The organism is Streptomyces hokutonensis (genome assembly GCF_000376565.1).
GTDB lineage: Bacteria > Actinomycetota > Actinomycetes > Streptomycetales > Streptomycetaceae > Streptomyces > Streptomyces hokutonensis.
In genome coordinates this window covers 56400-113393 of the sequence record NZ_BARG01000007.1, presented here as the reverse complement: position 1 = coordinate 113393, position 56994 = coordinate 56400, and the positions used below count along the sequence as shown (strand labels likewise).

The following is a 56994-nucleotide window of genomic DNA, read 5'->3' as shown; positions in this document are numbered from 1 at the left end:
GAACGCGGCCCAGGCGAAGCCGAGATCGGGCTCGCGCTGCCCGACCCCCTCGGTCTGAGTGATCCGGAAATCTTCCTCCAGGGCGTCAAGACGCCCCCAGATCCGCACCATCTCCCCCAGCGCGGCCTTGGCCGCACCGGACGGCACCTTCGGCGTCGTGGCGTCGTCGCTGACCCGCGCCTCGAACACCAACGCCGAGACGCACGCGGCGAGTTCGGCAGGGGCGAGCCCCTCCCACACACCCTCGCGCAGACACTCACTGGCGAGCAGATCGAGCTCGCCGTAGAGCCGCGCCAGCCGCTTGCCGTGCTCGGTGACCTCGTCGCCGCGCAGATAGTCCAGCTCGGTGAGGAGCGCGACGATCCGGTCGAAGGTGCGGGCGATGGTGTTGGTCCGCCCCTCGATGCGCCGCTCCAACTGCGTGGTGTCCCGCTGCAGCCGGTGGTACCGCTCGGCCCAACGGGCGTGGTCCTCACGGTCGGTGCATCCGTGGCAGGGGTGCGCGCGGATCGCCGTACGCAACTGCGCGATCTCCCGGTCGTCCGCGGCCTGCGAGCGCTGCTTGCGGGCGCGCTCCGGCGGGATGTGCCCGGCCTTGGTCCGCAGCGCGGAGGCCAGGTCCCGACGGGACTGCGGAGAACGGGGGTTGAAGGATTTCGGGATCCGCATCCGGTCCAACGCCTCGACCGGCACCGGGAAGTCCATCGACGCGAGCCGCTTGACCTGCCGTTCGACGGTCAGGACGAGCGGACGCGGGCCGTCGTGCTGCTCGAAGCCGCGGTGACCGTTGGACCGCCCGGCGGGCAGTCCCGGGTCCAACACCAGGGCCAGACCCGCGTACTTGCCGGTCGGGACGTGGATGACGTCTCCCGGCTTGAGCTTCTCCAGGGCTACGGCGGCCTCGGCGCGCCGCTGTGCCACGCCCTGCCGGGCGAGCTCGGTCTCGCGGTCCTTGAGCTCGCGGCGCAGCCGCATGTAATCGTCGAAGTCGCCCAAGTGGCAGGTCATGGAGTCCTTGTAGCCCTCCAGGCCCTCTTCGTTGCGCTGCACCTGCCGCGAGATCCCGACGACCGACTTGTCCGCCTGGAACTGCGCGAAGGAGGTCTCGAGGAGCTCGCGCGAGCGGTGCCGCCCGAACTGCTCGACGAGGTTGACCGCCATGTTGTACGACGGCTTGAAGCTGGAGCGCAGCGGATACGTACGCGTGCCGGCCAGTCCCGCGAGGTGCTCGGGGCTGATCCCGCGCTGCCACAGCACGACGGCGTGACCCTCGACGTCGATGCCGCGCCGGCCGGCCCGACCGGTCAACTGGGTGTACTCGCCGGGGGTGATGTCGGCGTGCTGCTCGCCGTTCCACTTGACGAGCTTCTCCAACACCACCGAGCGCGCGGGCATGTTGATGCCGAGCGCCAGGGTCTCGGTGGCGAACACGGCCTTCACGAGGCCGCGCAGGAACAGCTCCTCGACGACCTCCTTGAACGTCGGCAGCATGCCCGCGTGGTGGGCCGCGATGCCGCGCTCCAGGCCTTCCAGCCACTCGTAGTACCCGAGGACATGCAGGTCCTCGGACGGAATCGACGCCGTGCGCTCCTCGACGAGGGCGCGCACCTTCTCCCGCGCCTCGTCGTCGTTGAGCCGCAGCCCGGCATACAGACACTGCTGTACGGCGGCCTCGCAGGCGGCGCGGCTGAAGATGAACGTGATGGCGGGCAGCAGGTCCTCGCTGTCCAGCCGCTCGATGACCTCGGGGCGTCCCGGTGTCCACACCCGCGAACGCGATCTGCGCTCGCGCTCCCGGTCGGCCTCGCGCATGGCCCGGCCGCGTCTGCGGTCCTGGTAGGAGGGGCGCTGCGCCTCCATGCGGGCCAGACGGGTGAGGTCGGGGTTGACGGCCTTCTTGTGGCCCTCGCCCTCCTCGAAGAGGTCGTACATCCGCCGCCCGGCGAGCACGTGCTGGAACAGCGGCACGGGCCGGTGCTCGGAGACGATCACCTCGGTGTCGCCGCGGACGGTGTCGAGCCAGTCGCCGAACTCCTCCGCGTTCGACACCGTCGCCGAGAGGGAGACCAGGGTCACCGACTCGGGGAGGTGGATGATCACCTCTTCCCAGACGGCGCCGCGGAAGCGGTCGGAGAGGTAGTGCACCTCGTCCATGACCACATAGCCGAGGCCCAGGAGGGTCTGCGAACCGGCGTACAGCATGTTCCGCAGGACCTCGGTGGTCATGACGACCACCGGTGCCTCGGAGTTGACGCTGTTGTCGCCGGTGAGCAGGCCGACCTTGTCCGCGCCGTAACGGCGGCACAGGTCGGCGTACTTCTGGTTGGACAGTGCCTTGATGGGGGTCGTGTAGAAGCACTTCTTGCCCTGCTGGAGGGCGAGGTGGACGGCGAACTCGCCGACGATCGTCTTGCCGGAGCCGGTGGGCGCCGCGACCAGGACGCCCTTCCCCGCTTCGAGCGCCTTACAGGCCTCGATCTGGAAGGGGTCGAGACCGAAGTCGTACATCTCGCGGAAGTCCGCGAGCGCGGTGGCCTGCTCGGCTGCCCGCAGGCGGGCTGCCGCGTACCGCTCGGCCGGGGAGAGGTCCTCTGTCATCGTGCTTTCGAGCGTACCGGGCGCCACTGACAACAGGACGATCATTATCCGTTCCCATAGGTCCTCCACACACGGAGACCGGCCGCCCGCGCTGCGGGAACGGCCGGTCTCCGAGGAGGTCGGGAAGGTGATCAGGTCACGTCGTCATACCCGTTGACCCGGTCCGAACCGGTGCCGCTCGCCTGCTCGGGCAGGGCCGCCCGGCCGGCCGAGACGGCTTCGACGTCGCCGATGTCCTCGGGGGTGAGGTCCAGGTCGGAGGCCTCGTCGTCGGCCGGTCCGGACTCGTCGCGGCGGCGCTTGCGCCGGTCGTTGAGCAGCGAGAAGAGGACCGCGCCGAAGTACAGCACCCAGATGGGCCCGGCCAGGGCCAGCATCGTCAGCGGGTCGGTGCTGGGGGTGGCGACGGCCGCGAAGACCGTGATGCCGAGGATCATGGCGCGCCACCAGCCGAGCATCCGCTTGCCCGTCAGCGCACCGGTGAGGTTGAGCATGATCAGCAGCAGCGGCAGCTCGAAGGAGAGGCCGAAGACCAGCACCATGCGCGTGACCAGGTCGAGCAGGTCGTCGAGCGGCAGCAGGTTGTTGACATCCTTCGGCGTGAAGCCGAGCAGGACCTTCGCGGTGGTGGGCAGCACCCGGTAGGCGAAGTAGGCGCCCGCGAGGAAGAGCGGAACGCCGGTGCCGACGAAGCCGAGCGCGTACTTCTTCTCGTTCTTGTGCAGGCCCGGGGCGACGAAGCCCCAGAGCTGGTACAGCCAGACCGGGGACGCCAGGACGACGCCGGCCATCAGGGACACCTTCAACGCCAGTGTGAACGGCGTCAGCAGACCGTTGATGGTGATCTGCGCGCACTGGTGGGTCTTGTCGCCGGCCTTCCGCAGTTCCTCGAAGGTCGAGGCGCAACCGACCGAGTCCAGCACCGGCTTGGTGATGATGTTGACGATGTCGTTGTAGAAGAAGGCGGCCACGCAGGTCACCACGATGATGGCGAGCATCGCCTTCGCGAGCCGGTTGCGCAGCTCACGCAGATGGTCCGCGAGGGGCATCCGCCCCTCGGGGTCCTTCTCCTTCTTGCGGGCAGACTTGGGCAACCCACGTCCTCATCTCGTGCGGCGGGCCGGGGGCGTCCCGGCCCTGCGTCAGCGCTTGGTCGTGTCCGACGGCTCGGTGACGGGGCGCGAGCTGGTCACGTCGCCGGGGGCCGCCTGGATGGTGCGCTGCACGGGCTCGTCGGTGTTCGGCGGGCCGGCGGGGGCGGGGGTGCTGCTGCCCTCTTCCTTCATCGCCTTGGCCTCGCTCTTGAGGATGCGGGCGGACTTGCCGAGGGAGCGGGCCATGTCCGGAAGCTTCTTCGCGCCGAAGAGCAGCACGATGACGACGAGGATGAGAATGATCTCGGGAGCTCCGAGCCTTCCGAACATAAGTCTTTACCTTCTCACCGAGGCGGCTGGGGTGGGGGTGCTGTCCGACCGGTCGGACATCTGTCCGACCTTCGTGCTGCCAGCGATCGTAACGCTCAGGGGTAAACGTCAGGCAATCCCCGTGCGTACTCCCGGTCCGCGCTCCGGGCCTCGTTATCCGGACCGCGATCAGCAGCGTACCCGCCTTGAGCGACAACGTGACAGGGCAAAGTGACGCGAAGCGCATCAGCCGCGCAACTCACACCCCACGCATACGTGACTCACAGTGCGTCGACGGAACGGGCCGTGGAGACGGCCGCTTTTTCCAGGTCCTCGGCCGCCCTGTTGATGCGCTGCGCGGCGTCCGCGACCTGCAGTCCGAGCCGCCGCGCCTCCAGGAAGACCCGGACGGCGAGCACGCCGAGCACGGCGAGACCCAGAAAACCCACAGCTACCGCGACCATCGCCCAGAACATGGGGCGAGCCTAGACCCTGCTATCCGACGGAGGTCAGCCGCAGGGTCTTGACCCCGCCGCCGGTGAGCAGCTCGACGATCCGCTCGCCCGCGGGCTTGCGGACCGCGGCCCCGCAGTCGGGGCAGGTGAAGGAGTAGAAGGTGGTGCGGCTGGTGGCGCCGATGGCGAGGCGCAGGGCGCTCGCCGCCAGTTCGAAGTTGCCCCGGCAGTCCGGGCAGCCCGCTCTGAACACGACCGGCATCACGTTCTTCATCCCGGCGAAAGCGGCGGCCACCGTCATCTCCTGGACACCGGACATCGTCGACTCGCTCACAGCTCCTGCTCCTGCCTGTCGTCAACACCGTGCACACCGTCAACCACGCTCTGCGGTCCGTCGTACGCCGCCAGCGCCTCGCGGGCCGCGCGGCGGGCGCTGTCGGCGAGGTCGCCCGGCGAGACGATCCGGCCGTCGCGCCCGAGCCGCAGGGCCAGGCGTCTCAGAGACGTCGGGTCGGGGGTGCGCAGGGTAATACGCAGCCCGCCGTCGGGAAGCTCATCGGCACTGTCGTGCGGGTAGTACTCGGCGACCCAGCGCCCGCCCGGGCCGACCTCGACGACGACCTCCGGGTCCTCGGCGGCGGGCTGCACCAACGCCTCCGACAGGTCCCGCAGCTCGATCTCGGGGGGTGCGGACGGCTCGTCGAGGATCTTGATCTCGGCGACCCGGTCGAGGCGGAAGGTGCGGCGCGCCTCGGAGCGCCGGCACCAGGCCTCGACGTACGTGTGCCCGACGCTGACCAGTCGGATGGGGTCGATCTCGCGCTCGCTCAACTCGTCGCGGGCGGGCGAGTAGTAGCGGATCCACAGGCGGCGGCGCTCCGAGATCGCGCGGTCGACGTCCGCGAAGACGCCACCCTCGGACTCGAAGGTCACCGAGAGACGGGCACTGGCCCCGGCCGCCTCACCGGCCGCCGCCTCCAGCTTGGCGTTGGCCCGCAGCAGCGCCTGCCGGTCACTCTCGCGCAGGCCGGGCAGCGTCGACACCGCGCGGGCGGCCACCAGGAGGGCCGTCGCCTCGTCGGCGGCGAGCCGCAGCGGTTCGGCGACGTCGTCCGGGTTGTGCCACCAGATGCGCTCGCCGTCAGTGTCGATGTCGAGCAGGTCACCACCCCGGAAGCTGGTCCCGCACATGGGCAGGACGTCGAGGTCGGAGACGAGCTCCTCCTCGGTGACCCCGAAGGCGCGCGCGACGTCCTCGACGCGTGCTCCGGGGCGCTCCTTCAGATAGGTCACCAGGGAGAGCATCCGACGGGTCTGGTCGATGGCATTGACTGGCCTGACCGGTTTTCCTGCCACAGTTCTCTTCCGCTCCCCCTCAGCCCTTGGCCACGGCACGCAGCCGGTCCACCACGTCGGCCCGCAGCTCGGCGGGCTCCAGGACGACCACGTCCGGCCCGAACTCGACCAGCCAGGCGTCCAGTCCGTGGCCGTACGGAATCTCCAACTCGTCCCAGCCGTCCCCGAGTTCCCGAACCGCCGCGGCTTTCGCCCGCAGGGGGTACCCGGAGCCCGTGCGCAGCCGGATCAGGGCGGAGCGGTCGGCGGTCTCCCCCGCCCAGCTCGCGACGGTCTCGCGCACTGTGACGACATCCGGGACGTCCGCGGTGAACCGCCCGTTGCGGGAGCGCACCTTGCCGGTGATCCGGGAGAGCCGGAAGACACGTTCGGCACCCCGGTCCCGGTCCCAGCCGGCGAGGTACCAGTGGCCGCGCCAGCACTCCAGGGCCCACGGCTCGACACTGCGGGTCTCGGGGCGGGCGGCGGTGGCCTTGCGGTACTCGAACACGACCGGACGGCGATCGCGGCAGGCCAGCATCAGCGGCTCGAACGACGCCTCGTGCACCGGAATACGAGGCTCCAGGGCGCCGTGCGGCTCGTACGGGTCGAGGTCCTCGGGCATTCCGGCGGCGCGCAGTTTCTGCAGTGCGCCGCTGGCCGCGCCGGCGAGCCGGGCCTGCTGCCACACCTTCGCGGCGAGACCGAGCGCGGCGGCCTCCTCGGCGTCGAGGGTGATGGGCGGGAGGCGGTTGCTGTCGCGGCGGGCGAGATAGCCGACCTCGCCGTCCAGGTTCTCCACCGTCTCGATGACCAGCCCGAGTTCGCGCAGATCGTCCTTGTCGCGCTCGAACATCCGGTTGAAGGAGTCGTCACTACCCGCTTCGAGGTAGGCCTCGATGGATTCCCGCAGCTCACGCTTGCTGAGCGGCCGCCGCGTCCCGAGCAGACACAGCGCGAGGTTCATGAGCCGCTCGGCCTTGGCAATGGCCATCGACGCCCTTCGCCTTCCTCTGTACTTACGAACGATGACCGTACCGCCCCGGGATGGCCTGACAAAAGCCGAGGGCCCATGCCCGAGCAGGCATGGGCCCCAGGTGATCGGGTCCGGTCGGATCCGGTGATCAGACGGCGACGAGGTCGACCACGAAAATCAGGGTCTCGCCCGGCTTGATCGCCGGGGTCGGGCTCTGGTTGCCGTAGGCGAGGTGCGCCGGGATGGTCAGCTGGCGGCGGCCGCCGACCTTCATGCCCTGCACGCCCTGGTCCCAGCCCTTGATGACACGGCCGCCACCGAGCGGGAACTTGAACGGGGTGCCGCGGTTCCAGCTGGCGTCGAACTCCTCGCCGGTGCTGAAGGCCACGCCCACGTAGTGGACGGTGACGTTCTGGCCCGCCTTGGCGACCTCGCCCTCGCCCTCCCAGAGGTCCTTGATCTCCAGGTCGGCCGGGGGTGCGCCCTCAGGGAAGTCGATCTCGGGCTTCTCGATGCTCACGTCTCTAGCTCCTGCTTGTGTACGACAAGACAACTCGGACAGTCTCGCATCCCGGCCGCGCTCGTGCGTCGGCCAGGCAGTTCACTCGCGGGACTACATCGCCGCCAGGATGTCGACCGCGAACACCAGGGTCTCGCCCTTCTTGATGGTGCCGCCGGTCGGCGGGGTGTCGCCGTAGGCCAGGTCCGGGGGCGCGACGATCAGGACGCGGCTGCCGACCTTCTTGCCGGTGACGCCCTGGGCGAGGCCCTTGACGACCGACTCCATCTGCGAGATCGCGAACTGGCTCAACCGGCCCTGGGAGTACGTCGATTCGAACTGCTTGCCGGTGGACCAGACCACGCCCTCGAACTGGCACAGGATCGTCTGGGACGCCTTGACGACGGCTCCGTCGCCCTCCAGGACGTAGTTCGACACCAGCTTCTTCGGCGGGTCCACCTTCGGGACGGTGACCGAGGGGGCCTTGCCGTCGGTGTTCGTACCGACCTTGGGCAGCGCGGAGTCGGACTGGGCGACGGCCTTGCCCTTGGCGGAGCTCTTGATGTTGAAGGCGTCCTGCACGTCGATCACGAAGACGAGCGTGTCGGTGCCCTTGATGCCGGCCTGGCTGTTGCCCGTCGTGCCGTAGCCCCAGGTCGGCGGGATGGCCATCTCGACGCGGCTGCCGACCTTGCGGCCCGCCAGGCCGTAGCGCCAGCCGTCGATGATGCTGCCCTGGGCGAGCTGGATGACCAACGGGGTCTTGCGGTCGTAGGAGTTGTCGAAGACCTTGGCCGTCGACCAGATCTGGCCCAGGTAGTTGACCTGGACGAAGTCGCCCTCCGCGACGGCCTTTCCGCTGCCCGCGATGACCGTCTTGACCGCGAGGTTCTTCGACGGATCGCCGGTGCCCTTGGCGACCGTCGGCTTCTCGTCGAACTGCGTGCCCGCGGTGATCGCCGGCACCGGACCGTCGACGACCTTCGGCGGCGGAACGGTCGAGGCCGAGGCGGACGGCGACGGCGACGCGCTGGCCTTGCTGGAGGAGGAATCGCTGTCACCGCACCCCGCGAGCGTCACAAGTCCTGCGGGAACAGCGATGAGAAGGGAGCGTCGGCGCACGGTGAAGGCCTCGTATCGGTCGATCTTGTTGATGGCGTGCGCGCAACTCTACGGCGTGGCACGGGCCCCGTACGTGAAACGTACGGGGCCCGTGTGGCGTACCGAATATGTATCCGGACATCGGCATCCGGACGCTTTTGTCTACATTCCGGCGATCAGTTTCTCCACCCGGTCGTCCACGGAACGGAACGGGTCCTTGCACAACACGGTGCGCTGCGCCTGGTCGTTGAGCTTGAGATGGACCCAGTCGACGGTGAAGTCCCGCCGCTGTTCCTGGGCCCTGCGGATGAAGTCGCCGCGCAGCCGTGCCCGAGTGGTCTGCGGGGGAACGGACTTGCCCTCGAAGATCTTCAAGTCGTTGCAGATCCGGGCGGCTTGGCCCTTCCTCTCCAGGAGGTAGTAGAGCCCTCGGCGACGGTGGATGTCGTGGTACGCGAGGTCGATCTGCGCGACCCGCGGGTGGGACATGGTCATGTTGTGCTTGGCCCGGTACCGCTCGATCAGCTGGTACTTCATGACCCAGTCGATCTCGGTGCCGATCCGGTCGAGGTCCTCGGCCTCGATCGAGTCCAGCACCCGGCCCCAGAGTTCGAGGACCTGCTCGACGGTGCCGGTACGGATGCCGCGGCGCTCGCAGAAGTCCACGGCCTTCTCGTAGTACTCGCGCTGCACCTCCAGCGCGGAGGCCTCGCGGCCGCTGGCCAGACGCACCTTGCGCCGGCCCGTGATGTCGTGGCTGACCTCGCGGATCGCCCGGATCGGGTTCTCCAGGGTCAGGTCACGCATCACCGTACCCGCCTCGATCATGCGCAGCACCAGGTCGGTGGCGCCGACCTTGAGCAGCATGGTCGTCTCGGACATGTTCGAGTCGCCCACGATGACGTGGAGACGGCGGTAGCGCTCGGCGTCCGCGTGCGGTTCGTCGCGGGTGTTGATGATGGGCCGGGAACGCGTCGTGGCCGAGGAGACGCCCTCCCAGATGTGTTCGGCGCGCTGGCTGACGCAGTACACGGCGCCGCGCGGAGTCTGGAGCACCTTGCCCGCGCCGCACAGCAGCTGACGCGTGACCAGGAACGGGATGAGGATGTCCGCGAGCCGGGAGAACTCGCCGTGCCGTGCCACCAAGTAGTTCTCGTGGCAGCCGTACGAGTTGCCCGCCGAGTCGGTGTTGTTCTTGAAGAGGTAGACGTCGCCCGCGATTCCTTCCTCGTGCAGGCGTCGTTCGGCGTCCACCAGGAGTCCTTCGAGAATGCGCTCGCCGGCTTTGTCGTGGGTGACCAGTTCGGTCACGTTGTCACATTCGGGGGTCGCGTATTCCGGATGTGAGCCCACGTCGAGATAGAGCCGGGCGCCGTTTCGCAGAAAGACATTGCTGCTGCGGCCCCATGACACGACACGGCGGAAGAGGTACCGAGCCACCTCGTCGGGGGACAGACGCCGCTGTCCCCTGAACGTACACGTGACGCCGTACTCGTTCTCCAGCCCGAAAATGCGGCGGTCCATGAGTGAACATTACGCCCGATCCCCTGTGCTGAAACGGGGTTCGACCGCACGGTTTGGATCATTTTCCGATGAAGCCGCAACGACCGCTCCCCCGGCGGGAGCTGCGAGGACCCGCCCGGTGGCCAGCAGGACCAGCAACGACACCGCCCCGGCGGCCCCCGGCACGGCGAACCCCCACAGGGCTCCGCCGGCCTCTACGACCGGTCCCGCGACGCCCGTTCCGACCGAGGCGCCCACGGTGAACGTCGTCACAAGCCAGGAGAAAGCCTCGGTGACCGTCCCTTTAGGGGCATGCCGGTCCACGATGATGAACGCACAGGCGAGGGCGGGCGCGAGGAACACCCCGGCGAGCACGGTCAGCAGCACCATGGCGACCGCGCCCGGCATGAGCATCAGCGGCAGGTAACACACCGCCAGGAGCCCCACCAGGACCCGCAGTCGGCGCTCGGGCACCCCGGTCCACTGCCGCGCCCCGTAGACCGTGCCGCCCAGCAGCGCGCCGAGACCGATGGCCGCCATGAGCCACCCGTACACCACGTCACCGCCGTGTCCGTCCGCGTACGGCACGGAGGCGACCGTGATGGACCCGAGCGCCATCCCTACGAACAGGAAGGCGCCCAGGAGCGCCAGCAGCCCCGGCGAGCGCAGGGCGCCCAGCCAGTGCGCGGCACGCGGAGCCGACCGCCACGCGCGCGAGGGCGGCGACACCACTACGGAGAGGGCGCCCAGCACCCCGATGACGTTCAGCACGACAAGCGCCACCGGGGCGGACCACAGCGACACGAACACCGTCACGAGCAACGGCCCCACGGTGAACATGACTTCCTGCGCCACGGCGTCCATGGCGTAGGCCGTGTGCACCTGTTCCTCCCGGCGCAGCACGGCCGGCCACAGGGCGCGCAGACCGCCCTCCAGTGGCGGCGCGAAGAGGCCGGCGGCGGCCACGGCGACGTAGGCGAGCGGGAGCGGATCGGTGCCCCAGCAGGCGAAGACGGTCATCCCGAGGGCGGAGAGGATCGCGGCGGGCAGCTGCACGCGCGGCTGCCCGTGGACGTCCACCAGCCGGCCGAGGAGGGGCTGCCCGACCGCGTTGGCGATGCCGTAGACGGCCGCCAGCGCCCCGGCGAGGCTGTAGGTGCCGCCCTCGGCGCGGATGAACAGCACGATCGCGATCGCGGCGGTGGCGTTCGGCAGCCGGCCGACCAGCGTGCCTATGAGCAGGCGAGTGGCGTGTCTCGCCCTGAGGATCTCCAGATATCCCACGGCCATGCCCCACCCTCACGTTTTACGTATAACTTCCATCGTCATACGTACCATGTGCCCTGTCACGAGTCCAGACGGAGCCCGGCCGAAGGAGCAGCCCCACGGTGGCACGAGGCAGCACCCGCCCCACGAGCCGCGACGTCGCCCAGGTCGCCGGGGTGTCACAGGCCGCCGTCTCGCTGGTGCTCGGCGACAAGTGGCGGGGCCGCGTCTCGGAGACCACCGCCGAACGCGTCCGGGAGGCCGCACGCGACCTGGGGTACCGCCCGAACCTCGCGGCCCGCAATCTCAGGCTGGGACGCACTCGTACCGTCCTTCTGGTCGTCCCCGCGCTGACCACGGAGTTCTTCGCCGGCGTCTACACCGGCGCCGCCCGGGTCGCCGCCGAACACGGCTTCGGCGTGGTCCTCTACCCCTCCCCCGAGGGCATCGGCCCCGCCCGCGACCCCTTCGCCTCCGCACAGGCCGCCCTGGACGGCGTCATCGCCTCCTCCATGGCCGCCGACGCCCTCACCGCGATCCGCGGCGACCAGCTGCCCCTGGTGATGCTCGACAGCGACCCGGAGGGCAGCCTCGGCGCCGCGACCGTCAACCTGGACATCGCCGACGGCGTCCGCCAGGTCGCCGAGCACCTGCTGGCCCTGGGCCACCGCCGCTTCCTGCACCTCGCCGCGGACATCCCGTCCTGGACCTTCGAGGTGCGCGCGCGTGAACTGGCCGCGCGGGTGGGCTCCGTGGCAGGCACCTCGGTACGGACGACCCGCGCCCCCATCTCGATCGAGGGCGCCCTGACCGCCGCAGGCGCCGCCCTCTCGGCACCGGGTCCCCGGCCCACCGCCCTGGTCTGCGACGACGACAAACTCGCCGCCGGCGCCTACAAGGCCGCCCGCCGCCTCGGTCTGCGCATCCCGGAGGACGTGTCGATCACCGGCCTGGACGACCTCGCCCTGGCCACCGCCCTCGACCCGGAACTCACCACGGTCCGCCTCGACGCCGAACTCTTCGGGGAACACGGCATGCGCGCCCTCCTGGCGGTCCTGGACGGCCGCGTGCCGGAGGAGGGGGACATCCCGGTGGAACTGGTCGTACGAGGCTCCACGGCGCCGCCGAGCGGCCCCTGAGGCCCCTCGCAACGCCGTGTGCCCCGGCCGATGACCGGCCGGGGCACACAAGGGGTTAAGGGTTTGGGTGAACTCCCATTCACTTCTCGGCGTCGTCCTCGCCGTCGTCGTCGGACTCCGACGAGGCGTCCGCGCTCTCGCCGAGCAGCCGGGACAGCTCGCCGCCGACGATCCGCTTGAACTTGCGGGCCTGCGGGCGGGTACGGTCCAGCACCGCGACCTCCAGGCGCTCGGCGGGGATCTCCCGCTCGCTGCCGTTCGTGTCGCGGGACAGGGACTGCACGGCCAGCTTGAGCGCCTCCGCGAGCGTCATGCCGTCGCGGTGGCGCTGGTCCAGATAGCTGCTGATCGTCTCCGCGTTGCCGCCGACCGCGACCGAGCCGTGCTCGTCCACGATCGAACCGTCGTGCGGCAACCGGTAGATCTGATCGCCGTCGGAGGTGTCCCCGACCTCCGCGACGACCAGCTCCACCTCGTACGGCTTCTCGGCCGCGCTGGAGAAGATCGTGCCGAGCGTCTGGGCGTAGACATTGGCGAGACCGCGGGCGGTCACATCCGCGCGGTCGTAGGTGTAACCACGCATGTCGGCGTAGCGCACGCCGCCGATCCGCAGGTTCTCGTACTCGTTGTATTTTCCGGCGGCCGCGAACCCGATCCGGTCGTAGATCTCGCTGAACTTGTGCAGCGCGCGGGACGGGTTCTCGCCGACGAAGACAATGCCGTCGGCGAACTGCAGCACGACCAGGCTGCGGCCACGGGCGATGCCCTTGCGGGCGTACTCCGCCCGGTCGGCCATGGCCTGCTGGGGTGAGACATAGAACGGCGTCGACACCGGTATCCGTCCCTCTCTTTAAAGTTCCGTCGAAGTCACTGGATCACCTTGAATGAGAAAGGGCCCGCGGTCAGAGCAGCGCGGCGCGCGGACCGTCGGGCTGCTGCAGTCGCCGCTCCAGGATCGAGGCGGCGATCTCGGAGGACTCGTCGTCGGTGAGCCGGCGGAAGCCGTCCTCGGTGATCACGGTGACGATCGGGTAGATCCGGCGGGCCACATCGGGACCACCGGTCGCCGAGTCGTCGTCAGCGGCGTCGTAGAGGGCCTGCACCACGAGGGTCGTGGCCTCGGACTCGGTCAGTCCGTCGTGGAAGAGCTTCTTCATGGCGCTGCGGGCGAAGACCGAGCCGGAGCCGGTGGCCGCGTAGCCGAGCTCCTGGGAGCGGCCGCCCGTCACGTCGTAGGAGAAGATGCGGCCGACGCCGCGGTCCACGTCGAAGCCGGCGAAGAGCGGGACCACGGCCAGGCCCTGCATGGCCATGCCGAGGTTGGAACGGATCATGGTGGACAGTCGGTTCGCCTTGCCCTCCAGGGAGAGTTGGGCGCCTTCGACCTTCTCGAAGTGCTCCAGCTCCAGCTGGAAGAGCCTGACCATCTCGACGGCGAGGCCGGCGGTGCCGGCGATACCGACGGCCGAGTACTCGTCCGCCGGGAAGACCTTCTCGATGTCCCGCTGTGCGATGACATTGCCCATGGTGGCCCGCCGGTCGCCGGCGAGCACCACGCCGCCGGGGAACGTGACGGCGACGATGGTCGTGCCGTGCGGGGCCTCGACGACGCCCTGGGTGGGCGGCAGTTGCCGGTTGCCCGGGAGCATCTCCGGCTGGTGGTCGGAGAGGAAGTCCATGAAGGACGACGACCCGGGCGTCAGGAAGGCAGCTGGTAGACGCCCGGTGCTACGAGTGTTGGCTTCCACGAGGATCCTTCCAAGTAGGCGGCAGCCCGACGAACAGCGTCGGGATCATCTCCCAACTTGCCGATGGCCGAATTGCAGTTGAAGCACAGTACGCAACGGACCCTACCCGTCTCCCGGCAGTGATCCACATGAACGGCGGAGACATTCCTGCACCGCTCGGAATACCGCTCCGAACGCGGCCGGCTCTCCCCGAATCGCACGCGATTCGTGTGCTCGGATGCGAAGACTGCGCGCGGCTTGGTCCCACCGCACCGCACGCAGCACTTCATCTTCGCCTCGCCCGCCACCACGCCACCCCGTTCACCTTCGAATCGAAGGGCAGAGCGACCTACTGGCCGCCCTTTTGAACGAAGGACCGCACGAAGTCCTCGGCGTTCTCTTCGAGTACGTCGTCGATCTCGTCCAGAACCGAGTCGACATCGTCGCTCAGCTTCTCGTGGCGCTCCTTGAGGTCGTCGGTAGCCTGCGCTTCCTCGGCCTGCTCCTCGACCTCCTCCGTGGAGCGCGTCGCCTTCTGCTGTCCGCCGCCGGTGTCCTTGGTCGCCATAACCCTCACCCCGCTCGGTTCGACGTTCTTGATCAGACCCTACTTGCAGGGACTGACATCGGCCCCGCAGTTCCTACAACGTACGGCGGCCACCTCGATGATTCCCGGCCACCGGACATTCCACCCTGTCCGAAGCCCCGGATCCGAGGGTCCTGTCAGCCGCCCGACAGGACCCTGACCAGGTCTTCCGCCGTACGACAGCGGTCCAGGAGCTCCTTGACGTGATTACGCGTTCCGCGAAGCGGTTCCAGGGTTGGGACGCGCTGGAGCGAGTCCCGGCCCGGGAGGTCGAAGATCACGGAGTCCCAGGAGGCCGCCGCGACGTCGTCGGCGTACTGCTCCAGGCAGCGTCCGCGGAAGTACGCGCGCGTGTCCTCCGGCGGTGTCGTACGCGCCCGCTCGACCGTGTCCTCGTCCAGCAGCCGCTTGATACGGCCGCGGGCCACCAGGCGGTTGTAGAGGCCCTTGTCGGCCCGTACGTCCGCGTACTGGAGGTCGACCAGCTGGAGGCGGGCCGCGTCCCAGTCGAGGCCGTCGCGGCGCCGGTAGCCCTCCATGAGCTCCCGCTTGGCGACCCAGTCCAGCTCGCCGGCCAGGCTCATCGGGTCGTTCTCCAGGCGGTTGAGCGTGTCCTCCCAGCGGGCGAGGACGTCCTTGGTCTGGTCGTCCGCGTCGGAGCCGTAGCGCTCCTCGACGTACTTGCGGGACAGCTCGAAGTACTCCATCTGCAGCTGGACCGCGGTGAGTGTCCGGCCGCTGCGGAGGGTGACCAGGCGCTTGAGGGTGGGGTCGTGGGAGACCTGGTGGAGGGTGCGGACCGGCTGGTCCACGGCCAGGTCCACCGCGATGAAGCCGTCCTCGATCATGGAGAGGACCAGGGCCGTGGTGCCGAGCTTCAGATACGTCGAGATCTCGGAGAGGTTCGCGTCACCGATGATCACGTGCAGGCGGCGGTACTTCTCGGCGTCCGCGTGCGGTTCGTCTCGGGTGTTGATGATCGGGCGCTTGAGGGTGGTCTCCAGGCCGACCTCGACCTCGAAGTAGTCGGCGCGCTGGCTGAGCTGGAAGCCGTGCTCGTGTCCGTCCTGGCCGATGCCCACGCGGCCGGCTCCGGTGACGACCTGTCGGGAGACGAAGAAGGGCGTCAGGTGGCGCACGATGTCCGAGAAGGGGGTCTCCCGCTTCATCAGATAGTTCTCGTGCGTGCCGTAGGAGGCGCCCTTGTTGTCGGTGTTGTTCTTGTAGAGGTGGATCGGCTGGGCGCCCGGGAGTTGGGCGGCGCGCTCGGCGGCCTCCGCCATGATGCGCTCGCCGGCCTTGTCCCACAGAACGGCGTCCATGGGGTTGGTGACTTCGGGAGAGCTGTACTCCGGGTGTGCGTGGTCGACGTAGAGGCGCGCGCCGTTGGTGAGGATGACATTGGCGAGGCCGATGTCCTCGTCGGTGAGCTGGGTGGAGTCGGCGGCCTCCCGGGCGAGGTCGAAGCCTCGCGCGTCCCGCAGCGGATTCTCCTCCTCGAAGTCCCAGCGGGCCCGCCGGGCCCGGTGCATCGCCGCCGCGTAGGCGTTGACGATCTGGGACGAGGTGAGCATGGCATTGGCGTTCGGGTGGCCGGGGACGGAGATCCCGTACTCCGTCTCGATGCCCATTACTCGCCGTACGGTCATGCGGCCCTCCTTGCCCGGCGGCGCCCTCGGTCGGGGGCGCCGCTCAAGTACCGCTGGCGCTCCGGTGCGTGTGCGGTGCCCGTCCCCGCACTGCGCGACTCGGCGGTACCGAAGAGCCTAGAACGGCTTTGCGCTGGTGGGGAGATCATTTGCGTCATTGCCTTGCGCGCCCCTTGTCGCGGTCATGGCCTGAAAAACAGTTGGCTGCGGGTACCCGCTTAGGGCACCCGCAGCCACCCTGCTTTTTACAGGTACTGACCGGTGTTCGCCACCGTGTCGATGGAGCGTCCGGTGTCGGCGCCCTGCTTGCCGGTGATGAGCGTACGGATGTAGACGATCCGTTCGCCCTTCTTTCCGGAGATCCGGGCCCAGTCGTCCGGGTTGGTGGTGTTGGGCAGGTCCTCGTTCTCCTTGAACTCGTCCACGCACGCCTGGAGGAGGTGGGAGACGCGGATGCCCTTCTGCTTGTGGTCGAGGAAGTCCTTGATGGCCATCTTCTTGGCCCGGCCCACGATGTTCTCGATCATGGCGCCGGAGTTGAAGTCCTTGAAGTAGAGGACTTCCTTGTCACCGTTGGCGTAGGTGACCTCCAGGAAGCGGTTCTCCTCGGATTCCGTGTACATGTGTTCCACGGCCGTCTGGATCATGCTCTGGACGGTGGTGGTCTTGTCGCCGCTGTGCTCGCCGACGTCGTCGGGGTGGAGCGGGAGGCGCTCGGTGAGGTACTTGCCGAAGATGTCCTTGGCGGCCTCGGCGTCGGGACGTTCGATCTTGATCTTCACGTCCAGGCGGCCGGGGCGCAGGATGGCGGGGTCGATCATGTCCTCGCGGTTCGAGGCGCCGATGACGACCACGTTCTGCAGGCCTTCCACGCCGTCGATCTCGGCGAGCAGCTGGGGGACGATGGTGTTCTCCACGTCCGAGCTGACACCGGATCCACGGGTGCGGAAGAGGGACTCCATCTCGTCGAAGAAGACGATGACGGGTGTGCCCTCGCTGGCCTTCTCACGGGCACGCTGGAAGACGAGGCGGATCTGCCGCTCGGTCTCGCCGACGTACTTGTTGAGGAGCTCGGGGCCCTTGATGTTGAGGAAGAAGCTCTTGCCGGTGGCCTGGCCGGTGACCTCGGCGACCTTTTTGGCCAGCGAGTTGGCGACGGCCTTGGCGATGAGCGTCTTACCGCATCCGGGAGGCCCGTACAGCAGGACGCCCTTGGGCGGCCGCAGTTCGTGCTCCTTGAAGAGGTCGGGGTAGAGGTACGGCAGTTCGACCGCGTCGCGGATCATCTCGATCTGGCCGCCCAGACCGCCGATCTGCTCGTAGCCGATGTCGGGGACCTCTTCGAGGACGAGTTCCTCGACCTCGCTCTTCGGGACGATCTCGTAGACGTAGCCGGAACGGGGTTCGAGCAGCAGGGCGTCGCCGGGGCGGATGGTGATGTCCAGCAGTGGCTCGGCGAGCCGCACCACCCGCTCCTCGTCGGTGTGCCCCACCACGAGGGCGCGTTCGCCGTCCTCAAGGATCTCCTTGAGGGTGACGATGTCGCCGACGCGCTCGTACTCCATGGCCTCGACCACGTTGAGCGCTTCGTTGAGCATTACTTCCTGGCCGCGGCGGAGCTCTTCGAGATCCACGCTTGGGCTGACGTTCACCCGGAGTTTGCGGCCGCCGGTGAAGATGTCCGCGGTGCCGTCCTCGTTGGCCACGAGGAAGACTCCGAAGCCGGCCGGTGGCTGTGCGAGCCGGTCGACCTCTTCCTTGAGGGCCACGATCTGGTCGCGGGCCTCACGGAGCGTGTTGGCGAGTCGCTCGTTCTGGGCGGACACTCCGGCCAGATTGGTCTGCAGCTCGACGATCCGCTCTTCGAGAATCCTCGTGTGTCGCGGAGAGTCGGCGAGCTTACGTCGCAGGACGGCGATCTCCTGCTCAAGGTAGGCAATCTGCCCGGACGGGTCGTCGGACCCTCGTCCCGGGCGGATGCCGCGGTTCATGTCGTCGTCGTGGGCTGCCACGGTCCTCACCTCCTCCAAGGGGAGCTGGACGCTTCCAGACCCTACCTGGGTGGGTGTCGATTGAAACCCCTAGATCACAAAGACTGTCAAGGTGTGTCGTCGGTCACCCTGCGCTCTCCCTCGTGCCGTCTGAATACCCACTCAACGTGATTCAGAAGCCGACTGTTCCAAGGGTGGGTCGGTCAAAATCCTTCATGGGGGACGTGAGTTGCCGTGACGGCGGGTTCGGAACCCGGCGAAATCCCGCCGGGGCGCCCCCTGACGGAGAGTGTCCGGGCGGACGGTGCCCGTCATGTCGTGGCGTGAAACCAGGGATCTCCAGGAAGTGTCGCCCGGGTGCGCAGAGGTAGGGTCGAAGCGTTCAACACCCGGCGGAAGCAGGAGACATCACCGTGCAGGACGAGGCCGCGGCCGACGGAGAGGCGCTGGAGGTCTGGATCGACCAGGACCTCTGTACCGGCGACGGCATCTGCGCCCAGTACGCCCCCGAGGTCTTCGAGCTGGACATCGACGGTCTGGCCTATGTGAAGAGCCCGGACGACGAGCTGCTGCAGGCCAAGGGCGCCACCACGCCCGTGCCGCTGCCGCTGCTGGTCGACGTGGTGGACTCCGCGAAGGAGTGTCCCGGCGACTGCATTCATGTGCGCCGGGTCGCGGACCGGGTCGAGGTCTACGGCCCCGACGCGGCCTGAGGGCTGCCGGGGCGGTGGGTCCGGGGCGTCAGACGCTCTGGGTGTTGCCGGGCGTGGAGCGGACGAACGTGCCGTTCTTCCACTGCCACTTCGCGCTCTCCTTGACGTCCGGACAGCAACTGGGCACGTCCTGGGTCGAGTAGCCGAGCATGGTCGCGAGTACGGCGCCGTCGCGTACGGCGAACTCGGTGACCGTCTCCCGGGATTTCGGCGCGATCAGGGTGGCCACCACGCGCGGCTTGGCGGCGTGGGCGGCCTGGGTCAGGACGTAGACGGCGTCGGGCGGGGTGCCCATGCCGGCGTCGCAGTGGACCACGGCGACCGTCTCCGGCCTGCCGTCGCCGTCGAGGTCGCCGGAGGCCTGCTTCTGGACGACGGCCTTCTGGGGACCGCACTGGATGGGGAAGTCGACCCCTGTGGTCGCGGGGGCCGCTACGGTGGCGGGCGCGTGCTTCGTCTGCGGGCCGGAGGCCTGGGCGGCGCGCGCCGAATCGGGCTGCAGGACCGAGGAGAGCGCCACGACGGCGGCAAGTGCCGTGGCGGTGGCGACCCAGTGGATGGGCCGGGTGTTCGTGTGTGCCAGTTCCAGTTCCGGGACGGCGGAGTGCTGCACTAGGAGTGTCTCCTGTGAGGGCTGTGCCGGTGGGGGTGGCCTGCATGGTGCCACACGTCACAATGCGGGGGAACGGCGGGGTCGGCAGTTCGTTCGCGTGATCGCCCGGGAGGGTTCGGCCGTGGCGGTACGTCAGAAGAAAGACGCCGTGGCCGAGTTCCGGAGGTCTTCCGGGAACTCGGCCACGGCGTTCGTGCGTTGAGTGCGGCACAGGGCCGCCAAGGGTGCGGCGCGGCGGGTGCTAGCGGCCGCCACCGCCGTCCGCGTTCGGGCCGGTGTAGTCGTCGCCGTAGGCGCCCTTGGAGGGGCGGCGGCGGCGCATGGGGGGCTCGACGCCGTCCGCGAGGCGGCGGGCGGTGAGGAGGAATCCGGTGTGGCCGATCATGCGGTGGTCGGGGCGGACGGCCAGGCCCTCGACGTGCCAGTTGCGGAGCATCGTCTCCCAGGCGGTCGGCTCGTTGAAGCTGCCGATCTCGCGGATGGACTCGACGGTGCGGGCGAGCTGGGTGGTGGTCGCGACGTAGCAGCACAGGATGCCGCCGGGCACGAGCGCCTTGGAGACGGCCTCCAGGCACTCCCAGGGGGCGAGCATGTCCAGGATGACGCGGTCGACGTCCGTGTCGGAGAGGTTGTCCTGGAGGTCGCCGACGGTGAGCTGCCAGGCGGGGTGCGGGCCGCCGAAGTAGCGCTCCACGTTCTGCTGGGCGATCTCGGCGAAGTCCTCGCGGCGCTCGTAGGAGTGCAGCATGCCCTGGTCGCCGATGGCGCGCAGCAGGAAGCTGCTGAGCGAGCCGGAGCCCACGCCCGCTTCCACGACGCGCGCGCCGGGGAAGATGTCCGCGAAGGACAGGATCTGCCCCGCGTCCTTGGGGTAGACCACGGCGGCGCCGCGGGGCATGGACAGGACGTAGTCGGGGAGCAGGGGGCGCAGCGCGAGGTAGGCGACGTTTCCGGTGGTGCGGACAACGCTGCCCTCGGGAGCGCCGATCAGCTCGTCGTGCGGGAAGGAACCCTTGTGGGTGTGGAAGTTCTTCCCCGCTTCGAGCGTGAACGTGTAGTGGCGGCCCTTGGGGTCGGTCAGCTGAACCTGGTCCCCGACCTTGAAGGGCCCGCGCCTGCGGGCGGCACCGGTCGGTTCGGACATGTGACCAGCCTACCGGCGATTGCGGGGGCCGCCGACCACGCGCGCGTGCCTCAGTTCGGGCGGGCCATGGCCTTCACGAAGGCGCGCTCCACGTCGGCCGCGGACAGGACGCCGTAGATCTCGCCGGTCTCCTCGACCACGAGGTATTCGGTGGCGGGGGTCGCGCGCAGGGTGTCGAGGAGGTCCTCGCCGGCCAGTTCCGCGGAGACGCGCATGCCCTCGGTGAGGTCCTGGGCGAGGCCGCTGACCGAGACCCAGGGGCGGCGGTGTTCCGGGACTCCGACGATGGCGGCCTCACGGACGAGGGAGAGCGGCTGGCCGTCGGCGTCGACGACGACCAGGGCGCGGGCGCCGGCCGCGTTGGCGCGGCGCAGGGCCTCGGAGAGCGGGGTGTTGGTCTCGACGGGGACCGCGCGGCGGGTGAGGTTGCGGGCGCGGAGGTCAGGGAGATGCTCCCGCAGGCGGGCCATGCGGAGGCTGTTGCCGGCGCCGGTCCAGATGATCGCGGCGAGGATCGCGGCCAGGAGGGCGTCCGTGACGGTGTCCATGCCGCTGATGTCCTCGGTGTTGGTGCCGAGGGCGCCGGTCTGCGTGAGCAGCGGGAGGCCGATCAGGACGGAGACGGCGAGGGCGCGGCCGACCCAGGCGGCGGCGATCGTGCCGCTCATGGGCCTGCCGGTGATCTTCCAGACGACGGCGCGGAGCATCCGGCCGCCGTCGAGGGGCAGGCCGGGCAGGAGGTTGAAGGCGGCCACGATGAGGTTGGAGACCATCAGGCCGGCCAGCAGGACGCCCGGGACGGTGCCGGGCTCCACAGGCTGCATGGCCAGGTAGAAGATGCCCGACAGGATCAGCGAGAGCAGCGGGCCCACGAAGGCCAGCACGAACTCCCTGCCGGGGGTCTCGGCCTCCTTCTCGATCTCGGAGACCCCGCCGAAGAACTGCAACTGGATGCGGCGGACCGGGAGTTTGAAACGGAGGGCGGCGACGGTGTGCGCGAGCTCGTGCACCAGGACCGAGCCGTAGAAGGCGACCGCGAAGAAGAGGGCCACGAGGTAGCGGGCGGCACCGAGTTCGGGCAGCACACGGTCCAGCTGGCCGCCGAACACCCAGGTGATCAGCGCCGCGACGAGGAACCAGCTGGGCGCCACGTAGACGGGCACCCCGAAGGGCCGCCCCATCAGCAGGCCCCCACCGGGCTCCTTGGGGCGCTGCGGGGGGCGTCCCTTGGGCATGGGGGTGCCGGTGGGGAGGGCGTCGGGGGGTGTGGGCGCGTCCGTGTAAGGGTGCGGCTCTGTGTGGGCGTGGGGGCGGTCGGGGGCCCGGTCGGTGGGGGGCTGGTCGGCGTGGGGGGTGGTGCCTACGTCGGGGGTGCCGGTCGCGGTGTCCGTGTCGGGGTGTGGGGTGGGGGTGGTGGACTGCGTGCCGGATACCGGGGTCGACGGAGCGGCGGAGTCGGCGGGCTGCGTGCCCGATACCGGCGACGAGGGGTCGGCGTTCGCGGCGGAGTCGCCGGACTGCGTGCCCGCTTCAGGCGCCGGTGCGGCCTCGTGCGGGGCGGAGCCTGCGGACGGCGTACCCGAAGCCTGCGCCAACAGGCCGTCGTGCGAGGCAGAGTCAGCCGACAGCGGACCGGATACCGCCCCCAACGCGTCGTCGTGCCCGGTGGAGTCGACGGACGGGGTACCCGAAGCCTGCGCCAACAGGCCGTCGTCCGAGGCAGAGTCAGCCGACAGCGGACCGGATACCGGACCCGACACATCGTCGTGCCGGGTCGAGTCGGCAGACGGGGTACCCGAAGCCTGCGCCGACGGGTCGTCGTCCGGGGCAGAGTCAGCCGACGGCGTACCCGATGCCCGCGCCGACAGGCCGTCGTCCGGGGCAGAGTCGGCTGACGGTGTGGCCGATGCTCGGGTCGGCAGGACTTCGTGCGGGGTGGTGATGTCGGACGGCGTGACCGATTGCGGCGACGGCGGGCCGTCGGTCGCGGTGGGCTCGGACGCTGGTGCCGGCTCGTCGCGGTCCGTCGGTGTCGTGCCGGACGGAGTCGGGGTCTCCGGGTCGTCGGAGGTGGTTGGCTTCGTGTGGTTCGTGGGCGGCGTGTCGGGGTTCTCGACGTGGCGGGTGGGCCGCTCGGCGCCGTTGTGCGGGGTGGAGTCGTGTTTCGGTTCGGGGGTGCCGGGATCGGCGGCCGGGGTCGTGGCGCCCGTGGCGTGTTCGGTCGGCTCGTCGTTGCCGGACCGCGGCTGTGCGCTGCCGCCGCTCTCGTCCACGGTGTCCCCTCGTTCGAAGCGTCCTCCGCGCCAGCCGGGCGGAGGGGTCTCGGGTCGATGGTATGCGGCGGTCGCGACGCGTTCCGCCCCGGCACCCCCCGTGTTTCCCCGGCTGTCGCGGGCGCGTCGGGCGGGGGCGGGTCACTGTCAGTGGCGGGCCGTAAGGTCTGTGGGCATGGAGACGAGTGCGGAGGGCGTCGCGGGGACAGTCGGCGACGAGGGCGCGACGGCGGAGCCGGGCGCGGCAGCGGCAGTGGAGACGGCGACGGTGGGTGTGGTCGAGCGTGTCGCCATAGCGCCCGCCTCGCTGTCCCCCTCGCGTGCCAGCGACTTCATGCAGTGCCCGTTGCTGTACCGGTTCCGGGTGATCGACCGGCTGCCCGAGAAGCCCAGCGAGGCGGCGACCAGAGGGACCTTGGTGCACTCGGTCCTCGAGCGGCTCTTCGACGCGCCGGCCGCCGAGCGTACGGCGCCGCGCGCGAAGTCGCTGATCCCTGGGCAGTGGGACCGCTTGCGGGAGACCCGGCCGGAGGTCGTGGAGCTGTTCGCCGACGATCCGGAGGGCGAGCGGCTGGCGCGCTGGCTCGGGGAGGCGGAGCGGCTGGTGGAGCGCTGGTTCTCCCTCGAGGATCCGACGCGGCTTGAGCCCGCCGAGCGCGAGATGTTCGTCGAGGCCGAGCTGGACTCGGGGCTGAAGCTGCGCGGGATCATCGACCGGGTCGATGTGGCACCCACGGGTGACGTACGGATCGTCGACTACAAGACGGGCAAGGCGCCTCGGCCGGAGTACGCCGAGGGCGCGCTGTTCCAGATGAAGTTCTACGCGCTGGTGGTCTGGCGGCTGAAGCAGGTCGTGCCGCGGCGGCTTCAGCTGGTGTACCTGGGCAGCGGGGACGTGCTGACGTACGACCCCGTCCTCGCGGATCTGGAGCGGGTGGAGCGCAAGCTGCTGGCGCTGTGGGAGGCGATCCGGCTGGCCACGGAGACGGGCGAGTGGCTGCCGCGGCCGACCAAGCTGTGCGGCTGGTGCGACCACCAGGCGGTGTGCCCGGAGTTCGGCGGCACTCCCCCGCCGTATCCGCTGCCGGTGCGGGCGCCCGGCAGTGTCCCGACCGAAGGCACTGCAGCGGACGGTGACTCCACAGGGGGCTAGCGGCAGCCGACGCCGCTTCAGCCCACGAGGCGATGAGGCGACGGCGCAGCGGCCCACTCCGGCACCGCCCCCGAAGTCAGCGGCCCACGCCCTCCCGGTGGGCCCCGTCGGCCCGGTCGGGTAGTCACCTGTCGCGCAGGGCAGAATGGGCCCGGGCTAGCGAAGGAGACTCACGTGGCCATCCGCGTCCTACTTGTCGACGACCAACCGCTGCTGCGCACCGGGTTCCGGATGATTCTGGAGGCCGAGCAGGATCTCGCGGTCGTCGGCGAGGCCGGTGACGGCCTGCAGGCGCTCGACCAGGTGCGGGCTCTGCAGCCCGATGTCGTGCTGATGGACATCCGTATGCCGCGGATGGACGGGGTGGAGGCGACCCGGCAGATCACCGGCCCCGGGCGGGACGGCCCGGCCAAGGTGCTGGTGCTGACCACCTTCGACCTCGACGAGTACGTGGTGGAGGCGTTGCGGGCCGGTGCCAGTGGCTTCCTGCTGAAGGACGCGCCGGCGAACGAACTTGTGCAGGCGATCCGGGTGGTGGCGGCCGGCGAGGCCATGCTCGCGCCGAGCATCACGCGGCGGCTGCTCGACAAGTACGCCGGTCATCTGCCGTCCGGTGACGAGCCGGTGCCGGACGCCCTGCACACACTGACCGAGCGTGAGGTCGAGGTGCTGAAGCTGGTGGCACGCGGGCTGTCGAACGCGGAGATCGCCGCCGATCTGTTCGTCAGCGAGACCACCGTCAAGACGCATGTGGGGCACGTCCTCACCAAGTTGGGCCTGCGCGACCGGGTCCAGGCGGCGGTGTACGCGTACGAGAGCGGGCTGGTGCGCCCCGGCGCGCAGTAGAGACGACGTAAGAGCGGAGAGGGCGCCCCTTCCTGACAGGGGCGCCCTCTCCGTGTCTGCGGGGCGGATTCAGTCCTCCAACAGGCCAGTGGCCGGCCCCGCCGCGATGGGCGGGACCGGCCACTGGTGGAACTGCTCACTGCGTTGTCAGGCGGTCAGACTCCGCGGCCGAGCTCCCACAGCTGAAGCGTGGAGGAGGAGTTGAGCACGTACGCGGTGCCAGTGATGTCGTCGCGGGCGGCGACGTACTGCTTGCCCTGCCAGAGCGGGATCAGCGGGACGTCCGTGGCGACGATGTCCTGGATGCTGGTGAGGCTCTTGGCGGCGGCGAGCCGGTCGGCCTCGCGGCGGGACTCCGGGATCAGGGTCTTGATGATCTCGGGGTTGCTGTACGGCAGCTTGAGGAAGTTGTCCGTGTCGAGGAACGGCGCGAGGTAGTTGTCGGCGTCGGGGAAGTCGGGGAACCAGCCCATGCCCCAGACGTCGTACGAGCCCTTGCGCTCGGCCGGGACGAACGTCGACCAGGGCTCGCCCTTGATGGTGACGTCGAACAGGCCGCTGCTGTTGAGCTGCGTCCGAAGCTGCTCGAACTCGTCCTTGGTGGCCGAGCCGTAGTGGTCGGTCGTGTAGTGCAGCGTGAGCTTCACCGGGGTGGTGATGTTGGCCTTCTCCAGCAGGGACTTGGCCTTGGTGGCGCTCGGGTTGCCGTACTTGTTGAAGAACGAGTTCGAGTGGCCGGTGATGGTCGCGGGGACCATCGAGTAGAGCGGCTCGGCCTCGGTGCCGTAGACCTTGGAGACGAGTTCGCCGCGGTCGATGAGCTGGGCCATCGCCTCGCGCACGGCCTTCGTCTTGACGGTCGCGGCGTCGGTGTTGAAGGCCAGGTAGCGGATCTCGAGACCGGGCATCTCGACGAGGTCGATGTCGCCGTTCGAGTCGTCGCCGAGCTTCTGGATCTGCTCCGGGGACATGGTGCGCGTCATCACGTCGATGTCGCTCTTGCTCAGCGCGGTGCCCATGGAGGTGGCGTCCGCGAAGGTACGCATCTCGACCTTGCTGTTGTTCACCTGCAGAGTCCCCTTGTAATTGGGGTTCTTGGTGAACGTGGCCGTGGTGATCGCGTCGTCCTTCTGCGAGACCGAGAGCGTGTACGGGCCGGAGCCGTCCACACTGAAGCCGTCGCGCAGCTTGTCCTTCTGGTAGTCGTCGGGGTTCACGATGCCCGCGACCGGGGTGGACAGCTTGTACGGGAAGGTGGCGTCGGCCGTCTTCAGGTGGAAGATGACCTCGCGGTCGCCCTGGGTCTCGACGGTGTCGACGGTCGACAGCAGGGCGAACACACCACTGTCGGCCTTGATGCGCATCGCGCGGTCGATGGAGTACTTCACATCGGCCGCGGTGATCTTGTCGCCGTTGGCGAACTTCAGACCCTCGCGCAGGGTGCAGGCGTAGCGCTCGCTGCCGGTGTCGGTGAAGCCGCACTTCTCGGCGGCCTCGGGGACCGGGTCGCCCTCGCCCTTGGGCTGGATCATCAGGGTCTGCACGGTCTGGCGCAGGATGTTCCAGGTGCCGACGTCGTAGGCGTAGGCGGGGTCGAGCGGCGCCGGAGCGTCCTTCGTCGCCTCGAACCGGTCCGTGGTGCCGACGACTATCGCTCCGTCGCCGGAACTCCCGCTGCCGGAACCGCCACAGGCGGCGAGCACCGGCGCGAGCAGGCCGACGACGGCCGGCAGCACCAAAGTCTTGCGGTTCATGCTCGAGTTTCTCCAGAGCTGTTCGATTCCGTGTATCCGGCATGCATGGGGTGGTGACGCCGATCACGGGGACAAGGGCGATGTTCTCGCGTTGAGATTAGTCCGGACCCGCACAGGGGTTCGCGGCCACCGTAGTTGAGTTCCCATCACGCTGCGGAACCGGCTGTGGACAGACCGAAAACCCGTCGGCGGAAGGATTAGTGCAGCGTTTCACCAATCGGGACACAACGGTGCGTGATCGGCCTCAGAAATGGGGTGAACAGCACAGGACGGCCGCGATGTCGACTCCCGTGCACGTGGGGAACCTCACACCCTCAACTCGGTTGGAGAGCACCCGAATTCGACCGGTCGACCGAGCGCGAATTCCTTTCCCATTGGACTTTGCACGCTCGGTGAACGGCTGACGCATTTCCGTCATCGGTCGGTCATCAGTCCGCGCAGAAATGCCAGGTCGACGACTTCCAGCGAGGTCACGACGGTGCGCCGGGCGGCCGGGGCGATGGGCTGCACGGACGGCACGGCCACCACCAGACAGCCGGCGGCCTCCGCCGCCGCGACACCGGTCGCGGTGTCCTCGACGACCGCGCAGCGGGCCGGATCGACGCCCAGGCGGGCGGCGGCGAACAGATACGGGTCGGGGTGGGGCTTGGTGCGCGCCACCTCGTCTCCGGCGACGGTCAGCGCGAAGTGCTGGGGGCCGAGCGCGGTCAGGACGCGGTCGATGATGCGCCGGTGCGAGGCGGAGACCAGGGCGGTGGGGATCTCGTACTCGGAGAGCTCGGCCAGGAGTCTGGCGGCGCCCGGCATCAGCGGCAGGGCTCGCCCGATGCGGTCCTCGAAGCCCGCGTTGAGCAGGACGGACAGCTCGGCGAGGGTGATGTCGGCGCCGGTGGCCTCGATCAGGAAACCGGCGCTGCGGGTCATGGGGCCGCCGACCACGACATGGCGCCAGGAGTCGTCGAGGGTGTGTCCGAGGGCGCCGAAGACCTCGACCTCGACGTCCCACCAGAAACCCTCGGTGTCCACCAGGGTGCCGTCCATGTCGAGGAGTACGGCCTGAAGCGCGGAGCCTTCGGCCGTACGGGTTCCGAGCGCGGGAACCGTGCTGGTCATCCTGGCGCACCTCCTTGAGGGACGATCAGGCCGGCCACCCCTGAAACACACAAGGGCGACCGGCCTGCGGTGGACCGACCAGTGTACGACTTATCCGATCAACGTGCGTTGAAGTACTTCGCCTCGGGGTGGTGGATGACGATCGCGTCCGTGGACTGCTCCGGGTGCAGCTGGAACTCCTCCGACAGGTGGACGCCGATGCGCTCGGGCTCCAGCAGGTCGGCGATCTTCGCGCGGTCCTCCAGGTCGGGGCAGGCGCCGTAGCCGAGGGAGAAGCGGGCGCCCCGGTACTTGAGGGCGAACATGTCCTCGACGTTCGCGGGGTCCTCACCGGCGAAGCCGAGTTCGGAACGCACGCGCGCGTGCCAGTACTCGGCGAGCGCCTCGGCCAACTGGACGGACAGTCCGTGCAGTTCGAGGTAGTCGCGGTAGGAGTTGGACTCGAAGAGCTTGGCGGTCTCCTCGCCGATGCGGTTGCCGACGGTGACGATCTGGAAGCCGACGACGTCCTTCTCGCCGGACTCCTCGGGCCGGAAGAAGTCGGCCAGGCAGAGCCGGCGGCCGCGGCGCTGGCGCGGGAAGGTGAAGCGGGTCCGCTCGTTGCCCTCGTCGTCCAGGATGATCAGGTCGTCGTCCTTGGACACACAGGGGAAGTAGCCGTAGACGACGGCCGCTTCGAGGAGGTTGTCGGTCTGGAGCCGGTCCAGGAGGCCGCGCAGCCGCGGGCGGCCCTCGGTCTCCACCAGCTCCTCGTACGACGGTCCCTCGCCCGTACGGGCCTGCTTGAGGCCCCACTGGCCCTTGAAGAGGGCGCCCTCGTCCAGCCAGGAGGCGTACTCCTTGAGCTGGATGCCCTTGATGACCCGGGTGCCGCGGAACGGCGGGGTGGGGATCGGGTTGTCGACGGCGACGTCGGAGCGGACGTGGCCCTCCTCGGGGCGCTCCTCGACCTCTGTGACGGCCGCGGTCGCCCGCACCCTGCGCTGCTTGAGCTCGGGCAGCTTCGCGCCGGGCACGCCCCGCTTGACGCCGATGAGGGCGTCCATGAGGCGCAGGCCCTCGAACGCGTCGCGGGCGTAACGGACTTCGCCCTCGTAGATCTCGTGCAGGTCCTGCTCGACGTAGGCACGGGTCAGGGCGGCGCCACCGAGGATGACCGGGTAGTCGGCGGCCATCTTGCGCTGGTTGAGCTCCTGGAGGTTCTCCTTCATGATCACCGTGGACTTGACCAGGAGGCCCGACATGCCGATGACGTCCGCGCGGTGCTCCTCGGCGGCTTCCAGGATCGCGGAGACCGGCTGCTTGATGCCGAGGTTGACGACGTTGTAGCCGTTGTTGGACAGGATGATGTCGACGAGGTTCTTGCCGATGTCGTGGACGTCGCCGCGCACGGTGGCGAGCACGATGGTGCCCTTGCCCTCGGCGTCCGACTTCTCCATGTGCGGTTCGAGGTAGGCGACCGCGGTCTTCATGACCTCGGCGGACTGGAGCACGAACGGCAGCTGCATCTGGCCGGAGCCGAACAGTTCGCCGACGACCTTCATGCCGTCCAGGAGCGTCTCGTTGACGATGTCCAGGGCGGGGCGGGTCTGAAGTGCCTCGGCGAGGTCGGCCTCCAGGCCGTTCTTCTCGCCGTCGATGATCCGGCGCTTGAGCCGCTCGTCCAGCGGGAGGGCGGCCAGCTCCTCGGCGCGGCCCGCCGTACGGGACTTGGTGGTGGCGCCCTCGAAGAGGGCCATCAGCTTCTGGAGGGGGTCGTAGCCCTCGGCGCGGCGGTCGTAAATGAGGTCGAGCGCGGTCTGCACCTCCTCCTCGGTGAAGCGGGCGATCGGGAGGATCTTCGAGGCGTGCACGATCGCCGAGTCGAGGCCCGCCTTGACGCACTCGTCGAGGAAGACGGAGTTGAGCAGGACGCGGGCGGCCGGGTTGAGGCCGAAGGAGATGTTGGACAGGCCCAGGGTCGTCTGGACGTCCGGGTGGCGGCTCTTGAGCTGTCGGATGGCCTCGATGGTGGCGATGCCGTCGCCGCGGGACTCCTCCTGGCCGGTGCAGATGGTGAAGGTCAGGGTGTCGATGAGGATGTCCGACTCGTGGATGCCCCAGTTCGTCGTGAGGTCCTCGATCAGCCGCTCGGCGATGGCGACCTTGTGCTCCGGGGTGCGGGCCTGGCCCTCCTCGTCGATGGTCAGCGCGATGAGCGCGGCGCCGTGCTCCTGCGCCAGCCTGGTGACCTTCGCGAAGCGGGACTCGGGGCCGTCGCCGTCCTCGTAGTTGACGGAGTTGATGACCGCGCGGCCGCCGAGCTTCTCCAACCCGGCCCGGATGACCGCGACTTCGGTGGAGTCGAGGACGATCGGCAGGGTGGAGGCGGTGGCGAAGCGGCCGGCCAGTTCCTCCATGTCGGCGACGCCGTCGCGGCCCACGTAGTCCACGCAGAGGTCCAGCATGTGGGCGCCCTCGCGGATCTGGTCGCGGGCCATCTCCACACAGTCGTCCCAGCGGGCCTCCAGCATGGCCTCGCGGAACTTCTTCGAGCCGTTGGCGTTGGTGCGCTCGCCGATCGCCATGTAGGCGGTGTCCTGGCGGAACGGAACCGTCTGGTAGAGCGAGGCGGCCCCCGGCTCGGGCTGCGGGTGGCGCTCGGTGGGGGTCGCCTCGCGGACCCGCTCGACCAGCTGGCGCAGGTGCTCGGGCGTCGTACCGCAGCAGCCGCCGACCAGGTTCAGGCCGTAGTCGCGGACGAAGTGCTCCTGCGCGTCCGCCAGGCCCTCGGGGTCGAGCGGGAAGTGGGCGCCGTCCTTGGTGAGGATGGGCAGGCCCGCGTTCGGCATGCACAGCAGCGGGGTGCGGGAGTGGCGGGCCAGATAGCGCAGGTGCTCGCTCATCTCGGCGGGGCCCGTCGAGCAGTTCAGGCCGATCATGTCGATGCCGAGGGGCTCGAGCGCGGTGAGCGCGGCGCCGATCTCGGAGCCCAGCAGCATGGTGCCGGTGGTCTCGAAGGCCATCGAGACCAGCAGGGGTACGTCGACTCCGGTCGCCTCCATGGCGCGGCGGGCGCCCAGGATCGACGACTTGGTCTGGAGGAGGTCCTGGGTGGTCTCCACGATCAGGGCGTCGGCGCCGCCGGCGAGCAGGCCCTCGGCGTTCGCCTGGAAGCCGTCGCGGAGGGTGGCGTAGCCGATGTGGCCGAGGGTGGGCAGCTTGGTGCCGGGGCCGATGGAGCCGAGGACCCAGCGGCGGCGGCCGTCGCGGGCGGCGAAGTCGTCGGCGGTCTCGCGGGCGATGCGGGCACCGGCCACGGAGAGTTCGTGGACGCGGTCGGCGATGTCGTACTCGGCCATCGCGGAGTGGTTGGCGCCGAAGGTGTTGGTCTCGACGCAGTCGACGCCCGCGCCGAAGTACTCCTCGTGGACCGAGCGCACGATGTCCGGGCGGGTGATGTTGAGGATCTCGTTGCAGCCTTCGAGGTTCTCGAAGTCGTCGAGAGTGGGCTCCTGCGCCTGGAGCATGGTGCCCATGGCTCCGTCGGCGACCACCACGCGGGTGGCGAGTGCCTCTCGGAGCTCGGACACACGGGTCCGGCTGTCGGCAGAAGGGGTCAGTGGCGACGAGGCCATGAAGGGGCTCCCTGGAGTGCGACGGCTGTCGGCTTTGCGGCTTCCCTGGGAACCTCTCACGGAACTCCCCGGGGAGCTTGCACGCCGCCAGGGTAACGGGGTCGGGCGGGAGAATGCTCGGCACGTCCATGGGGCGGACCGGGGTGACGGGCGGATCAACCCCGTCTAGGTTCTCGCGACGAGTGACGTAACAGGTGTCGACCGACCATTGGCGGGAGGTCGGCATGGACCGGTAGTGTTCGACATTGCCGAACGGTGGCGGCAGCGTCGCGCATCGGCGGTCGAACGGGACGGAGGCAGTACGGCGATGGCACGGAACATCCAGTCGCTCGAACGGGCGGCCGCGATGCTGCGCCTGCTCGCGGGCGGCGAGCGACGGCTCGGCCTCTCGGACATCGCCTCGTCGCTCGGCCTGGCCAAGGGCACCGCCCACGGCATCCTGCGCACCCTCCAGCAGGAGGGCTTCGTCGAGCAGGACGACGCCTCCGGGCGCTACCAGCTGGGCGCGGAACTGCTGCGCCTCGGCACCACGTACCTCGACGTGCACGAACTACGCGCGCGTGCCCTGGTGTGGACGGACGACCTGGCCCGCTCCAGCGGCGAGAGCGTGCACCTGGGCGTCCTGCACCAGCAGGGCGTCCTGATCGTCCACCACGTCTTCCGGCCCGACGACAGCCGCCAGGTCCTGGAGATCGGCGCCATGCAGCCACTGCACTCCACGGCCCTGGGCAAGGTGCTGTCGGCCTACGACCCGGTCGCGCACAGCGAGGTCCTGGAGGCCGACCGCAAGCCCTTCACCGAGCGCACGGTGTCCGAGCTGGCCGACTTCGAGCACGTCCTGGACGTGACCCGCGCGCGCGGGTACGCGGCCGACGTCGAGGAGACCTGGGAGGGCGTCGCGTCCATCGCCGCGCCCATCCACGACCGGCGGCGCATGCCGGTCGGCGCGGTCGGCATCACGGGCGCCGTGGAGCGCCTGTGCCGGCCCGACGAGGACGGCGCGCTGCGGCCCGAGCTGATCGCCGCGGTACGGGACTGTGCCCGCGCGGTGTCGCGGGACCTGGGCGCCGGGCGGTTCTGACCTCAGCGGTTCCACAGTCCGACCTCACCTGTTTCACAGCGAGAACTCACCGGAACGTCATTGGGACGTTCCGGTATTAGTCGTACTCTGGACGTCAAAGTCGGCCAAAACGTCAAATCGCCACACACAGTGTCCGCCCGACTGCCGTGCGCATCGACCACGAGACCGATAGCTCACGCCAATCAATAACGATCGTGTTTTCGATAACAGCACTCTTGACGCGCCTGTAACCCCGGAGCAAGACTCCCGTCCATCGGTCGGCATTGTCGAACACCTACCGGCAATACGCGCTAGAGTGTGGCAACGCCAAAGGCCGGCATCGCTCTCACCCCCGAGGGCGCACGAACCCCCGGCGGGACCCGGGGTTCGGCTTCCCTGGACGAAGGACAAAGGAGTCGCGGGTGTCCAGCTCCGACATCTTCATCGGCGAGACCATAGGTACCGCCGTACTCATCCTGCTCGGCGGTGGCGTCTGCGCCGCCGTCACGCTGAAGGCCTCCAAGGCCCGTAACGCCGGCTGGCTGGCCATCGCCTTCGGGTGGGGTTTCGCCGTCATGACGGCCGTGTACATCTCGGCACCGCTCTCCGGTGCCCACCTCAACCCGGCCGTGACGCTCGCACTCGCGATCAAGGACGGTGGCTGGGACAACGTCCCGATCTACTGGGGCGGCCAGCTGCTCGGCGCCATGATCGGCGCGACACTGGTCTGGGTGGCCTACTACGGCCAGTTCCAGGCGCACCTGACCGACAAGGAGATCGTCGGCGAGCCGGCGGCCAAGGCCGTCGAGGCCGAGGAGAAGGGCGCGGGCCCGGTCCTGGGCATCTTCTCCACCGGTCCCGAGGTCCGGAACGTGGTGCAGAACCTCGCCACGGAGATCATCGGCACCGTCGTCCTGATCCTCGCCATCCTGACGCAGGGTCTGAACGACAAGGGCAACGGCCTCGGCACCCTGGGCGCCCTGATCACCGCCTTCGTGGTCGTCTCCATCGGTCTGTCGCTCGGCGGCCCGACCGGCTACGCGATCAACCCGGCCCGTGACCTGGGCCCGCGCATCGTGCACGCGCTCCTGCCCCTGCCCAACAAGGGCGGTTCCGACTGGAGCTACGCCTGGATCCCGGTGGTCGGTCCGCTGATCGGCGGCGCCATCGCTGCAGGCCTCTACAACGTCGCTTTTGCTTAGAAGCAGAATTCCAAGCACTTCCGAGCACTGAAGCAGCCGTAGAACCAGTCCTCATGACCACGGAACCCCTCAGGAGCACACAGTGACCGACGCCCACACCGCCGGACCGTTCATCGCGGCCATCGACCAGGGCACGACCTCCAGCCGCTGCATCGTCTTCGACCGGGACGGCCGTATCGTCTCCGTCGACCAGAAGGAGCACGAGCAGATCTTCCCGAAGCCGGGCTGGGTCGAGCACAACGCCACCGAGATCTGGACCAACGTCCAGGAGGTCGTCGCCTCCGCCATCGAGAAGGCCGGCATCACCCGCGACGACATCAAGGCCATCGGCATCACCAACCAGCGCGAGACCACGCTGCTGTGGGACAAGAACACCGGTGAGCCCGTCCACAACGCCATCGTCTGGCAGGACACCCGCACCGACGCGCTCTGCAAGGAGCTGGGCCGCAACGTCGGCCAGGACCGCTTCCGCCGCGAGACCGGTCTGCCGCTCGCGTCGTACTTCGCAGGGCCCAAGGCCCGCTGGCTGCTCGACAACGTCGAGGGCCTGCGTGAGCGCGCCGAGGCCGGCGACATCCTCTTCGGCACCATGGACAGCTGGGTCATCTGGAACCTGACGGGCGGTGTGAACGGCGGCAAGCACTACACCGACGTCACCAACGCCTCCCGCACCATGCTGATGAACCTGCACACGCTGGCCTGGGACGAGAAGATCGCCGAGTCCATCGGCGTCCCGCTGAACATGCTCCCGGAGATCCGCTCCTCCTCCGAGGTCTACGGCGAGGTCACCGGCGGACGCCTCGGCGAGCTGCTCGGCGGCATCCCGGTCGCCTCCGCGCTCGGCGACCAGCAGGCGGCCCTGTTCGGCCAGACCTGTTTCGCCGAGGGCGAGGCCAAGTCCACGTACGGCACCGGCACCTTCATGCTGATGAACACCGGCGAGAAGATCATCAACTCCTACTCGGGCCTGCTGACCACGGTCGGCTACCGGATCGGCGACGACGCGCCGGTCTACGCCCTGGAGGGCTCGATCGCCGTCACCGGTTCGCTGGTGCAGTGGATGCGCGACCAGATGGGCCTCATCTCCACCGCCGCCGAGATCGAGACCCTCGCGCTCTCGGTCGAGGACAACGGCGGCGCCTACTTCGTGCCGGCCTTCTCCGGTCTGTTCGCCCCGTACTGGCGCTCCGACGCCCGCGGTGTGATCGCCGGTCTCACCCGGTACGTCACCAAGGCGCACCTCGCGCGTGCGGTCCTGGAGGCCACCGCCTGGCAGACCCGTGAGATCACGGACGCCATGACGAAGGACTCCGGTGTCGAGCTCGCCGCGCTCAAGGTCGACGGCGGCATGACCTCCAACAACCTGCTGATGCAGACGCTCTCGGACTTCGTCGACGCCCCCGTGGTGCGCCCGATGGTCGCCGAGACCACCTGCCTCGGCGCCGCCTACGCCGCCGGTCTGGCCGTCGGCTTCTGGACCAGCACCGACGACCTGCGCGCCAACTGGCGCCGGGCCGCCGAGTGGACCCCCAACATGGCCGCGGAGAAGCGCGACCGTGAGTACAAGAGCTGGCTCAAGGCCGTCGAGCGGACCATGGGCTGGCTCGAGGACGAGGAGTAAGAACCCCACATGACCAGTCAGTCCACCCTGCAGTCCGTGCCTGCCCTCGGTACGCACCCGGCCTCCGGCTCGAACCCGAGCCGGGCCGAGACCCGGGAGCAGCTCTCCAAGGCGACGTACGACCTCCTCGTCATCGGCGGCGGCATCCTGGGCATCTCCACCGCCTGGCACGCCGCGCAGTCCGGGCTGCGGGTGGCCCTGGTCGACGCCGGCGACTTCGCCGGTGCCACCTCTTCCGCCTCCTCCAAGCTCCTCCACGGCGGTCTGCGCTACCTGCAGACCGGCGCGGTGAAGCTGGTGGCGGAGAACCACTTCGAACGCCGTGCGGTGTCCCGCCAGGTGGCTCCCCACCTGGCGAACCCGCTCACGTTCTACCTCCCCGTCTACAAGGGCGGTCCGCACGGTGCGGCGAAGCTCGGGGCGGGCGTCTTCGCCTACTCCGCGCTCTCCGCGTTCGGCGACGGCGTCGGCCACCTCCTGTCCCCCGCCAAGGCGGCGCAGGACGTGCCCGAGCTGCGCACCCAGAACCTCAAGGCCGTGGCCGTGTACGGCGACGACCAGATGAACGACGCCCGCATGGCGCTGATGACGGTCCGCGCGGCCGTCGAGGCGGGCGCGGTCGTCCTCAACCACGCCGAGGTCACCGGCCTGCGCTTCACCCAGGGCCGGGTGACCGGGGCGGAGCTGCGCGACACGACCTCCGGCGACGAGTTCGGCGTGAGCGCCCGCCTGGTGCTCAACGCGACCGGCCCGTGGGTCGACCACCTGCGCAAGATGGAGGACCCGAACGCGGCCCCCTCCATCCGCCTGTCCAAGGGCGCGCACCTGGTCCTGAAGCGCACCTCCCCCTGGAAGGCCGCGCTCGCGACCCCGATCGACAAGTACCGCATCACCTTCGCCCTCCCCTGGGAGGACATGCTGCTGCTCGGCACCACCGACGAGGAGTACGAGGGCGACCCGGCGGACGTCTCGGTCAACGAGAAGGACATATCCCAGATCCTGGACGAGGCCGCGTTCTCGGTCCGCGACCAGCAGCTCTCCCGTGACCTGATCACGTACTCCTTCGCCGGTCTGCGCGTACTGCCCGGCGGCCCCGGCAGCACGGCGAAGGCCAAGCGCGAGACCGTGGTGACCGAGGGCAAGGGCGGCATGCTGTCCGTCGCGGGCGGCAAGTGGACCACCTTCCGGCACATCGGCCGTACGGTCATGCAGAAGCTGGAGTCCCTCCCCGGCCGCCCGCTCGGCGAGGACTTCGAGCCGATCTCCTCCCTCCCGAAGAAGCTCCCGCTGCCGGGCGTCGCCAACCCGCGCGCGGTCGCCCGCCGCCTCCTGGTCGACAACCCCGCCCCGGGCCCGCGTATGGCGGCCGACACGGCGAAGCACCTGGCCACGCACTACGGTTCCCTGGCCTTCGACATCGCCCGACTCGCCAACGAGAACCCCGAGTTGGGCCAGCGCGTCCACCCCGACGCCCCCGAGATCTGGGCGCAGGTCGTCTACGCCCGCGACCACGAGTGGGCGGAGACGCAGGACGATGTCCTGCGGCGCCGGACGACGTTGACGATCCGTGGGCTCGCTACGGACGAGGTCCGGGCGAAGGTGCAGGATCTGCTCGACAAGAAGTAGTCGCTACGACGTGGAAGGGGCGGTTCCCGGCCGGGAACCGCCCCTTCCACGTGCCCGGCGCATGCTGCTCACACGTGCCAACGGCCCATGCCCCGCCGACGATTCGCACTTCCGCACGCCCCGCCGGTGATTCCGCGCGCTCCCTCACACGGGTAGCCGACCGGCGGTCCACAGCCCGTCCGGCCCGTTAGAACAGTTGGCTTCCGGCACAGCGGTCGGGCCATGGGGTCCGGCCCGGGGAGCAGCGGTCGTATGCAAGGTGGATGGCACAGCGCGCGGGTGCGGCGGCGGCTCGGGTTCGCCGTGTGCGGGGGCGCGCTCGCGGCGCTGGCCGGGGTGCTGCGGCTGTGGTGGAGCGACGCGGCCACGGCCGGGGTGATGGTGTCGGCGATCGGCGCGTTCGTGTCGATCGCGGCGCTCGTCGCCGATGTGCTGCGCGGCGACGCCGATCCGCCCCCGCGCTCGGCCGACGAGGACCGCCGCCGGGCCGCCGACGCGCTGGCCGAGGCCGTACAGGAGCAGTGGTCCGCCGAGGCGAGGCTACGGCGGCTGCAGGACCCCGCTCCGCTGGACGTGGCCTGGGCTCCGGCGGACCGTTGGCTGGCCGATCACCCGGAGAACATCCGGCGGGGCCGGCCGCTGCCCGCGCCCCGGGGGCAGCGGATCGAGGACGTCACCGGGTCGTTCGCCGCGCTGCCCGGACGGCGGCTGGTGGTGCTGGGTGGTCCGGGGTCGGGCAAGAGCGTGCTGGCGATGCGGTTCGTGCTCGGCCGGCTGGCCGCGCGGCGGTCCGGCGGTCCGGTCCCGGTGATCTTCCCGCTGGCGGGCTGGGACCCGAGGCGGACCGGGCTGCGCGACTGGCTCGCGGGGCGGCTGGCCGCCGAGCACCGCCCGCTGGCCGCGGTCACCGACGGACGGCACACCCTCGCCCGGGGCCTCCTCGACGCGGGGCTCGTACTGCCGGTCCTCGACGGCTTCGACGAACTGCCCCGCCCCGTCTACGGGGAGGCCGTACGCCGCATCAACGCCGAACTCGACGGCAATCTCCCGCTGTTGCTCACCAGCCGGGCCGAGGCGTGGGCGAAGGCCGTGACCGAGGGCGATGTGCTGACCGCCGCCGAGGTGGTCGAGCTGCGCCCGCTCGGCCTCGCGCAGGCCGGGGCCCATCTGGAGCGCACGGCACGGCCGTTACGCCCTGGGGAGGGTGCGCCGGGCACCGTGTGGACACCCGTGCTCCGGGAACTCACGGCGCGGCCGGACCGCCCGGCGGCGCGGGCGCTCACCACTCCCCTGATGGTGGCGCTGGCCCGCGCGGTCTACGGCGACACGTCCCGCGACCCGTCCGAACTCCTGGACCCGGACCGCTTCCCGACCGTGGAGGCCGTCGAGGAGCATCTGCTCGGAGCGTTCGTGCCCGCCGCGTTCGCGGACTCCGGACCGGCGGCCACCTCTGACGCGGTGCGCCGACTCACCTTGCTGGCAAGGGCGTTGGAGCGGCGCGGCACCGGTCGGCTGGCGTGGTGGGAGCTGGAGTCGATGCTGCCGAGGGCCGTCTCCGTCCTGGCACCGGGACTGCTGTCGCTGGCCCTGCTGTCGTTAGTGGTGCTGCCGGTGACGGTGGCACGCGCGGCGAACGAACTGGCGGGAGTGGAGGATCTCGCGTCCGTACTCGCCACCCTCCTCGGCCAGACCGTGGGCTTCGCGTTCGGGGAGGCGTTCCTGCTCCCGTCTGCGGACACCTCGTCGGGCCGCCGCGCCCTCGTCCGCCAAACGCTGATCACCGCCGGGATGAGCGCACTGCTGTGGGCGGGCTTCGCCTACGCCGACGATCTGCGGTTCGGCTTCCGCTTCGGCGCGGTGACGGACGGCTGGGTGCCCGATCTGCTGGGCGGCTGCCTGTTCTCGCTCCTCTTCACCCTCTTCTTCGGCATCGCCGGGCTGTCCCGCCACCCGGTGCCGCTCTCACTGCCGTGGAGCGGCAGCGCGGAGCGCGCGGTGGCCCGGACCTGCGGTGCCGCCCTGCTGCTGAGCGGCCTCGGCCTGGCGTGCGCGGTGGTGACCGGCCGGTCCGGCAACCCCTGGACCGGGCTGATCGGCATCACCTGCGCGGGAGCGGGCGCGGCCCTGCTGATGAGCGGTGGCCGCCGGGCCGGGCAGGACCTCGCGCTCGCGCCCCGGTCCGGCCGCATCGCCCGACGGTTCGCGGCGGGCGCGGTCCGAGGCACCGCCGCCGCACTGCTGATCGGGGTCACCGCTTGCACGGTCGCGGGGCTGACGGCGGCCGGGGTGACCGTGCTCAAGTCCGGTTCCACGGCCGCCCTTTCGGGTCGGACGATCGACGGCTGGCGTTTCACGCAACACCCCGGCCTGCGGACGGCGACCACCAGGCGTGAGCTGCACGGCACGCTGCTCCTCCCCGGCAACGGAGCCCGGCCGATCGCCTACCCCGAGGGCACCCGACCCCCCGACTGCGCGATCCCCCTCCTCGCCGACCGCCACTGTGTCCCCTTCACCGCGCGGCGCACGGTCTTCGAGTCCCGGGACGGCGCGGTGGTGGTCCGCCTCGGCCTCACGGACCACACGGCTACGACGGCGTACGCGGCGAACCTGCGGTCCGTGCTGCCGGCGTCGGCCCGCGACTGGCTCACCGCGGGCCCGCCGTCGGGCGTGCTCCGGCGCTGTCTGCCGCCGCTGATGGCAGGCGGTGTGCTGGTCGGGATCGTGGGCGGCTGCGTGTGCGGCGTCTACCGCGCGCTGAGCGTCCCGTCGGACGTCATGCGCGCGGCCGGCCCCGGTTCGTCCCTGCGTACGGACCGTGCGGCGTCCTTCACCCGCGGCGGCCTGGTGGCTCTGCTGGTGGCCGCGGTCTGCGTACCGGTGGTGACGCTGCCGGGCGACTGGGGCGGACTGGTGCACATCGGCACCCAGTTGTGGCTGCCGCTGGGTTCGGCCGCGCTCGCGCTGAGCGCGTGGGGACGCTTCACCGTCGCCCGAGCCTGGCTCGCGGCGACGGGCCGGATGCCGTGGCGCCTGTTGACGTTCCTGGAGGACGCCCACCGCCGTGGTGTCCTACGGCAGTCCGGCGCGGGTTTCGAATTCCGACACCAGCGGCTTCAGTCCCACCTGGCGGGCCGCGATACGCCCCCGGCGGTCACCGGTCGCCCGGCGGACGGGCCGGCGCGACCGCGCGAGTCCCAGGACCGCTCGGTGCAGGCAGGGGGACCCCTCGGCTCCCACCCGGCCTCAGACCAGCCCCCGGACAGCCTCCGGTGAGGTCAACTCCCCGCGCCGCACAATGAGTTCACGCCCCAGCAGCAACGCCCGCCGAGACGCGGGAACCGGATCCGGCAGCGTCGTCAGGTCCGTCAGGTGGGCGAAGCCGATGATGCGGCGGACGATCTCCGTGCCGGCGTAGCCGACGGAGTCGGTCCAGACGTGGGAGAGGAAGCGGTCGAGGTAGGCGTCGTCGAAGAAGGTGTCGACGCGGGTCTGCCACAGGCGGCGGAACTCCGTCTCGAACGCCTCCCAGGAGAGGCGGAGTTGGTCGCCGTGGTCGGTCGACGTGCCCAGCGCACGCGCCCGTTCCTCCGACACCAGCACATTGGCCCAGTACAGCCCGAGGTCGTAGCCGATCGGGCCGACGAAGGAGAACTCGGGGTCGAAGACCCGTACCACCGGGGCACCTTCGCGCTCACCGACCATCACGCTGCCGGTGTGCAGGTCGCCGTGGAGGAGGGCCTGTGCGCTGGTCATGAACGTGTACCGGAGGTCCGCGACCTCCGTGCGCAGGCGTGCGTCCTCGCGGAACTCGGCCGCCAGGTCCGTCAACTCCGGGAGCCAGTGGTTGTGTTCGTGCTCGATGTACGGCTCGGACAGCACCACGTCTTCCGTGATCTTGCACAGCTCCGGGCTCACCGAGGCCGCGATCAGCGCCTTGCGGTCGGCGGACTCCATGCCGAAGTCGCTGGTCGCGAAGGCGAGTTGGGCGACGAACTCGCCGATCCGCGCCGAGGTGTCCGGGCCGTAGGACGCGCCCTCGTTGAGGACCGTGCGCAGGACCTCCAGGTCGGACATGTCCTCCATGACGAGGGCGTAGTTGTCGGCGTCGTAGCCGTGGATCGTCGGGATCTTGTCGGGGGCGACCCGCGCGACCTGCTCGTATGCCCTTGCCTCGGCGTCGGCGCGCTCCGGGCTCATCGGCCAGGAGGGGCCGGCGACCCGCACCCAGGGCAGCGCCTGCTTGATCGCGAGGCTCTGGCTGCCGTCGGCGTTCGAGGCGAGGAACACCCGGTTCATGTTGCCGTCCGACACCTCACGGACCTGGATGTCGGTCACGTCCGCCCAGTGGCCGCGCTCGTGCAGGTACGCCGGGATGTCGTCGGTCTCCAGGATGCGGTAGCCCATCGTACGAACTCCTCGAACTTCCTTATGCGGTGCGGCGCTTGGACAGGGTGAAGCTGAAGACCAGGGCGAGGATGAGGACCGCGCCCTCGACGACGTCCTGGGTGTAGTAGGGCAGGCCCTTGATCGTCAGACCGGTGGTGATGATGCCGATCAGTACCGCGCCCAACGCTGTGCCCCACACGTTCGGGCGGCCTCGGCCGAGGACCGACGTTCCGACCAGCGCGACGGCTACCGCCTCCAGCAGCTGCGACGTGCCCGCGCTCACGTCTCCCTGGCCGATGCGGGACGCCAGGATCAGGCCGCCGATGGAGGCGAGGACGCCGGAGAGGACGTAGGCGAGGGCCCGGTACGCGCCGACGCGGATGCCCGCGAGGCGGGAGGCCTCCGGGTTGGCGCCGATGGCGTAGAGGACGCGGCCCCAGCGGGTGCGGGCCAGGAACACCCAGGCGATCACCGTCAGCGCGCCGAAGATCACCACCGAGATGGGGACGCCGAACAGCGTGCCGCGGTCGATGCGCAGGAAGCCGGCGGTGAACTTGCCGGGGGCGGTGGTGCCGTCGGACTGGGTCATGCCGGCGGAGATGGACTGGCCGTCGACCAGGATGAGTTTGGTGCCCTGGATGACGAACATGGTGCCCAGCGTGGCCAGCATGTCCGGGATCTTCATCACGACGATCAGCAGGGCGTTCAGGAGTCCGGCCAGTGCGCCCGCCGCGATGACGGCGAGGATCGCGACCGTGCCGACCTGGTTGTACGTCACCATCGTCTTCGCGGCGACGGTGACACCGAGCCCGGCGACCGCGCCGACGGACATGTCCATTCCGCCGACGGCCATGGTGAGGGTGACGCCGAGGCCGAGGATCGCGGCGACGGAGACGTACCGGAGGGTGTCGAGGAGGGTCGCGGACTCGCGGAAGGAACCCTCGGTCAGTGCGAAGTACAGGAAGAGCACGACCGTGACGAAGATGAAGCCGTACTTGATGACGGCGTTCTGGACGAGCACGGCGGTGGAGACGGCGGGCCGGGCCGCGGCCTTCGGTGCGGTCTCGGAGCTCTGGGTGGTGGTCATGGCGTACTTCCTGCCGTGGCTTCGTGCGGGGCGGGCATCTCACGGACGCCGTGCTGAGCGGCGGGCATCATTCGGACGCCGGACTGGTCGGCCGGTATCACTCGGACGCCGGACTGGTCGGCCGGCATCACACGGACGCCGAGATGGTCTGGATCACGCGGTCGCGTTCCGCGTCTTCGCCGTACGCGTCGAGGTGGACCTCACCAGCCGCCAGCACTGCGACCCGGTCGGCGATCTCAAGCACCTCGTCGACGTCGGCCGACAGCACGAGTACGGCCGCACCCTCCGCAGCCAGCGCACGCGCCCGGCGGCCGATGTCGCGCCGGGCGCCGATGTCCACGCCTCGGAACGGCTCGTCCAGGATGAGGACGCGAGGAGTGTGTGCGAGCCAGCGGCCCACGACGACCTTCTGCTGGTTGCCGCCGGAGAGTTCCTCGACCGTGCTGTGCTCGTCGCGGGCGACGACACCGAGGGCGTCGATGGTCTCGCGGCCGAGGGCGTCCTCCTTGCCCGTGTTCACGAGTCCGCCCCGGGACAGGGACTTGAGGAACGGCAGCGAGATGTTCTGCGCCACCGACCAGCCGGGGACGAGCGCGTCGGCGTGCCGGTCCTCGGGGACGAGATGGACGCCGGCGCGGATCGCGTCGGCCGGGCGGCGCGGCGCGTAGGGCTTGCCGTCGAGCGTGACCGTGCCGGTGGCGAAGGGCTCGGCGCCGAACAGGCCGCGGGCGAGTTCCGTCTTGCCCGCGCCCAACAGGCCTACGACACCGGTGACTTCACCGGCGCGGAGGTCGAGGTCCAGGGGTGCCCGTCCCTCGAAGAGGCGGACGCCGTGCAGCGCGAGGACGGCGTCCCCGTGCTCGCCGGAGTGCTGCGGGCGGGCCGTCGTCACCTCGTGGGCCTGGGCGAGCATCGCGCGCAGGGCGCTGTCCCAGTCGAAGGGCTTGACCTGGTCGTCGGTGAGACCGCCGTCCCGCAGGACGACCAGGCGGTCGGCGAGGGCGTCGATCTCGCCAAGGCGGTGGGAGACGTAGAGGACCGCGATGCCGTCGTCGCGCATCTTCTCGACGAGGGCGAAGAGCCGCTGCGCCTCGGCGGCGGAGAGGGCGGAGGTCGGTTCGTCGAGGATGAGCAGCCGGGGGCGGGTGGCCAGCGCGCGGGCCAGGATGAGCAACTGGCGGTCGGAGATGCCGAGTTCGGTGACGTCGCGGCGCAACACGGCGTCGCTCCAGTCGAGTTCCAGCGCGGCCTGGATCTCGCGGGCGCGGGCCAGCACGCGGCGGCCGTTCAGGAACGGGTTGCCGCGGCGCCGGGCCAGTTCCTCGAAGACCAGGTTCTCGGCGACGGAGAGGCCGGGCACGATGCCCTCGCCGATCCGCTGATGGACGGTCTGGATGCCCAACTGACGGGCGGCCGAAGGAGATTGGAGAGCTGCGGGTTCCCCGGCGACCCGCACCTCCCCGCCGTGGTCCGTGTGCACGCCCGACAGGATCTTGATCAGCGTGGACTTGCCGGCGCCGTTCGCGCCGAGCAGCGCGACCACGCTGCCCGGGGCGATGTCGAGCGAGACGGAGGCCAGCACCGTCTTGCCGCCGAAGGCCATGCTGACGTCGCGGAGCGAGACCGCGGCGTCAACGGCCGTGTCAGTGGGCGACATTGGGGATCCAGTCGGCGGTGCTCACCTTGGAGAGGTTCAGGGCGGGCAGGGCCGCGCGCAGCTGGTCCATGTTCTCGATCTTGTTCTTGCGCAGGAAGTCCTGGGTGATGGCGACGGCCGGGAAGTCGACGGAGGTCTTGTTCAGCTGACCGGCCAACTCCAGTGCCGCCGTGCGGACCACGGCCGCGCCGACGGCGGACGGGTCGGTGCCGGCGGTGGCGACCCACGGGCTGTTCGCGGCGGTCATGTTCTGGATGTCGGCGTTGGAGACGTCCGCGCCGAAGACCTTCACCTTGCTCTGGAGCTTCTTGTTCTGGACGGCGAGGACGGTGCCCTTGGCGAGCTCGTCGTAGGGGGCGAAGACGCCCACCACGTCGGAGTGCTGGGTGAGCGCGGCGGAGACCAGGGGAACGTTGTCGGTGGCCGTGGAGTCGGTGACCTTGCCGACCTTGAACTGCTGCTTCCAGCCCTGGGCGGCGACTTCCTTCGCCCAGACGGTGTTGCGCTTGTCGAGGGCCGCGTAGCCGGCGACGTTGACGTAGCCGACCTTGGCGTTCTTGCCGACCGTCTGGGCCATCACGTCGAGGACGGCCTGCGCCATGCTGGCGTCGTCCTGCTCGGTGCTGATCACGGACTTGTTGGTCTGGTCGACGTCGTAGACGACGACCTTGATGCCCTTCTTCACCGCCTGGTCGATCTCGGGCTGGATCGTCGACGGGAAGCCGTGGTCGATGATGATCGCCTGCGCGCCGGAGTTGATGGCCGAGGACAGGTCGGTGGCCTGCTTGGCGTTGTCGGCCTGGGCGTCGTACACGGTCAGGTCGACGCCGAGGGCCTTGGCCTGCGCCTTGGCGCCGTTGCCCCACTGCTCGAAGTAGTCGCCGGCGCCGCTCTGCCGGACGAGCGCGATCTTGACCGTGCCCTTGCTGAAGGGGGCCGGCTTCTTGCCCGTGGCGGCCGAGGCCGAGGCGGCGGTGTCGGCGGTGTTCTTCGACGCGTCGCCGGACTGGGAGCAGCCCGCGAGGAGGAGGGCCGAGGCGGAGGCCAGCGAGAGCGCGGCGAGGGGGACACGGGTGCGGGACATGAGGGGCTCCAGGTGCAAGGTGGTGCAGAAGGGGTGAAGGACGGGCGTGCGTGACCCGGAGCGTGGGAAAAGGAATCAGCCACCGCGAACGGGTGGTGGACCGCGGCACGAAAGGCTCGCGGGGCTCCGGATGTGGTCAGCGACAGCTGGCTGTGGTCGACCGGAGCAAGTCCACGTACAGCCGCCGCACGAGCAGCAGCGTCTTCATAGGGAGATCATGAGAATGTTTTCAGCCATTGGTCAAAGGGATGGAAGCGGTTTCTCAGCTGGTGAGACAACGACTACGTCACATCAGGCCTGTTCACCGGTGGCGGTTACCATCACATAACCGGTCGCGACCCAGTACAACGGGCCGCGCAGCAGCCGCTTTCCGCCCTCCACCGGTCCGGTGTCCGTCTCGGTATCCGGACATCACGCCCACTTTTTCGGAGTTGTTCCCATGACCCTGCTCACCACCTGGCCCGAGTCCGGTCCCGAGAACCTCGTGCGCCGCACCGCCGACCCCGTCGAGATCGCCGCCGCGCTCGCGCCCCTCGGTGTGCGCTACGAGCAGTGGCCGATCCGCGAGGACGTCCCGGCCGACGCCGACAGCGAGACCGTCTTCGCCGCCTACGGCCCGGAGATCGACAAGCTGAACGCCGAGGAGGGCTTCACCACCGTCGACGTCCTCGGTCTGCACCCCAGCGACGACCCGGAGTACCCGGCGAAGGCGGCCGGCGCCCGCGCGAAGTTCCTCCAGGAGCACACGCACGACGACGATGACGAGGTCCGCTTCTTCGTCTCCGGCTCCGGCATCTTCTATCTGCACGTGAACGGCGAAGTGCACGCCGTCTACTGCGAGAAGGGCGACCTGCTCGGCGTGCCGCGCGGCACCACCCACTGGTTCGACATGGGCACCGAGCCCGCCTTCACCGCGATCCGCTTCTTCCACGAGGAGGACGGCTGGGTCGGCAACTTCACCGGCTCGACCATCGCCTCGCGCTTCCCCGACTACGACACGATCGACGCGGGCTACCAGCAGGACAAGGCCGCCGCGTGACCTTGCGGTACGACGTGGACGCCGTGGTGCTCGACATCGAGGGCACCACGAGCGCCACGGGCTTCGTGGTCGACGTCCTCTACCCGTACTCGCGCTCGCGCTTCGCGGCCCTGCTCGCCGAGCGGGCCGACGACCCGGCCGTGTCCCGGGCGATCGCGCAGGTCCGCGAGTTGACGGACACCCCGGACGCCGACGCCGTACAGATCGAGAAGACCCTCAACACCTGGCTCGACGAGGACCGCAAGGCCACGCCCCTCAAGACCCTCCAGGGCATCATCTGGTCCGAGGGCTTCGCCCGCGGCGACCTCGTCTCACACTTCTACGACGACGTCGTGCCGGCCCTGCGCTTCTGGCACACGGCGGGACTTCGGCTGTACGTCTACTCGTCCGGCTCGGTGGCAGCGCAGCGCGCGTGGTTCACCTCCAGCCCGGAGGGCGACCTCCTCCCCCTCGTCTCCGGTCTCTACGACACGGAGAACGCCGGTCCCAAGCAGGAGCCGGAGTCGTACCGCCGTATCGCGGCGGCGACCGGCACCGAGCCGTCCCGGCTGCTCTTCCTCTCCGACCGGCCCGGCGAGCTGGACGCGGCCGTGGCCGCGGGCTGGCACGCGGTGGGTGTACGGCGGCCGGGAGAGCCGTACTTCGAGCAAGGCGCCGGCGACCACGCGCAGGCGGGGGCGTTCGACGAGATCGGCATCACCAGTTCAAGGAGCACCACGTGACCACCGAGATCAGTGACCTCGACCTGAAGGAGGCGGGGGCCCAACTCGCCGCCGAGTCCGCCCGGTTCGCCTCGTTCGGCTGGATGCGGGGGACCTCCGGGAACCTGTCCGTGGTGCTGGCCCGGGATCCGCTGCGGCTTGCTGTGACGGCGAGCGGGCACGACAAGGGTGAACTGACGCCCGCGGATGTGGTGTTGGTGGACGGGAACGGGGCCGCCGTGCGCGGCGGCAGGCCGTCCGCCGAGGCCGAACTGCACGCCCGTGTCGCGGCGTTGACCGGTGCCGGTGCCGTCGTCCACGTGCACACCGTGGCGTCCGTCGCGATGGGGCGGCGTGAGCCGGGCGGGATCGTGTTCAAGGACGTCGAGATGCTCAAGGGTGTTGGTCAGCCCGCGCATGACGTGGAGGTGACCTTGCCCGTCATCACCAACAGCCAGGACATGAAGGTGCTCGGGGATCGGCTGGAGGCGGCTCGGGACCCGAGGATGCCGGCGGTGGTGGTGGCCGGGCACGGGCTCTATGTGTGGGGCGCCGACCCGCGGCAGGCGCGGCATCACACCGAAGTCGTGGAATGGCTGCTGGAGTTGGAGCTCACCCAGCGCTGACCGGCGCCGGGGACGTGCGTGGTCGCAGGCGCTCCCCCTGCGGCCCGAACATGATCAGGTACTCGACCGGAGCGCCGGAGCCGGCGTTCGCGACCCCGTGCGGGGTGCGGGTGTCGAACTCGGCCACGTCCCCGGCCGTCAGGACGAGGTCCTGGTCGCCGAGCGCGAGCCACAGCCGCCCGTACAGGACGCACAGCCACTCGTAGCCGTCGTGCGAGACCTGCCGCGGACGCGCCGACGGTTCCTCGACGGCGGGCAGGACGTGCTTGTGGGCGTGCAGACCGCCGACATAGCGGGTCAGCGGCAGGACCGCCTTGTCGTCGCCGAAGCTCAGCGGCACCGGGGTGCGGCGCTCGGCCGCAGGTGCGGTCGCGGTGCCGGCCAGCTCGTCCAGGGAGACGCCGTACTCCTTCGCCAGGTGCAGCAACACCTCCAGGGTGGGCCTGCGCCGGCCGGTCTCGATCCGCGACAGCGTGCTCGGCGAGATGCCGGTCGCGCGGCCGACGCCGGTGAGCGTGGCGCCGCGACGCTCGCGTGCGGCCCGCAGCCGGGGGCCCATCGCCGCCAGCGTCTCGGCCAAGCCGTCGCCTGCCATCGCCCCTGCACCTCCCGAACACGGTCCCGCACTGCCCTGTCCTGCAAGTTTGCCAGATTGGCAACGCTCTTCGCGTCGGGCGGTCGCCGCGCCGCATGATCGACGGGTACCCGCGACCACCGGCGAACCGAGGAGAAGCCCCATGCAGTCCGAGCCGCCCGCCGCACTCCGCCACCGCACCGTCGAGGGCCCGGCCGGGCGCCTGCACCTGGTCGAACAGGGCACCGGCCCGCTGGTCCTGCTCGTGCACGGCTTTCCCGAGTCCTGGTACTCCTGGCGCCGGCAGCTCCCGGCCCTCGCCGCGGCCGGCTACCGGGCGGTGGCGATCGACGTGCGCGGCTACGGCCGCTCGTCCCGGCCCGCGGCGGCCGACGCGTACCGGATGCTCGACCTGGTGGAGGACAACGTCGCCGTCGTGCGCGCCCTCGGCGAGGAGGACGCGGTGGTCGTCGGCCACGACTGGGGCGCCGGCATCGCCGCCGCCTCCGCCCTGCTCCACCCCGGGGTCTTCCGGGCGGTCGGCCTGCTGAGCGTCCCCTACGCTCCGCCCGGCGGGCCCCGCCCCAGCGAGGTCTTCGGCCGGATCGGCGGCCCCGAGCAGGAGTTCTACGTCTCCTACTTCCAGGAGCCCGGCCGCGCCGAGGCGGAGATCGAACCCGATGTCCGGGGCTGGCTCGCCGGCTTCTACGCGGCCCTGTCCGCCGACACCATGCCCGCCCCGGGCGAGCCCGACCCGCACTTCGTCGCCCGCGGCGGCCTGCTGCGCGACCGCTTCCCCGCCGGTGTCCTCCCGGCCTGGCTCACCGAGGACGAACTCGACGTCTACGCCGGGGAGTTCGAGCGCACCGGACTGACCGGAGCCCTCAACCGCTACCGCTGCATGGACCGCGACTGGGAGGATCTCGCTCCCCACCGCGGAGCCCCGATCAAGCAGCCGTCCCTGTTCGTCGGCGGCACCTCGGACGCCTCCACCATCTGGATGTCCGACGCGATCGCCGCCTTCCCGACCACCCTCCCCGGCCTGACCGCGTCCCACCTGCTGGACGGCTGCGGCCACTGGATCCAGCAGGAACGCCCCGAGGAGGTCAACCGCCTGCTGACCGGCTGGCTCGACACTCTCACGGGCTGAGGGCGGGGTGCCCTGTCGCCCGGACCGGGTTCACGCTTCGTCGCGGTGGGTGAGGTGGCCGTCGGTGAGCCGCCAGTAGTGCTGATGAGGGGTCAGTCGCCAGGTCTCGTCGGCGTCGATCGCCCGCGTGACCCATGCGTGCAGTTGCGGGAGGGCCTGCGCCCGCAGAACGGCGCGGGTGGCGGCACGTTCGGCGGCATCCACCGGGTGGACGTCTATACGGAAGCCGACCATGTCCGGGGGCATGCCGCGGCCGTAATTGCGGGAGATCGGAGCGATCCACTCCGCGCCCAGAACGATGGTCCCGCTGTCCTGTCCGGTGAGGAAGCGCAGGTCCGTGACTCGGGTCATGAAGGGGCCGAGACACTCTTCGATGTCGGTGGTGGTCAGTGGCCAGGCACGGTGCCTGGGCAGTCTTCGATTGCGTGCGGACATGGCACGCAGAATGACAGAACCGGTCGGACGGGACGAGGAAGAATCTCCTGGCCGCGAACCCAGGGACTCAGCGGAGCTCGGACGAACTCACGGAACGTCCCATGTTCAGCCGGTCTCCGGGGAGTTCACCGGCCGACACCTCCAACACGCCCCGCTCCGTGACCAGTCCGGTGACCAGGCGGCCCGGAGTCACGTCGAACGCGGGGTTGTGCCCGCGCGACTCCGCCGGAGCCGTCCGCACCCCCGCCCACTCCAACACCTCGGCCTCGCCCCGGAGTTCGATGTGGATCTCATCGCCGGTCTTGGTGGCCAGGTCGACCGTGGTGGTCGGGGCCGCGACCAGGAACGGGATGCCGGCGTCCGCGCAGGCCAGGGCTACGCCGACCGTGCCGACCTTGTTCGCGGTGTCGCCGTTGGCGGCGATGCGGTCGGCGCCGACGACGGCCGCGTCGACCTCGCCGCGCAAGATCGTGCCGGCTGCGGCGCCGTCGGCCTGGACGTAGTGCGGGATGCCTTCCTGGACCAACTCCCAGGCGGTCAAGCGGGATCCCTGGAGGAGGGGGCGGGTCTCGTCGGCGTAGACGACCTCCACCAGCCCACGCGCGTGCAGTTCGCGGATGACGCCGAGCGCGGTACCCCACCCGGCGGTCGCCAGCGCACCGGTGTTGCAGTGCGTCAGAATCCTCAACGGCCGCTCCACACCCACCCGTTGGACCAGCCAGTCCGCGCCGAACACACCCATCGCGCGGTTGGCCGCGACGTCCTCACGCTGGACGGCGGCGGCCTCTTCGAGGACCGCGTCGAGGCCTTCGCCGAAGCGGGTCATGACCCGGTCCACGCCCGCCATGAGGTTGACCGCGGTGGGCCGGGCCTCACGGACGCGGGCGACCGCCGCGCGCACCTCGGCCTCGGTCCAGCCCTCCCGCTCGCCCTCGATGATCGCGAGCGCGACACCGTACGCGCCGGCCGCCCCGATCGCGGGCGCCCCGCGCACGACGAGACGCTGGATCGCGTCGACGAGGGTGTCCACATCGTGGACAGCCACTGTCTCGTGGCGGTGCGGGAGCAGGGTCTGGTCGATGAGCGCGAGGCCGCTGCCGGTCCAGTCGACCGCACGCAATTCCTGGGGCATAACGGGACACTCCTGCTGTTCCGATGGTGTCGGACACCGTACATGACCTCGAAGAACCACAGTTCGAGACAGTCGAGCAGGTGTCTCAAAACGAATGTTAAAGTCCAGCACCCGCAGCCCGAAGGCCGAGACGAAGGAGGACGTGTGCTGCTCACCGTGCGCCGTTTCCTCGATCACGGCCGCTGCGCGAGCGACTGCTGTCGACGCTGACCTGTCCCTCTCGCGTCCACCTCTCGTCTCCCCGTCTCACCATCTGGTCGAACGCGCTCCCGCCGGAGCGTGCCTTGCCGTACCCCGGAAGGTCCCCATGCTCCGCAGATCACGTCGCACCCTGCAGCTCGTCGCCGCCACCACGCTCATGGTCACCGCCGCGACCGCCTGCAACGCCGCCGCCAAGACCGACGCCTCGGACGGTGCGAGCGGCAGCAGTGGGAAGTCGTTCACGCTGGTCACGCCGGACGCGGTCGGGCAGAACGAGTTCCTGAAGCTCGCCGTCACCGGGGTGAAGGCCGCCGCGAAGACGCACGACGGGACCGAGAAGGTCTACGAGTCGACGGACACCGCGTCCCAGCAGCAGAACGTGCAAGCCGCCGTGGACACGAGCCCGAACGTGATCGTGCTGGTCGGCTTCGAGTTCGCGGACATCGTCGCGCAGCAGGCCAAGGCGCACCCCAAGCAGCAGTTCCTCATGATCGACGCGTGCACGACGAAGACGTTCACGAACGTCACCTGCGCCGTCTTCCGTGAGCACGAGGGTGTCTATCTCGCGGGCGCCGAGGCCGGGTTGCTCAGCAAGAGCGGCAAGGTCGGCGCGGTGGACGTGCTCGACACTCCCCAGTTCCGGCGCTACAGCGACCCGTTCGCGGCCGGCGCCAAGAAGGTCGCCGCGAAGACCTCCGCGTCGACGCGCTTCGTCGGCGGCCAGTCCCCGTTCGACGACTCGGCGCGCGCCAAGGAGCAGGCCGACTCCCTGCTCTCCAAGGGCACCGACCAGATCATGGCGGCCGCGGCGGCCGGCAACTACGGCGTGTTCGAGGCCGCGAAGGCCAAGGGCGCGTTCGCATACGGCGTCGACGTCAACCAGTGCGTCTCCTCCCCCGGCACGGTCGTCGACAACGTGATCAAGAAGACGGACGTCGCCGTGGAGAAGGGCGTCGAGCAGGTCCTCGCGGGCAGGACGGGCACCTCGGTGTCCTACGGCCTGAAGGAGGGCGGCATCAGCCTCACCGGTCTGGAGGCCGGCGTCGACTCGTCGAAGTGCGTGATCGCCCAGCACAAGGACGTCCTCGCGAAGGTCAAGGCGCTGCGCGACCAGATCGTCTCCGGAGAGCTCAAGGTCGATGATCCCGCCGCCAGTTGACCCCGCGGTCGAGCTCCGGGGAATCACCAAGCGCTTCCCCGGCACGCTCGCCAACGACGACGTCGACCTGACCGTCGGACGCGGCGAGATCCACGCCCTCATGGGCGAGAACGGCGCCGGCAAGTCCACCCTCATGTCGATCCTCTACGGCATGGAGCGCGCCGACGCGGGCTCCATCCGGATCGACGGCCGCGAGGTGACCTTCGGCGACCCGAGCGCCGCGATGGCCGCCGGACTCGGCATGGTCCACCAGAGCTTCAAGCTGTTCGACTCGCTGACGGTCGCCGAGAACGTCGTCTACGCCGCCGAGCCGCGCCGCTTCGGCCTGGTGGACCGGGCCGCGGCCCGCCGCCGGGTGCGTGAACTGGCCGAGGAGCACGGGCTCGCCGTCGATCCGGACGCCCGGGTCGGGGAGCTGCCGGTCGGTCTGCGCCAACGCGTGGAGATCCTGAAGCTGCTGCACCGGGGCGCCCGCACGCTGATCCTCGACGAGCCGACCGCCGTGCTCACCCCGGCCGAGGCGGACGCCCTGTTCGCGGTCCTCAAGTCGCTGGCCGCACAGGGCCGTACGGTGATCCTTGTCACCCACAAGCTGCGCGAGGTCCTCGAAGGCAGCGACAACGTGACCGTGCTGCGGGACGGCCGCGTGGTCGCCCGCCTGGTCACCGCAGACACCTCCGCCGACGAGATCGCCGCCGCGATGACCGGCCGCGCGGTCGAGCTGGACCGCGTGCACACGCCCGGAACACCCGGTGACGTGGTCCTGGACGTGAGAGACCTCACCACCGACGCCGTCCACGATGTGGGACTCACCGTCCGCGCCGGGGAGATCGTCGGCATCGCGGGCGTCGCCGGCAACGGCCAGAGCGAGCTGATCGAGGCACTGGCCGGGCTACGGCCCGTCGCCTCCGGACAGGTGCGTCTCAAGGGGCGGGACATCACCCATGCCTCGGCCACCGAGCGCCGGGCCCAGGGCCTCGCCTACGTCCCGGAGGACCGGCACGCGGTCGGTACGGCACCGGCGGCGACCGTCGCGGACAACCTCGCGATGGGCCACCACCGAACGTCCCTGTCCACAAAGGGTCTTCTGCCGCCCGCGTCCGTACGCGTCCACGCCGGACGGCTCATCGAGCGCTTCGGCATCAAGGCGGCCACCCCCGAGGTGCCCGCCTCCGCGCTGTCCGGCGGCAATCTGCAGAAACTGCTGATCGGCCGCGAACTCGCCCACGAGGCACCACTGTTGCTCGTCGAGCAGCCCACGCGCGGGGTCGACATCGGCGCCATCCAGAACATCCACGACCAGATCGTCGCCTACCGCGACGCCGGTCACGCCGTCCTCCTCGTCTCCGCCGAACTGAGCGAGATCCGGGGCCTCGCGGACCGGGTCCTGGTGATGTACGAGGGCCGGGTCACGGCGACGTACACGAAGGACGAGGCCGACGAACGGGCGCTCGGGCTCGCCATGGCGGGCGGGGCCGCAGCGCCGACGGAGGCCGTCGACTGACATGACGAACACTCACATACCGTGCATATCAGGGGTGTTGCGCTCCCCCATCACCTTCTCCGTCCTCGCGGGCCTGGTCATCGGCGCGCTGTTCCTCGTCGGCACCGGCGCGGACCCGCTCACCGCCTACAGCGCCGTCCTCACCGGCTCGCTCGGCGCCGACGGCATCGGCTCCACGCTGAGCACCGGCACCAGCGTGCTCGGCATGGCGCTCGCGCTGGCGATCCCGCTGCGCGCCGGGCTGATCAACCTCGGTGGCGACGGACAGATGGTCCTCGGCGGCATCACGGCGGCCGTGACCGGCCTCTACTCCCCGCTGCCGGCGCCCCTGACCGTCGTACTGGCGCTGCTCGCGGGCATGGCGGTGGGCGCCGCGTACGCCGCGCTCGCCGCCCTGTGCGAGAACCGCCTCGGCGTCCCGCTGCTGGTCAGCAGCCTGCTGCTGAGCTACCCGGCGGTGTCCCTCGCGTCCTACCTCGCGCGCTGCCCGCTCAAGGAACCCGGCTCCAGCCTCCCCCAGACCCGCGCGATGCCGGACGGTGTCGCGCTGCCCGCGTTCGGCGATTCGACGGTCACCATCGGGCTCGTCCTGGTGGTGCTGGCGGCAGCCGGGTACTGGTTCACCGACAAGCGCACGGCCTTCGGCTACGAGATCCGGATGACGGGCCTCAACTCCCGTTTCGCCGCCTACGCGGGCGTCGAACGCCGGGGCCTGACCCTCAAGTTGATGTCCGTGTCGGGCGCGCTGGCCGGACTCGTGGGCGCCATAGGGGTGTTGAGCTTCCCGTACCGCTTCGTCGACGGCTCGCTCACCGCACCCGGCTACACCTGGACGGGACTCACGGCGGCTCTGTTGGCAGCCGCAGCCCCGCTCGGCACGGTCGTCGCCTCCTTCTTCTTCGCCGTCCTCGCGGTCGGCGGCCTGGCGATGGAGCGGACGACCGAGGTGCCGCGCGAGCTGACGCAGGTCCTCCAGGCCATCGTGATCGTGTTCCTCGCGGCCCGACTCCGCTTCCCGACCAAGTGGTTCAGCAGGCGTACTCAGGAAAGCGGGGCCGTGTGATGTTCTTCGACTCCGATCTGCTGATGTCGGCGCTGCGCGCCCTGACCCCGATCCTGCTGGCCGCGCTGGGCGGTGCCCTGTGCGAACGCGCGGGTGTCTTCAACATCGGCCTCGAAGGCATGATGCTGATGGGCTGCTTCACTTCCGTGGCCACGAGTTGGTTCACGGGCAGCGCCTGGCTCGGTGTCCTCGCCGCCGCCCTCGCGGCGGCCGCGTACTCGCTGGTCCTGGCCGTGGGCGCGGTAACTCTGCGCGGGGACGCGGTGGTTCTCGGAATCGCCATGAATCTCCTGGCAGTTGGCCTGACGAGCTTCCTGTTGCGTACGGTCTTCGGTGTGCAGGGCACTTTCGACGATCCGTCACTCGCCGGGCTGCCGTTGATCGGTGGCTTCACCCCGCTCGCGTATCTGGCGTTCGTCGCGGTCGCGGTGGCCGCGGTGATGCTGTCCCGGCATGTGTGGGGGCTGCGGCTGCGCGGGGTCGGTGAGGCGCCGGACGCGGCGGCGACGCTGGGGGTGAGCCCGGCGAAGTACAAGTACGCGGCCGTGCTGGTCTCCGGTGTGCTGTGCGGGCTCGCGGGGGCCCAACTCGCGCTCGGGAACGTCACGTTGTTCTCCGAGAACATGACGGCCGGCCGGGGCTGGATCGCCGTCGTCGCGGTGATGCTCGGCCGCGCGGCACCCGTCGGCGTACTGCTCGCCGCGCTGCTCTTCGGTCTCGCCGAGGCCGCCGGGTTCCGCCTCCAGGGCGTGGGCCTGCCCCAGCAGGCCACGGATGCCGCGCCGTACGTCGTGACGCTCGTCGCCCTCTTCCTCTCGACGGCCCGCCGCCGTCGCCGTACCGCCAACTCCCCTTCCGGAGACACCACATGACGCAGGATCTGCTGCCCATCACCCGAGTACCGCGCACCGGACTGCCGGCACACGCGGTCGTCGTCGGCGACCCGGCACGTGCCGCCGCCGTCGCCGCGCTGCTCGACGGCGCCGAGGAGGTGTCGTACCACCGCGAATACCGTGTGTTCAGCGGGAGTTGGAAGGGCCTGCCGGTCACCGTCGCCTCGCACGGGGTGGGCGGTCCTGGTGCGATCCTGCTGTTCCAGGAGCTGGCGGACGCGGGGGTCCGCACCTTCCTGCGCTTCGGCACGGCGGGCGCGATGAAGCCCGGCATCGGCGACGGCGACCTCGTGATCGCGGAGGCGGCCGTACGCGACGACGGTGTCACCCAGCAGCTGCTCCCGCCGGAGTACCCGGCGGTCGCCGCGCCCGAGGCGGTCCTCGCCCTCCAGCGCGCGGCTCGCGAGGCCGGCGCCCCGCACCACCGGGGCATCGTGTGGACCCGAGCGGCCTTCCAGCCCGGTCTCATCCCCCTCTTCTCCTACGACGGCGCCGGGCTCGCGGCGATCGAGATGGAGCTGTCGGCCCTCCTGGTGACGGCCTCGCTGCGGGGGCTGGTCGCGGGTGGGGTGCTGGTCATCGACGGTGCCAACGCCGATGAGCTCGTTGACGAGGACGCCACCGGCGGGTACGACCCGCACCGGGACGTCGTCGCGGCCGGTGTCGAGCGCGGTGCGGTGGTCTCGCTGGAGGCACTGCGACTGCTGGCGGAGGGGAACGAGGCATGAGCATCGACCTGTTGGTGCACGGCGGGGATGTCCTGACCGTCGACGAGGCCGGAACTGTCGTACAGGACGGGGCAGTTGCCGTCCACGAGGGCGAGATCGTCGCCGTAGGACCCGCCGCCGAGCTGGCGACCCGCTTCACGGCTGCGGAGTCCATCGACGCCTCGGGCTGTCTCGTCCTGCCCGGACTCATCAACACGCACACCCACCTCGCGATGACGCTGCTGCGCGGTCGTGCCGACGACGTGACTCTCCAGGGCTTCCTGGAGCGGGTGTTGAAGTGGGAGGCCGAGCTGCTGGCGCCGAAGAACGTGGCGGCGGCGGTGCGGCTCGCGGTGGCCGAGAGCGTGCGGGCCGGGGTGACCTCGGCGCTCGACATGTACTGGTTCCACGAGGCGGCCGAGCAGGCGGCCCGTGAGGCGGGCTGGCGGCTGCACTCCGGGCCGACCTTCATGGACGTACCGGAGCCGCCGGACGGTATGCCGTACGAGGACCGACTCGACTGGGCGCGCAGGGACTTGGCGGCGCGGGGCGCGGCACGCCCCGGTCGGCGGCCGATCCTGTTCGCGCACTCGACCTACACCCTCTCCCCCGACCAGCTGATCGAAATCGCCG

General features: G+C 70.0%; 48 protein-coding genes and 1 pseudogene (2 of these 49 running past the window's edge). 19 read left to right on the top strand and 30 right to left on the bottom strand.

Features of this window, described 5'->3' with window-relative positions; translation table 11 throughout:
* The 11 genes from SSP08S_RS03180 to SSP08S_RS03130 form a co-directional block, all read right to left on the bottom strand.
* A protein-coding gene (locus SSP08S_RS03180; RefSeq protein WP_019066127.1) for a DEAD/DEAH box helicase crosses the window boundary here: on the bottom strand, positions 1-2643 show its 5' portion. The gene continues 222 nt to the left of window position 1, outside the view; only the first 2643 of its 2865 coding nucleotides appear in the window; its start codon is at positions 2641-2643; its stop codon lies beyond the left edge, outside the window.
* 86 nt (positions 2644-2729) lie between these two features.
* A complete protein-coding gene (tatC, locus tag SSP08S_RS03175; RefSeq protein ID WP_026178140.1) occupies positions 2730-3692 on the bottom strand; it encodes a twin-arginine translocase subunit TatC in 963 nt (320 codons plus the stop codon).
* Positions 3693-3740: 48 nt separating this feature from the next.
* Positions 3741-4022, bottom strand: a complete 282-nt coding sequence (gene tatA / locus SSP08S_RS03170) for a Sec-independent protein translocase subunit TatA (protein ID WP_019066125.1) — start codon at positions 4020-4022, stop codon at positions 3741-3743.
* A gap of 260 nt (positions 4023-4282) precedes the next feature.
* Positions 4283-4477 carry a hypothetical protein gene (locus SSP08S_RS03165; protein WP_019066124.1) on the bottom strand — a complete coding sequence of 65 codons (195 nt, stop codon included), beginning with the start codon at positions 4475-4477 and terminating at the stop codon, positions 4283-4285.
* Between the two features lie 19 nt (positions 4478-4496).
* Positions 4497-4790: a hypothetical protein gene (locus SSP08S_RS03160; protein ID WP_019066123.1), complete on the bottom strand. Its 294-nt coding sequence runs from the start codon at positions 4788-4790 to the stop codon at positions 4497-4499.
* Complete coding sequence (locus tag SSP08S_RS03155; RefSeq protein WP_026178139.1) at positions 4787-5812, bottom strand: helix-turn-helix transcriptional regulator; 1026 nt, start codon at positions 5810-5812, stop codon at positions 4787-4789. Before SSP08S_RS03155 ends, SSP08S_RS03160 begins: the two co-directional genes overlap by 4 nt.
* A 19-nt stretch (positions 5813-5831) precedes the next feature.
* Positions 5832-6785 (bottom strand): helix-turn-helix transcriptional regulator, encoded by a 954-nt coding sequence (locus SSP08S_RS03150; protein WP_019066121.1) that lies wholly within the window; start codon positions 6783-6785, stop codon positions 5832-5834.
* 130 nt (positions 6786-6915) lie between these two features.
* Entirely contained in the window at positions 6916-7287 is a 372-nt protein-coding gene (locus tag SSP08S_RS03145) for an FKBP-type peptidyl-prolyl cis-trans isomerase (protein ID WP_019066120.1), read from the bottom strand.
* A 93-nt stretch (positions 7288-7380) separates the two neighbouring features.
* Positions 7381-8388, bottom strand: coding sequence for an FKBP-type peptidyl-prolyl cis-trans isomerase (locus tag SSP08S_RS03140; protein ID WP_026178138.1), 1008 nt, complete (start codon positions 8386-8388; stop codon positions 7381-7383).
* A gap of 141 nt (positions 8389-8529) precedes the next feature.
* Complete coding sequence (gene pafA / locus SSP08S_RS03135) at positions 8530-9891, bottom strand: Pup--protein ligase (protein ID WP_019066118.1); 1362 nt, start codon at positions 9889-9891, stop codon at positions 8530-8532.
* Positions 9892-9900: 9 nt separating this feature from the next.
* The gene (locus tag SSP08S_RS03130; RefSeq protein WP_019066117.1) at positions 9901-11160 is read right to left on the bottom strand and encodes an MFS transporter; all 1260 of its coding nucleotides are present in this window, start codon (positions 11158-11160) and stop codon (positions 9901-9903) included.
* A gap of 98 nt (positions 11161-11258) precedes the next feature.
* Here SSP08S_RS03130 and SSP08S_RS03125 point away from each other — a divergent pair, with 98 nt between their 5' ends.
* The gene (locus tag SSP08S_RS03125) at positions 11259-12275 is read left to right on the top strand and encodes a LacI family DNA-binding transcriptional regulator (protein ID WP_019066116.1); all 1017 of its coding nucleotides are present in this window, start codon (positions 11259-11261) and stop codon (positions 12273-12275) included.
* A gap of 79 nt (positions 12276-12354) precedes the next feature.
* Here SSP08S_RS03125 and prcA read toward each other — a convergent pair whose 3' ends face one another.
* The 6 genes and pseudogenes from prcA to arc form a co-directional block, all read right to left on the bottom strand.
* The gene (gene prcA / locus SSP08S_RS03120; RefSeq protein WP_019066115.1) at positions 12355-13107 is read right to left on the bottom strand and encodes a proteasome subunit alpha; all 753 of its coding nucleotides are present in this window, start codon (positions 13105-13107) and stop codon (positions 12355-12357) included.
* Positions 13108-13177: 70 nt separating this feature from the next.
* Positions 13178-14023: a proteasome subunit beta gene (gene prcB / locus SSP08S_RS03115; protein WP_026178137.1), complete on the bottom strand. Its 846-nt coding sequence runs from the start codon at positions 14021-14023 to the stop codon at positions 13178-13180.
* Positions 13975-14160: pseudogene (locus SSP08S_RS59000) on the bottom strand (endonuclease domain-containing protein); the annotation flags it as partial. The pseudogene SSP08S_RS59000 and the gene prcB, both read right to left, overlap by 49 nt.
* 191 nt (positions 14161-14351) lie before the next feature.
* Complete coding sequence (locus tag SSP08S_RS03105) at positions 14352-14570, bottom strand: ubiquitin-like protein Pup (RefSeq protein WP_019066113.1); 219 nt, start codon at positions 14568-14570, stop codon at positions 14352-14354.
* Positions 14571-14725: 155 nt separating this feature from the next.
* Positions 14726-16237 carry a depupylase/deamidase Dop gene (dop, locus tag SSP08S_RS03100; RefSeq protein ID WP_078532319.1) on the bottom strand — a complete coding sequence of 504 codons (1512 nt, stop codon included), beginning with the start codon at positions 16235-16237 and terminating at the stop codon, positions 14726-14728.
* 245 nt (positions 16238-16482) lie between these two features.
* Complete coding sequence (gene arc / locus SSP08S_RS03095; RefSeq protein ID WP_019066111.1) at positions 16483-18249, bottom strand: proteasome ATPase; 1767 nt, start codon at positions 18247-18249, stop codon at positions 16483-16485.
* Between the two features lie 386 nt (positions 18250-18635).
* Between arc and SSP08S_RS03090 the strand changes: the two genes are divergently transcribed.
* Positions 18636-18941, top strand: a complete 306-nt coding sequence (locus SSP08S_RS03090) for a ferredoxin (RefSeq protein WP_078532318.1) — start codon at positions 18636-18638, stop codon at positions 18939-18941.
* 28 nt (positions 18942-18969) lie between these two features.
* Here SSP08S_RS03090 and SSP08S_RS03085 read toward each other — a convergent pair whose 3' ends face one another.
* The 3 genes from SSP08S_RS03085 to SSP08S_RS58700 form a co-directional block, all read right to left on the bottom strand.
* Positions 18970-19554, bottom strand: coding sequence for a hypothetical protein (locus SSP08S_RS03085; protein WP_019066109.1), 585 nt, complete (start codon positions 19552-19554; stop codon positions 18970-18972).
* Between the two features lie 241 nt (positions 19555-19795).
* Complete coding sequence (locus tag SSP08S_RS03080) at positions 19796-20698, bottom strand: tRNA (adenine-N1)-methyltransferase (protein ID WP_019066108.1); 903 nt, start codon at positions 20696-20698, stop codon at positions 19796-19798.
* Between the two features lie 50 nt (positions 20699-20748).
* The gene (locus SSP08S_RS58700; protein ID WP_439654569.1) at positions 20749-22401 is read right to left on the bottom strand and encodes a site-2 protease family protein; all 1653 of its coding nucleotides are present in this window, start codon (positions 22399-22401) and stop codon (positions 20749-20751) included.
* A 745-nt stretch (positions 22402-23146) separates the two neighbouring features.
* Between SSP08S_RS58700 and SSP08S_RS03070 the strand changes: the two genes are divergently transcribed.
* On the top strand, positions 23147-24124 hold the full coding sequence (locus SSP08S_RS03070) for a RecB family exonuclease (protein WP_019066106.1): 978 nt from the start codon (positions 23147-23149) through the stop codon (positions 24122-24124).
* 174 nt (positions 24125-24298) lie between these two features.
* Entirely contained in the window at positions 24299-24970 is a 672-nt protein-coding gene (locus SSP08S_RS03065) for a response regulator (RefSeq protein WP_019066105.1), read from the top strand.
* Between the two features lie 155 nt (positions 24971-25125).
* On the opposite strand, the gene SSP08S_RS03060 is transcribed toward SSP08S_RS03065, so the two are convergent.
* The 3 genes from SSP08S_RS03060 to metH form a co-directional block, all read right to left on the bottom strand.
* Entirely contained in the window at positions 25126-26724 is a 1599-nt protein-coding gene (locus SSP08S_RS03060; RefSeq protein WP_019066104.1) for an ABC transporter substrate-binding protein, read from the bottom strand.
* Positions 26725-27138: 414 nt separating this feature from the next.
* Positions 27139-27837 carry an HAD family hydrolase gene (locus tag SSP08S_RS03055; RefSeq protein ID WP_019066103.1) on the bottom strand — a complete coding sequence of 233 codons (699 nt, stop codon included), beginning with the start codon at positions 27835-27837 and terminating at the stop codon, positions 27139-27141.
* A gap of 98 nt (positions 27838-27935) precedes the next feature.
* A complete protein-coding gene (gene metH / locus SSP08S_RS03050) occupies positions 27936-31454 on the bottom strand; it encodes a methionine synthase (RefSeq protein ID WP_019066102.1) in 3519 nt (1172 codons plus the stop codon).
* Between the two features lie 307 nt (positions 31455-31761).
* Here metH and SSP08S_RS03045 point away from each other — a divergent pair, with 307 nt between their 5' ends.
* From SSP08S_RS03045 to SSP08S_RS03025, 5 genes are all read left to right on the top strand, one after another.
* Positions 31762-32535: an IclR family transcriptional regulator gene (locus SSP08S_RS03045; RefSeq protein WP_019066101.1), complete on the top strand. Its 774-nt coding sequence runs from the start codon at positions 31762-31764 to the stop codon at positions 32533-32535.
* Between the two features lie 401 nt (positions 32536-32936).
* Positions 32937-33716 (top strand): MIP/aquaporin family protein, encoded by a 780-nt coding sequence (locus SSP08S_RS03040; protein WP_019066100.1) that lies wholly within the window; start codon positions 32937-32939, stop codon positions 33714-33716.
* An 82-nt stretch (positions 33717-33798) separates the two neighbouring features.
* Positions 33799-35337, top strand: a complete 1539-nt coding sequence (glpK, locus tag SSP08S_RS03035) for a glycerol kinase GlpK (protein WP_019066099.1) — start codon at positions 33799-33801, stop codon at positions 35335-35337.
* 9 nt (positions 35338-35346) lie between these two features.
* Complete coding sequence (locus SSP08S_RS03030) at positions 35347-36963, top strand: glycerol-3-phosphate dehydrogenase/oxidase (protein ID WP_019066098.1); 1617 nt, start codon at positions 35347-35349, stop codon at positions 36961-36963.
* A gap of 252 nt (positions 36964-37215) precedes the next feature.
* Complete coding sequence (locus tag SSP08S_RS03025) at positions 37216-40236, top strand: NACHT domain-containing protein (protein WP_043259245.1); 3021 nt, start codon at positions 37216-37218, stop codon at positions 40234-40236.
* Here SSP08S_RS03025 and mtnK read toward each other — a convergent pair.
* The 4 genes from mtnK to SSP08S_RS03005 form a co-directional block, all read right to left on the bottom strand.
* Positions 40207-41367, bottom strand: coding sequence for an S-methyl-5-thioribose kinase (gene mtnK, locus SSP08S_RS03020; RefSeq protein ID WP_019066096.1), 1161 nt, complete (start codon positions 41365-41367; stop codon positions 40207-40209). The genes SSP08S_RS03025 and mtnK overlap by 30 nt on opposite strands.
* Before the next feature lie 22 nt (positions 41368-41389).
* On the bottom strand, positions 41390-42436 hold the full coding sequence (locus tag SSP08S_RS03015) for an ABC transporter permease (RefSeq protein ID WP_019066095.1): 1047 nt from the start codon (positions 42434-42436) through the stop codon (positions 41390-41392).
* A gap of 127 nt (positions 42437-42563) precedes the next feature.
* The gene (locus SSP08S_RS03010) at positions 42564-44093 is read right to left on the bottom strand and encodes a sugar ABC transporter ATP-binding protein (RefSeq protein WP_019066094.1); all 1530 of its coding nucleotides are present in this window, start codon (positions 44091-44093) and stop codon (positions 42564-42566) included.
* On the bottom strand, positions 44080-45177 hold the full coding sequence (locus tag SSP08S_RS03005; RefSeq protein WP_019066093.1) for a substrate-binding domain-containing protein: 1098 nt from the start codon (positions 45175-45177) through the stop codon (positions 44080-44082). The genes SSP08S_RS03010 and SSP08S_RS03005 overlap by 14 nt, the downstream gene beginning before the upstream one ends.
* Positions 45178-45616: 439 nt before the next feature.
* Between SSP08S_RS03005 and SSP08S_RS02995 the strand changes: the two genes are divergently transcribed.
* From SSP08S_RS02995 to mtnB, 3 genes are read left to right on the top strand one after another with little or no spacing between them, the layout of a single operon-like run.
* Positions 45617-46216, top strand: coding sequence for a 1,2-dihydroxy-3-keto-5-methylthiopentene dioxygenase (locus tag SSP08S_RS02995; RefSeq protein WP_019066091.1), 600 nt, complete (start codon positions 45617-45619; stop codon positions 46214-46216).
* A complete protein-coding gene (gene mtnC, locus SSP08S_RS02990) occupies positions 46213-46938 on the top strand; it encodes an acireductone synthase (protein ID WP_019066090.1) in 726 nt (241 codons plus the stop codon). Before SSP08S_RS02995 ends, mtnC begins: the two co-directional genes overlap by 4 nt.
* The gene (mtnB, locus tag SSP08S_RS02985) at positions 46935-47543 is read left to right on the top strand and encodes a methylthioribulose 1-phosphate dehydratase (RefSeq protein ID WP_019066089.1); all 609 of its coding nucleotides are present in this window, start codon (positions 46935-46937) and stop codon (positions 47541-47543) included. The genes mtnC and mtnB overlap by 4 nt, the downstream gene beginning before the upstream one ends.
* On the opposite strand, the gene SSP08S_RS02980 is transcribed toward mtnB, so the two are convergent.
* Entirely contained in the window at positions 47530-48138 is a 609-nt protein-coding gene (locus SSP08S_RS02980; RefSeq protein ID WP_019066088.1) for a helix-turn-helix domain-containing protein, read from the bottom strand. The two genes, mtnB and SSP08S_RS02980, sit on opposite strands and share 14 nt — an antisense overlap.
* A 142-nt stretch (positions 48139-48280) precedes the next feature.
* Here SSP08S_RS02980 and SSP08S_RS02975 point away from each other — a divergent pair, with 142 nt between their 5' ends.
* Entirely contained in the window at positions 48281-49267 is a 987-nt protein-coding gene (locus SSP08S_RS02975; RefSeq protein WP_019066087.1) for an alpha/beta fold hydrolase, read from the top strand.
* A 30-nt stretch (positions 49268-49297) separates the two neighbouring features.
* Here the strand turns inward: SSP08S_RS02975 and SSP08S_RS02970 are convergent, their stop codons facing one another.
* Together SSP08S_RS02970 and mtnA are read right to left on the bottom strand one after the other, a co-directional pair.
* Entirely contained in the window at positions 49298-49702 is a 405-nt protein-coding gene (locus SSP08S_RS02970; protein ID WP_026178136.1) for a hypothetical protein, read from the bottom strand.
* Between the two features lie 67 nt (positions 49703-49769).
* Positions 49770-50834: an S-methyl-5-thioribose-1-phosphate isomerase gene (gene mtnA / locus SSP08S_RS54740; protein ID WP_019066085.1), complete on the bottom strand. Its 1065-nt coding sequence runs from the start codon at positions 50832-50834 to the stop codon at positions 49770-49772.
* A 307-nt stretch (positions 50835-51141) separates the two neighbouring features.
* Between mtnA and SSP08S_RS02960 the strand changes: the two genes are divergently transcribed.
* The 6 genes in view from SSP08S_RS02960 to SSP08S_RS02935 are tightly spaced (at most 1 nt apart) and all read left to right on the top strand, a layout consistent with a single transcriptional unit that may run on beyond the window.
* The gene (locus tag SSP08S_RS02960) at positions 51142-52194 is read left to right on the top strand and encodes a BMP family ABC transporter substrate-binding protein (RefSeq protein ID WP_019066084.1); all 1053 of its coding nucleotides are present in this window, start codon (positions 51142-51144) and stop codon (positions 52192-52194) included.
* A complete protein-coding gene (locus tag SSP08S_RS02955; protein ID WP_019066083.1) occupies positions 52175-53698 on the top strand; it encodes an ABC transporter ATP-binding protein in 1524 nt (507 codons plus the stop codon). Before SSP08S_RS02960 ends, SSP08S_RS02955 begins: the two co-directional genes overlap by 20 nt.
* A gap of 1 nt (position 53699) precedes the next feature.
* On the top strand, positions 53700-54761 hold the full coding sequence (locus SSP08S_RS02950; RefSeq protein WP_051105846.1) for an ABC transporter permease: 1062 nt from the start codon (positions 53700-53702) through the stop codon (positions 54759-54761).
* On the top strand, positions 54761-55633 hold the full coding sequence (locus SSP08S_RS02945) for an ABC transporter permease (protein WP_019066081.1): 873 nt from the start codon (positions 54761-54763) through the stop codon (positions 55631-55633). Before SSP08S_RS02950 ends, SSP08S_RS02945 begins: the two co-directional genes overlap by 1 nt.
* Positions 55630-56382, top strand: coding sequence for a nucleoside phosphorylase (locus tag SSP08S_RS02940; protein ID WP_019066080.1), 753 nt, complete (start codon positions 55630-55632; stop codon positions 56380-56382). The genes SSP08S_RS02945 and SSP08S_RS02940 overlap by 4 nt, the downstream gene beginning before the upstream one ends.
* Positions 56379-56994: the beginning of an amidohydrolase gene (locus SSP08S_RS02935; RefSeq protein ID WP_019066079.1), read on the top strand. It continues 680 nt past the right edge of the window; 616 of the gene's 1296 nt are visible here — the first part of the coding sequence; it begins with the start codon at positions 56379-56381; its stop codon lies beyond the right edge, outside the window. The genes SSP08S_RS02940 and SSP08S_RS02935 overlap by 4 nt, the downstream gene beginning before the upstream one ends.

What these genes read in the sequence shown, in the direction of transcription:
- SSP08S_RS03105 (WP_019066113.1), bottom strand. Translation starts at nt 14,570, where the DNA reads ATGGCGACCAAGGACACCGGCGGCGGACAGCAGAAGGCGACGCGCTCC.
- SSP08S_RS02945 (WP_019066081.1), top strand. Translation starts at nt 54,761, where the DNA reads ATGTTCTTCGACTCCGATCTGCTGATGTCGGCGCTGCGCGCCCTGACC.
- mtnA (WP_019066085.1), bottom strand. Translation starts at nt 50,834, where the DNA reads ATGCCCCAGGAATTGCGTGCGGTCGACTGGACCGGCAGCGGCCTCGCG.
- SSP08S_RS03165 (WP_019066124.1), bottom strand. Translation starts at nt 4,477, where the DNA reads ATGTTCTGGGCGATGGTCGCGGTAGCTGTGGGTTTTCTGGGTCTCGCC.
- SSP08S_RS03010 (WP_019066094.1), bottom strand. Translation starts at nt 44,093, where the DNA reads ATGTCGCCCACTGACACGGCCGTTGACGCCGCGGTCTCGCTCCGCGAC.
- mtnK (WP_019066096.1), bottom strand. Translation starts at nt 41,367, where the DNA reads ATGGGCTACCGCATCCTGGAGACCGACGACATCCCGGCGTACCTGCAC.
- SSP08S_RS02970 (WP_026178136.1), bottom strand. Translation starts at nt 49,702, where the DNA reads ATGTCCGCACGCAATCGAAGACTGCCCAGGCACCGTGCCTGGCCACTG.
- SSP08S_RS03045 (WP_019066101.1), top strand. Translation starts at nt 31,762, where the DNA reads ATGGCACGGAACATCCAGTCGCTCGAACGGGCGGCCGCGATGCTGCGC.
- SSP08S_RS02980 (WP_019066088.1), bottom strand. Translation starts at nt 48,138, where the DNA reads ATGGCAGGCGACGGCTTGGCCGAGACGCTGGCGGCGATGGGCCCCCGG.
- SSP08S_RS02975 (WP_019066087.1), top strand. Translation starts at nt 48,281, where the DNA reads ATGCAGTCCGAGCCGCCCGCCGCACTCCGCCACCGCACCGTCGAGGGC.
- dop (WP_078532319.1), bottom strand. Translation starts at nt 16,237, where the DNA reads ATGACCGTACGGCGAGTAATGGGCATCGAGACGGAGTACGGGATCTCC.
- SSP08S_RS02995 (WP_019066091.1), top strand. Translation starts at nt 45,617, where the DNA reads ATGACCCTGCTCACCACCTGGCCCGAGTCCGGTCCCGAGAACCTCGTG.
- pafA (WP_019066118.1), bottom strand. Translation starts at nt 9,891, where the DNA reads ATGGACCGCCGCATTTTCGGGCTGGAGAACGAGTACGGCGTCACGTGT.
- SSP08S_RS03130 (WP_019066117.1), bottom strand. Translation starts at nt 11,160, where the DNA reads ATGGCCGTGGGATATCTGGAGATCCTCAGGGCGAGACACGCCACTCGC.
- tatA (WP_019066125.1), bottom strand. Translation starts at nt 4,022, where the DNA reads ATGTTCGGAAGGCTCGGAGCTCCCGAGATCATTCTCATCCTCGTCGTC.
- SSP08S_RS02955 (WP_019066083.1), top strand. Translation starts at nt 52,175, where the DNA reads ATGATCCCGCCGCCAGTTGACCCCGCGGTCGAGCTCCGGGGAATCACC.
- metH (WP_019066102.1), bottom strand. Translation starts at nt 31,454, where the DNA reads ATGGCCTCGTCGCCACTGACCCCTTCTGCCGACAGCCGGACCCGTGTG.
- SSP08S_RS03055 (WP_019066103.1), bottom strand. Translation starts at nt 27,837, where the DNA reads ATGACCAGCACGGTTCCCGCGCTCGGAACCCGTACGGCCGAAGGCTCC.
- SSP08S_RS02940 (WP_019066080.1), top strand. Translation starts at nt 55,630, where the DNA reads ATGACGCAGGATCTGCTGCCCATCACCCGAGTACCGCGCACCGGACTG.
- SSP08S_RS03070 (WP_019066106.1), top strand. Translation starts at nt 23,147, where the DNA reads ATGGAGACGAGTGCGGAGGGCGTCGCGGGGACAGTCGGCGACGAGGGC.
- SSP08S_RS03015 (WP_019066095.1), bottom strand. Translation starts at nt 42,436, where the DNA reads ATGACCACCACCCAGAGCTCCGAGACCGCACCGAAGGCCGCGGCCCGG.
- SSP08S_RS03025 (WP_043259245.1), top strand. Translation starts at nt 37,216, where the DNA reads ATGCAAGGTGGATGGCACAGCGCGCGGGTGCGGCGGCGGCTCGGGTTC.
- SSP08S_RS02950 (WP_051105846.1), top strand. Translation starts at nt 53,700, where the DNA reads ATGACGAACACTCACATACCGTGCATATCAGGGGTGTTGCGCTCCCCC.
- SSP08S_RS03150 (WP_019066121.1), bottom strand. Translation starts at nt 6,785, where the DNA reads ATGGCCATTGCCAAGGCCGAGCGGCTCATGAACCTCGCGCTGTGTCTG.
- SSP08S_RS03080 (WP_019066108.1), bottom strand. Translation starts at nt 20,698, where the DNA reads ATGTCCGAACCGACCGGTGCCGCCCGCAGGCGCGGGCCCTTCAAGGTC.
- SSP08S_RS03060 (WP_019066104.1), bottom strand. Translation starts at nt 26,724, where the DNA reads ATGAACCGCAAGACTTTGGTGCTGCCGGCCGTCGTCGGCCTGCTCGCG.
- SSP08S_RS02960 (WP_019066084.1), top strand. Translation starts at nt 51,142, where the DNA reads ATGCTCCGCAGATCACGTCGCACCCTGCAGCTCGTCGCCGCCACCACG.
- SSP08S_RS03030 (WP_019066098.1), top strand. Translation starts at nt 35,347, where the DNA reads ATGACCAGTCAGTCCACCCTGCAGTCCGTGCCTGCCCTCGGTACGCAC.
- SSP08S_RS03005 (WP_019066093.1), bottom strand. Translation starts at nt 45,177, where the DNA reads ATGTCCCGCACCCGTGTCCCCCTCGCCGCGCTCTCGCTGGCCTCCGCC.